The following is a 57671-nucleotide window of genomic DNA, read 5'->3' on the forward strand; positions in this document are numbered from 1 at the left end:
CCCCCCATATCAAAAGCAATCATCGCTCCTAAGATCATAGCTAGAACAATTTCACTTCCTCCTTGCATCCCTGCTAAAAAGTGAGTCAATGAACTAAATAGAAGAGCTACTGGTTCTCCAATAACATAGATAAACACAAAACCAACTGCCAATGATCCTAAAATTGGGATAACAATAATTGGCATGATCGATTGTAAAGCTTTCGGTACTCGCACTTTCTTGATTCCTAAAGCAATGAATCCTGCTAAAAATCCAGTGATGATCCCGCCTAAGAATCCCGCATTCGCATCACTACCATATAATGCTCCGTTTGCCGCTAACATCCCACCAACAAATCCAGGAACAAGTCCTGGACGATCTGCAATACTTTGCGCAATAAATGCAGATAGAATTGGAACCATCAACCCCATAGCGATACTTCCGATACTATTCATCGTTGCCCAAATCGTTCCTTCTGGTATCTTGATCCCTTCAGGTGTAGCTGTTCCTCCTAATGTTAAAGAAATCGCGATCAATAACCCTCCTGTAACTACGAAAGGTACCATGTACGAAACGCCATTCATCAAACTCTTATAGATTTTTTTACCTAAATTTTCTGATTCACTTTTATTTTCGGAAGAAATAATTGCCTCCGTACTTTTATAGACTGGCGCTTTTCCTGCTAAAATATCTCTCACCAACTCATCTGCATGGTGGATTCCTTCTTGCACACCTACGGTTATCAAAGGTTTACCGCCGAATCGTGATTTATCTATTTTAGTATCTGCTGCGATGATTACACCAGCTGCTTCTTCGATATCTCTTGCAGTCAATTCATTTTCAATACCGATGGAACCATGTGTTTCGACTTTTACCTCGGCGCCAACTGCTTTCCCCGCTTTCTCTAAGTTTTCTGCTGCCATGTATGTATGGGCAATACCAACTGGACAGGATGTGATTGCAATAATTTTTTTCATTTTCCTACCGCCTTTCTACATTTATAGTATATAAAAACGGTTTCTTTTTATTAAGCACAAAATGATTCCGTAATAACTGAAATTCTTGGAATAAATAGAAATTTCGCTAAAAAAATTGATATACGATTTATTATGTTGAATAAAATAATATTGGAAAATCTTACATTTCTGTACTTCTGCTTACGTACATCTAAATTATTATCTACATTAACAATTTCCGTAATTAATTATAAAAAGCTTATTCCATTTAATTTCATTCTGGAATAAGCTTCTTATTTTCTAATGAGTTAGTGAATAATTTTTTTTACCATGCTTAATAGTATCTTTACGTCTCCTATACGCGTATCTCCTGTTTCTTTATCTATAATTGAACTATAAACATGAGGAATCACTTTTTTTACACCTGCATCGATTGCAATTTTCAGAATTTCTTCAAAGTTTGAAAGATCAATTCCTCCTGTTGGCTCTAAATAGAATTCATATTTTGCGCAAGCTTCCGCAACTGCTTTAAATTCTTCCCTATGTGCTAAGCCTTTCATCGGGAAATACTTGATTGAAGTACCTCCCATGTCTTGCAGCATTTGAATGGCAGTTTCAATAGGCACTTCAGCTGCTGGCGCTTGTGAACTTAACGGACCTGTAGCAATATTGACATAGCCGATCTTACCTGTTGGTGAAACCAATCCATTGATGACTGTATCATTTTGGCCCAATAAAGCACGAGAAGTCCCCACGCCAGTAAATACTTGATTGACATGTTGTGGTTGTAAAACCCCAGATAAACGCGAAACCATCTGACTTTGGTTTGGATCTCCAGCGCCTAATCCAACTGACAACGCATTATTGGTTGCGTCTTGGTACCTTTTCATATCTTCGATTGCTGCTTTATCGCTAGCATAATTTTTCGATAGCACACCTAGTACGACATGCCCTTCCGCTGCTTCATAGCATGCTTTTGCATTTTCAACTGAATGAGCTAATACATTTAAACATACACGATTTTTATAATAATTTGGGATAACTGACAATTTAAAAGCCTCCTACATGATTTCTCTCAATCTTTTTATAATTTTTTCCATTTCGTTTTGGCTGACGGAACGAATGTCGAACTCAATGATTCCGTTATTTGCTTGATATTCTCGGGTGTAGACTGCTGGATTTCGTGCTTTTAATTCCTGAATGACTTCTTTCGCACTTTTATCGCCATTAATCGTTACACTTGCTCGATAAATATCTCTGCCGGCACCATCTTGAACTATTTTCGCTGAAAGGTCAGGAAGTTGATTGATTGCGTTAACAAAAGGCGCTAATCGTTGCTTCATGGAGTCACCGGATTCGCTCCCATTTTTTAAATAATCTTCTAGTGCCTGGGTAAAGCCTAAAATATTATCTTTACCGATTTTCATTGCTCGGCCAATACCTTTAGACTGTAGCCGAATCCATTGAATATACTTCTTTTTTCCTATGACCAGTCCGGCACTCGGACCTTCGATTGCTTTTGCCCCAGAGTAAATCACTAAGTCAACGCCCATTTCGCTATATTTGAATAAATCTTCTTCCGCAGCTGCATCAACGATCAATGGCAAACGATGAGCTTTGGCAACTTCTACCATTTCTGCCACCGTCAGCATACTTTTCTGAACTGCATGATGACTTTTAATATATAGAAGCGCAGCAGTTTTTTCCGTAATCATCATGGAAACATGTTCCGGTGTACACATATTTGCATAGCCAGCTTCTATGACTTTTCCTCCACCTTGAGCAACCATTACTTCAACCGGTGTCCCATAATCTACATTATGTCCCTTAAGTATGATGATTTCCCGTCTAGCGATTTTTTCTGTATAGGGATGATAGACATGGTACATGTCGCCCTGTCCGATTAAAGCAGCAACAGATTGAGCAATCCCTGCTGAAGCAGAAGAAACGATTTGCGCATCTTCCACTTTCAGTAATTGAGAAAGATAAGCGCCGGTTTTGATGGCAAGATCACTCATCTCAAAAAAATGTTCGCCTCCAAATCGTTGTGCTGCTAGGACACTTTCAGATACCTTAGAAACCCCTAGGATCGTCATTTTTCCCGATGCATTAATGACTTCTTTTAAATCAAACTTTCCATAGCTAATTGTCATATATGACGCCTCCAATAATTGTTTTAATCGGTAAAATTTGTTCTTTAGCTATACGTGTAAATCCGTTGGAATCTTTCAATTCCTTTTCATTTTCAACAATCTCAAATATCGTCAAATCTGCATCATAATTAACAGCTAACTGGCCCTTATTCTTCAAATGAAAATTCCGTGCAGGAACTGCTGTAACTTTTTCAATGATTTCTTCCCAAGAATAGCCGACTACCCTCAATTTTTCTAAAGTAGTTGCTAGATCAAAAACTGGGCCATTTGTACGATTGCGGATGTAGATATCCGTACTAATAGAGGTAGCTTTCATTCCTGCTTTTAGTGCGGTTTCTGCCACATGGAAATTAAAGCTATCCGTCCCATGTCCAATATCAAAGACGACACCATTATTGTAAGCATCCCAGACAAAGTTTTTAATTTGATCTGTCTTTGGATCTAAAATACCGTTTGGTTTTCCATTAAAACAATGGGTCAATACATCGCCTCTTTCCATTCTTGACAATACTTCTTCTAACTCAGGAGGTGCAGAACCGATATGAACCATCAATGGCAGATCATTGTTTTCTGTCTGGATTTTTTTAGCTAATTCTAATGGCTTAATGCCATTTTCACCAACAACTGTCTTACTCATTCTCGCTTTGATCCCGACAATAAATTCCGGCAGTTCTGCTAACGCAGTACTTACTAGATCTTCTTGAATCTTTGTTAGATCAGCAAGTTCATCTTGTTTGACAATGCCCCATTTAGAGATATTCATTAGCGCATACACATTTGTCTTGACCGATTTCGTCAATTGATAAAATTCACGGATGTTTTCTGCTCCCGTAGTTCCAGCATCAATGACCGTCGTCACACCTTTTTCGACCCCTATCTGATCAGGATAGTCATAATAAAGATTCATCTTTTCATAGCAGTGGACATGATCATCGATCCACCCAGCGGATAAATAATACTTTCCCTCCAAGTCAACTACTTCTTGCGCCGGCTGATTTATTTCTGCTGCAACTGCTTTAATCATGCCTTTTTCTATAGCGACCTCTATTTTAGATCCATCAACCAACCTTCCATTTTTAATCAAAGTATCAAACATTTAATGACCCTCTTTCTATTAATTTACTGCCGAGAAGATTGCTCCTAAAATCATTGCTCCTAAAATAGCACCTCCAGCAATTGGTTTTTTCCAAGCATAGAATCCTAGTGCTCCTAATGTAGCGCCAATGCCGATTGGAATAGATGCTGCACACGCGCTTAATATAATTAATGGACCCAAAAAACGTCCAGATGAATTTCCTGCCCCCATCATGACGTCAGCACCAAAAGTGGAATTTGATTGATTGATCGTAAATTTACGAATCAAGACAATGATGCCACCAACAATCAAATCTAGAACCAAACCAGTCAATAAAGAGAGTGCAAAATTATCGATTGGTGCCGCTATTTTCATACTTAAGAGAATTGCTGGTACCCCAATTCCGATCCCAGTTAGGATCGAACCGCCTAAGTCCAAGATCCCAACTAAAGAGCCTTCTAAAATTCTGGCAAATAAGAAACTAGCACCAAACGCTGCCGCTGCGCCATAGGATCCGCCATCCAGCCCGGCTTTTAACATCGCCACGATCGAAACTTCATTGAATGCACCCACACCATACATCACATACATGTGTGTTCCTGCAAATACAGCAGCGGACATAATTCCTACGATTAGCGGAAAAGACCAGTCTGCAAACCAAAAGCTCTTTTGCCGCTTTGCTTCTAATACTTTTGCTTGTTCTTCTGTTGTCTCCATGATTCTCCTCCTATTTCACACTAAAGATGTTGTGCAAGTTATCAAGCCAATTAGGCACTTGAAGCTGGAAGCTCTTGATCATTTCCATATCAAATCCACGGAAAAATCCACTGAAAATAAATAATAAAACAATAGCGATCATCATGCTCTTCGTGACGCGATTCCAACCGCTCTCATCGACGCCTTTACCAATCAAGATTCCTAGAACAACACCAGGTACCGCATTTCCCATAATCAATTGCGCGACACCACCAAAAAGAGTGCCCCAAAAACCAGTTCGTTTCCCTGCGTCTAAAGCTGCCAACCAAAAAATAACTGGCATTACTGTATTAATCAGAATCGTCGCTGCTGGTACCAAAACGGAAACCGCCGTCACTTGTAACGCCTCTGGAATTGCTGCAGCTGTTGTTTTTAAGAAGGCTACCACCACTGCCCCGATAACCGCTCCAATGATCCCCATTTTTTTCGGATCATGCATGGTCTGGGTGACATCTTTGTTTTTTGCTAGAAGTGCTGCCGCTGCCCAATTGGGAATGATTCGATGCGTCACATCTTGTGTGAATGCACCAGCACCAACTGAAGAAGCCCATGCATTAAAGAAAAAGCCTAAACCAAATGAAAAATGAGAAGCTGGATCACCCATGCAGGCATTCATTTCGCCTAATGTTCTAAAAGCTCCTAAACCTTGTGTATTAGGTGCATGAAACATTCGAGCTGCCCCGACAGATGCTGCAAAACCAAGTAATCCCCCGATAATGACCGATTTGACTAGAATGATTACGAAATCCACGTTATTCTTTCCCCCTTATGATTCAAAATTAGATTTTTTTAGTTACAAATGGAATGGCAATCCCATTTGGATCTTCAGTCATTTGCTGGCTGAACGATATGTCTGCCAATTTTATTTCTGTTACAGCCACAGTAACAGAGAGTTCGACTTCATAGCTAATACATTGCCGTGGGAAGAAGAAAAATAGAAAGCGTTCTGTGTATTTGTTTTCGACCGCCTTTAAAATATCCACATTGACTGGTTCGATTCGCAATAATACGTTTGATTGTTCCATTATTTTGTTTTGAATTTCTGCTAACGCTGATGCAAAAGCATGTTGCTTTGTTTCCCCTTTACCGGAGACGATAACTTTTTGCTGAATTGTCTTTTGAACGCTCATTTCATGTCCCTCTTTCTATTTTCCATGCTTTTTGATAAATTCTTCTGTCAGACGTTTTCCTAATTCCTCTTGATCCATAAAGCCGAAACCTAGAACAGTTTTACCATCCTTGATAGCTGTGATCCCTTCTTCAATCGAACGCATACCATGTCGTTCTGGATAGCCATATTTTGTTGCTGCTGTTAATGCACCTGCACCACCACTACCACAAAAAGAGATACCCATATCTGCATGCTCTTGTTGCATCACATCGCCCAAACGCATATCTGCCCCCATTCCTGGTACGACAACTGCTTTTCCGCCAGCTGCTTCTACCCCTTTGGCCACATTTTGTCCTTTACCCATACGGTCTGCAATAACTACTTTAATCATGATTGTTTCCTCCTAAATATTAATTATTTTTTGCTGTTTCAAAATGAATCGACAAAACATATATTTCATCATCAGTTAAATTACCGATACTTCTAACTATTTCATCAGAAATAGTTATGGCTTCTTTGGATACTTCTTTGAACAAATCCCGATCGACTACGGGAATCGTTTCCTTTCTTTGAGAACGTTTCAGCATCTCATTCAAGTGATTAATTAGAATGGTCCACTGCAACTCGGTTGGTACAATAGCATGTTCTACTAATCGCTCTTCAATTAGTTCAATCACTTGTTTTAACTTTTCCCGATTTTGACTTTCCTCGATAATTTTTAAAGCCTCGTCTGACATTTTCACTAACTTGACGCTCCTTCTTTTATATATGAGAATAATGCACTGATTTCTGACTGATTGATTCCTAAATTATTTTCTGCAAAAACTGCTTCGATTTTTCCTACCAGTGTTCCTTTGTCTAAAATAATCTGGTCTACTTGACGACCTTCTGCCATATATTGTTGATCAAATGTGATACGATGAACCATTAAGAATACATGAAGCAAAAAAGCTTCTCGATATTCTTGGATCAATTCTGCTTCCAAAATGACAAGTAAACGTTCATAAATCGTATAAGCTTTCAAAATCAATTCCTTGCTAAAGTCTTCTAAAGTATCTTTATTGATGGACGTTTCTCTAAGATTCAAGTTATGCCTTTCCTGCTGATTGGAAGAAGCAAGTATTTTTTTTATTATTTGTTGAATTTTTTTCAAGTCCTGTTCAGTGGGTAATGGATGGACTTTGATGAAAGGACGATCGATGCCATTGATTGGAAAAATACTAATCACCAAATCAGGATCTTTGGTGGCAATCATTTCTTGCGCATTCAATACTGAAGCAAATGCCACGATAGTGATATTATTTAATTCTTCATTGATCTTTTGCTTGATCAGACTAGTCACACCCAACCCTGTTGAACAAATGTAGACGGCTCTAACGCTTCGTAGATCTTCTTCTCTTTCGTAGGAAACCAAAAAGTGTAAGGCAATATATGCCACGAAAGAATCATTGATCAGAATATTTTGTTCACTTATTTCTTGTCGAACTGCTTGCTTGATCGCATCAAATAATTCCGGGTATTTCTGCTTGATATCTTCTTTAAAAGGATTATATTCATTGACAAATTTTTTCTTTCTCGATAATCGCATGGATAAATGAGCATACAGATTCGTCAACAATTGTGGATCTTGATAAAAAGAATGGTTGATTGCTTTACTTACTTTATAAATCACATTCTCAACTAGTTTCATGACGTCTTGCTGGTGAATCGTGTCGAATGTATCACTATAGATATAATGATATTCATCCTCGAACAGTGGCAACTGATAATAATCAAAGACCTGCTGCATGACGCGATAAGAAAGATCGTTTTTGTCTAATTCTTGTTCAGCAACCAATTGATAACGACCAATCGTAGCCTCTTTGCGTAAGCGAACGGTAGCAATTGTCACTCGAATCAGAATATTTAGTAATTCCGCGTAATTCAGTTTCTCTAGATTTTCAAATTCCAGTAAGTGCCGCATTCGAATGATTACTTGATTAAATACCTCTTGGATAGGTGTAGCAGTAGCAGAATACATTTCAAAGTATTCAGTCTCACCGCCGTTCAATAACAATGACATTAATTTATAAATGTCATAATCCGTGAACTCTTTTTGAAGAATCTCTTCAATCGTTAATCGAACTAGACGTTCTTCTCCTGTGATCCAAAAACCCTTTCGCGCCTGACGATTCAAGGTCAATCCTTCCTTAAGAAAATTATTTTCCAGCACATCTAAATCATTCATGATCGTATCTTTGCTGACATCTAATGCGTTGGCCATTTTCATTCCAGTAATAGCTTCTTTTGTTACTAAAAGCATAATTAGTAAACGTTTGATTCGGAGACTTTGATCTGCAAATATTTCAAAACGATTAACATCCATCAATTCGCTTTTTAATTTGATTCGATCAGAGCTACTAATATTCATCCAAATTCCCTGACTACGTTTGCTATATAGGACTTGCTTCCGCTCATTCAGCCACTCTCTTATATCATCTAGATCGTATTTTATCGTCCGAACACTAACATTTTCTTTTTCAGCCAACTTTTTGATTGTTACCGGTTCAGACATTTCCACCAAGTAAATCAAAAGCTGCCTTTCTCTTTTTGTTAGCTGCTGCATTATCATCTCTCCTTACATTGCTAATATAAGCGTTTTCTAAACTAACGACAATATGAAATGGTTGCACTTAACTAAGTGCAACTTATAGCTTTTTAACTAATATTACAGAGTTTATCTATTATAAAGACGACTACATGTACTGTTAAAAAGCGTTTTTTATTGCACTAAGTCGTAATATAAATAATCAAACGCTTTTTCAAATTTTTTAAATTAAAAAATTGAGAACAGCTTTCAATATCTTAAACCGTATATTCTCTAAAAATATCATGGCTTACACGTTCTATCCTAAATAAAGTTTGACTGGATCACCATACAAAAATTAAACTCCATGTAGAATAATACGCGGCTGACGAATTCCTACATGAAGCTTATCTATGACTATAAATATTTAAAAGTAATGAATAAAAGAAAACTAATCAATGATACACGTTTAGTGGTATTGATCATACTCAAATAAAAAATATTCAAACAGATGGATTCATACTTTCTATCCTGCTAAAATTTCATAAAGTATATATAATTCCCATGTCGATATTTTGATTTTATAAAACTGTTCCAAAGTATAGAAAATCGTTTGTGTATTTTGATAAAACAATTTGTTGTTGATTTTCAGCTGGTTGATATCTTCTGGGACTGGATAGTCTTTTGCACCAAGTATCGTTCGTTCGACCATCAAAGCTAGATGCATCATTAAATTGAACTTCATTTTAGCATTCAACTGAAGACTGAATCTTTTCTCGCACTTTTCTACTACATCTTCTACTTGCCGGATAATTACATCAGGGTTTAAAAATTCGAGTTTTTCAGATAAGCCTTCTTTTGAAAAGAAATGGATGAATTCGTTCGTTAATAATGGAACACTACTAGGATGAATTAGGTTTTTCAATTGTCTATTCAATTTATTCTCTGCATCTTCATCCAAAACATCAATTAGATTAATACTGGGAACCGGGGTTGTGTTATCCAGATAGGAAGTTGTCAAGATCAACGCCGTCTCTTTCAAATATCCTTCTTCCGAAGAAGCGCGTTCTAATGCGCTCACTAATTCTCCGTAATTTAATACGATTAGCTTAATATCAGGATTAAAGTATTTTTCACAGATCATTTTTATTTTCTTAGCAATATCACGACCAGATATACTGGAAATAATGACATTTTTTTCTACGGCAAAACCTTCAAAATACTGGATATTCGTTACAAAATCACTTTCTGCCGTTTTTGCAATCTCATAAAAAAGATTTCCATTGATTAGTTGCTGTCCAATCTCTAGTGCATAAGAGGTAGTTAAATTATTAATAACTAATAATTCTCCTAAAATTTGAGGCTTCAAGCTCTTATATAAATGAGTTAATGAGCCCATATCCACAAGCATGATCACTCCTTCAGATGTATCTCTTTCTGAAAGCCAATCATTAACTTTTGTGATAATATCTCTAGCAGAAGATGATAAAGGCATATTGATAGCATCAAAAACGTAATCTCCACACATTTTATTTGCCACAGCTTGAATACTACTAGCAGTCGCGTTTCCATGAGCTACTAGTAATGCTTGGTAACGGATGTCTTCTGAGACCTTGCCGATCAGCATTACACCTAAGAAGAAAGTAACAAAGGGGCGAATTTCTAGAGGAAGCTCTCTTGTGAGATTAGTAGTTAAAAGTATAGTTCTAGGATACTGTTTTGATAGTAGATGTATTTTTTCTTTTAAATTTTTTTCTGGTAGTTTTCCTTTTAAGATTTGTAGTAACCTGCAAACAATTTCAAGGGGTTCTAGCGTCATCGCTTCATTGTCAATGATTCTACGATTTTGCTTTTGGATGCTTGTTTTCATACTTAAAGACAAACTATCATTTGACAAAGTCACTACATTTTCTAAGTATTGACTATCAAATTTTTGTAATTTTTCTTTTAATTCAGCAAATTCATTTATATCTAATATAGGCATCAGTCTCTCTGCAAAAATCTGGTATTCCTCAATAGATGGACTAGATGTAGAAGGGTAAGTTATTTTAACTGTTGTTTTCTTATCTTGACCTATAAATAATGTTTGACTATGAGGTGTCAGCCTTAATGCATCAGCACAACTCATCCTTACCTGATTTGATAAGCTTCCAATATTACCTGAAAGTTCTTGTGTTGTTAAGGCAAAAAAATTCTCGTTTGAAATAACTATATTCTTTTTTATTCGCTTTGCTTCTCTTTCAAACAAATATTTGACTAGCTCTACACGCTCAAATATTGGTCGTTCATGAAAAGCTGGTAATTCAACAATAACGGAAATACGTCGATAAAATGTCGGTAATAGTGCTTCTTCAGGCGTTTCAGTCGTTGCAAATAATAATCGAACATTCGAAGAAATCATTTCTGCTTCTTCGCCGATAGGCCGAAAATTCCCTGTATCCATAAATTGAAATAGTTTTTCCTGATTCTCGTGAGATAATCGATGTACTTCGTCTAAAAATAAAACACTATCATCAGCTTGCGCTAAAAGACCAACCTTTTCTTTTTCTGCTCCTGTAAAAGCACCTTTTGTGTGTCCGAATAGAATAGAAGATAATAACTCAGGGTTATTGGCGTAATCTGCACAATTGAAAACAAAGAAATTTTTTGTTCCTTTACACTTGTTTTCTTTAAGATATTTAAAAATTAAGTGTGCTAAAAAACTTTTTCCAACTCCACTTGCTCCATGCAAAAGAAGTGGTAATCCTAATGGTGGATACAATACCGCTGCCTTACACGTCTCAATTGCTCGTCTAGCACTGCCATTACTTCCAATATACTGAGCAAACGCGTCTTTCCCACCTTTGTTTTCTGATTCGGCAATTGACCAATACACTGGTTTTGTTCCGCTTTTTTGTATTTCATTTTGATCTAATAACTCATTCAAATATAAGCTTGTTGCTGAGCGACTTAATGAGATAGAATCAGCAATCTCCTGTGTCGTCAAAGTAGTTGCTTCAGATAATAAATTTAGTAACTGTTCTCTCGTTTCTTGTCGCATACTTAAACCTCCCTCATAAAAAAATACAGTATATGATAAGAAATGGAAATGTCATATTTTCCAAAAAGCCTCACAACAGATGAAATATTAAAAAATCAAAACTACTGCAGTCAGAGTGCATCAAATCATACTCTTAGCTACAGTAGTTTTTCCTATGGGACACGGCTCTATTTATTTCGAATGTAGTAATTCAGATAATATCAAGGTGGCTGCTTCATTATCGGTTTTAGCTTGTAGAATCTCTGCTGCTTCATCGTCAACAAAATGATTCAACCAGATCGGACACCAGCCGGCTAATCTAGATGGAATAACATCATTTTGATAACTATCCCCTAAATAGTAAATTTTTGTTATCTTTTCTGGCAATTGTTTAGAAACTTTTCGAAAACAGCTTACACTTGGTTTTGCATCACCTAACTTTTCCGAAATAAATTGCCATCTCGGTTCGATAAAACGATCAAGATCTAATTGTTCTAATTTTCTTTGCTGTTGCTGAGTGAATCCATTTGTTATAATTCCACATAGAATTCCACTTTTTTTCAAAACATTTAAAAGCAAAGACATTTCGACTGACAAAGTCTGTTTGCTTTGACATAAATGATAGTAAGCATCTAATTCCGATAAATTGGTATTCTTCTTTAAATTTAATGTTTCCATCACTAGTAACCATCGTTCGTCTTTCTTTTTTGTATCTAGTTTTCCTTCTTGATAAAACTTATAAATCTTTTCGCTATGACAGCGAAATTCATGATAAAGACGCTTTAAAAAAGGTTCTTCGAGGAAATAGTCAGGATAGTACTTTCGGATGGTACATTTGAAGGCACTATAATTGTCTAATAATGTATCATCAACATCGAAAAAAACAGCAATGTTTTCTAGCATATCCCTAACAGACCTAATATAATACCTAAAAACATAATACCAAACATTACTACATTTACGTTGACTTTTTTCCGTAATAACCAAAATGCAAATAACGTCACCGCTAATGGTACGATACCTATAAATAATTGATCAAGGTAATCTTGAATTTTCATCACTTCTTTGCTGCCTTCTACGCTCACCTCTAAGATGGTCTTGAATTTGACATTCGATGCTGTCATTGATCCCATCATCATTAAGCCCAACATACTTGAAGCTTTTGTCAAAATTTTCATTCCACCTGATTCATACATTCGTTGAATAAAACTGGCACCCACAGAATAACCGCTATACAGTGCATAATAGTGAATGAGAAAAGCCGGAATATTATAAATCAATAAAAATATGATTGCACCTAGCGGAGAACCGGTTGCTGCTAAAGAGATACCGATACCCGCTGCGATTACCCGTAAAATACCCCAGAAAAATGAATCACCAATACCTGATATTGGTCCCATTAATGATGCTTTAACAGCAGTGATTGAACTGGCGTCAAAATGTTCATCTTCACTATTTTGCTTTTCCATTGAAGCAACTAATCCCATGATAAAATTATTAATATGCATCGTTGCATTGAACCAAGTTGTATGGCGAACAATTGCCTCTGCACGTTCTTCTTTTGTTTGATAAAAACGATTGATAACTGGCAGCAGCGTATAGATGACGCCTACTGCGTGGTATTGCGTTGCTCCAGTACGACTGGCATTCATCGTCCATGAACGCCAAAAGACAGAACGCATCATTTTCTTTTCTTCTTTTGTCAAGTTTTCTTGGAATTTCATGCGAAAAAGTCCTCCTCTTCTTCTGCTTTTGTCATTAGCCCTTTATCGTGCCTATTACCATTTTTACCAGCCTCTCTAATTTCAATATCCCGCTGAGCGCTGACAACACAGATAACACCCCCAATCACAGCAACAGCCACTGCCGGAAGTTGTAAGTAAGCGGTTAGAACAAATCCAAGGATATAAAAAACAGCTAACTTATTGTCCCATAAGAGCTTCATCAACATGGCAAATCCAACAGCAGGCAACAACCCTCCAGCTGCACTAAGACCATTCATTAGACTCTGAGGGATATGTTCAACAAAGGAATTTACCGGACCACTCCCCGCTAAAATTCCAATGAAAGAAATAGATGCAATGATTAAATAATAGATCACCCATGTACCAAAATGCAGCGTAAGGATCATTTTTTGGTTATTTTCACGTGCAGCTTTATCTAAAGCTGGAGCAAAGATATTCATGAAAACATTTTTCAAAAACATAACGACAAATGCAGCTAACATACCAATTGGCACAGCGAGAGTCATTGCTGCTTTTTGTTCTACATTAGAAATGATGGCGAAAGTTGTAGCTAAAGTTGTGGCCGTTACTGGCTCTGCTGCTATCACTCCGCCAATATTTACATTTCCTAAAAATACGGCTTCCAAAGAGGCTCCCATCAAAATACCCGTTTTCATGTCCCCCATTAAAATACCTGTAACGAGACCTACTACTAATGGACGTTCCATCATACTTTGTCCAGTCAAATAGTTACCCGCAAAACAGATAAATACTGCTAAAGCTGCCATAGTTGCGTGCATTAACATATTTTATTCCTCCCTATTCTAATGCATCTTTTAAACTTAATTGCGGATTTGACGGCAACACCTGGTTGTAACTATTTACTCGATTTAACTTAGCTAATTCCTTTGCTGCAGCTAATTCATTAGGATTCAACTGCACACTAGGAAATATCATTTTTTTCGTTGATGGATCAGATTTATCAAATCTACCTGCGTTAGCAACATTGACTGTTTCTATGTTTTCCACATTTTGAGCTATTTTATTTGCATCGGATATGCTATTTACAATGACAAAAATTCGTTTGTCGGCTCCTCTTGGATCATTGAATATATTGATAGCATCATCCACCGAACGAATTAATAGTTTCATTCCGTTTGGTACAGCCATCTTCAATGTCATTTGCATGACCTCATTTTTTGCTGCTTCATCATTAGCAACCACTAATAATGGCGCATTTAATTCTTTCGTCCAAACTACAGCTACTTGACCATGGATTAGTCGATCGTCCACACGTATTTGAGTTATCATCCTTTTTTCCTCCTTATTTTGTATCAAATTACTATAATAGTTTCTTCTTACACTTTTGATTTAAAAAAATGTCTCTTCTGTAGGCAAATCTGTTGATACTAAACGAACCTGGCTTATCTCAATTGCTTCGTTTATACTTTCTTTTGTAAAGACTTCATTTTCCGGTGTGAGGACTAAAGATAATATAATTGCTAAATTACTATTAGAAATGACAAACAATTGATCTTTTTTTTGTTTTATCAGTTCTGCTACCACTGTTTGATTTACACTTCCGCCAAACAGATCGGTAAAGATAATTCCTTGTTCTCCTTCTTCGATAGAATCTATAAAGTTCGAAATGATGGGCGTATAGTCTTCATTTGTTAAATATGCATTAATGACTTCAAGTTCTGCTCCTTTATCAGCTAAAATCGCCATTGAATTTTGAAAACCGCTTGCCAGTCGCCCATGTGTTGCAACTAAAAATTTTTTTTTCATATTTTTCACCTCACTTTATATTAAGCAAATACTATGCCAAAAAAGAAAAGTATAAGAAAGTCCCATTTCTTGAGCTTTCTTATACTTTTCAAACTGTTTAAACAGTTTGATTTACTTCTAAACAGATGGTAATAGGTGACAGAAAGCTTGTTAGTAAATCTGCCTAAACCAGTAGTACCTTTCCTTTTAAGTTATAACGAACTTCGAACCTAATTAACTATACATATGCGTTTTCGCTAAGGTTAACTTTCATTCAATATATGAGAGAAAATCCTCTTTTCACAAAAATTTTAAGGTAAGACTACTAATAATCCAAAATGTAAAAAATAATTTTTTATCACTCCCGAAAGATGAATTTTTCAATTACAAAAAAGCCACTTTTTTAAGTGGCTTTTGAACGGAAGCTCATTATCATCATACTTATAGGAGATGGTTTAGTGCTAGCAGAATAATGATAATGACAAGAGTACTATCACAAATACTCCTTAGAATAGTTTTCAAAAGGAAGATAGTTGTCAACGGTCTGTGATAGTGACTTAATTATGTCACAGTAATAGAAATAAAAATAGTTTGAAAATTTTACTGTTTTTAGAATTTTTTTAAATCTATAAATAAAAAATATTCTCTTAACGGTTATTATGGAACATGTTTTTGGCAAATACCTCTCTTAAGCAAGCGCTAAACTTACACTTCAAAGAGCTAAAATTCTCTCTCAATATTTTATTGAGACAGCTTTTCATAATGATTTCGTACTATCATTTTTCTTCTTTATTTACTTTATAAACGGCCTTTATTTATCTGCCTTGGTCTCCTGCTTTGAAAGTAATCAGCTTTCACTTAATTTTTAAGGATGTACTGCTTTCAGCAGGTTACTAAGGAAGAAAAAACAGTATTGTCAATTAGCAATATGCCTAATTTCAATGGTAAACCAGAAATTTGATTTAACAATCAAAAGATATTATGAAAACACATATATTTTTGAAAAAGTATAATGATCCTATTTAAATACCATGAAGTATCCGGCATTTCTATCTATAGATGTGCTGATAGAATAAAAATCATATTTTAGAGAACTCACTTTACTCTTTACTAAATAAGTATAGTTAATTAAAATTTAATAATAAAAGGAGTTGGATTTATGAAAATAATAAAAAAAACCGTTGTAATCTTAATACCTCCCATTTTAAGTTTTTTTATTGCTTTTTTTGGTTTGTTTATTTCAAGCTATTTAGAGTCCATTTTTTATGAACAGTTATTTCCAAATTTACAAGGAAATCTATTTGTTAGCCTAATAATGGATGTATTCTTTTTTTTGATGATTAGTTTCCTTTTTATCCTTCTAACTAAAATAATTTATAAAGATATACGTATACTAGGTTTCTCCAAAAAGAATTTTTTTAAAAACTTTTTCTTTGGGTACCTTACTGGAGCTTTTATAATTACTTTTATTGTAGCTGGCTATGTCCTAGTCGGTGGTGCTGATTTTCAAGAGGTTTTTTCGAAATCTTCTTGGTCTAAATTACTAATAAGCATAGTGTTTTATCTAGCACAAGGATCACAAGAAGAAGTAATTAGCCGAGGTTTCGTATTAGGTGGAATTGCTAAAAAAACTAATCTTTTATGGGGAGTTATAGTAAGTAGTTTATTTTTTATGTTAATGCATCTTAGCAATACTGGAGGATTCACTCTAGAGTTATTAGATTATTTTTTGATCGGTATGGTTTGGGCTTTACTAAGAATTCTATTTTCTAACACCTGGGTAGCCGCAGCCTCTCATGGAGCCTATAACTTTTTTATGTCGGACTTTTTTGGTTTAGCAAACTCTCCAAAAGATAGCGAAGGCATACTTTTTCAAACTATCTACCATAGCTCAATTGATTATATGAGTATAATTATTTCATCTATTGTGTTGGTAATACTTATTATATTAGTATGGCGAAAAAGAAATACTCTTAATAAGCCACTAGAATTTGAGTGAAATGTTTTATTTCAAAATAGTTATATCCTATTAAGAACTTTTTAGCTAGTACGATAAAGTCCATATAATTGTGTAAAAGATAAAAGGCCATGTAACAGCCCTTTTACGGTACAATGTTTTTAACCACAAAAACATACCCAGGAGGACGTTACATGACCCAAGTACATTTTACACTGAACAACGAAGAGGTTCAAAGTATTATTGAACATTCGGTAAAAGATGATATTTCTAAAAATATTTTAACCACTGTTTTCAACCAATTGATGGAAAATCAACGAACAGAATATATTCAAGCCGATGACTATGAACGTTCAGAAAGTCGTCAGAGTCAAAGAAATGGCTATTATGAGCGAGACTTTACGACTCGTGTGGGTACACTCGAATTAAAAGTGCCTAGAACACGTGATGGTGAATTTTCACCGACGGTGTTTGAGCGTTATCAGCGAAATGAAAAGGCACTGCTCGCTTCAATGCTTGAGATGTATGTTTCGGGCGTTTCGACACGTAAAGTTTCAAAGATTGTTGAAGAGCTATGTGGAAAATCTGTATCGAAATCTTTTGTTTCTAGCCTGACTGAGCAGTTAGACCCGATGGTCAACGAATGGCAGAACCGTTCACTCTCAGGTACGAATTATCCTTATCTGATGACTGATGTTCTCTACATAAAAGTCCGTGAGGACCATCGAGTGCTTTCTAAAAGCTGCCATATTGCGATCGGGATAACAGAAGGTGGCGACCGTGAAATCATTGGCTTCATGATTCAAAATGAAGAAAGTGATGACACATGGTCCATCTTCTTTGAATACTTAAAAGAACGCGGCCTAAAGGGGACAGAACTCATCATTTCTGATGCCCATAAAGGCCTAGTGTCTGCGATTCGTAAGTCATTTACCAACGCAAGTTGGCAGAGATGCCAGGTCCATTTTTTAAGAAACATCTTCAGTTCCATTCCAAAAAAGAATTCAAAACCGTTTAGAGAAGCAGTAAAAGCGATCTTTAAGTTTACGGATATTGAACTCGCTCGAACAGCTAAGAATGCCTTAGTCGGTGAATATATCGACCAGCCTAAATATACAAAAGCCTGCGAAATATTGGATAATGGCTTCGAAGATGCCTTTCAATACACGGTTATCGGAAATAGTCATAATCGGCTAAAAAGCACCAACCTTCTTGAACGACTGAACCAGGAAGTCCGCAGAAGAGAAAAGATTATTCGGATTTTTCCCAACCGAACGTCTGCCAATCGATTAATTGGAGCTGTCCTTATGGACCTTCATGACGAATGGCTCAGTTCTACAAGAAAATATATTAAGTTTGATCAATGAGAGACCGGTAAAACATTGTATAGTATTTTACACAGGATTATGGACTTGACTGCTAGTACTATACTTAGAGTTAACGATTATTACAAATTAATATTTTTTCTAAATATAAAATACTAGTCACATGTCTTGGAAATATTAGAAACAATATAGAATAAAACGTTGTATCTAAATTTGACTTATATAATACAATGTTGTATTATCTTTTTGGAAGCGCTTCTAAAAAATCAAGAAAGAAGAGAGATTATGAATAAAAAATCAGTAATTATTAGTACCGATCCAGGCATAGATGATGCTGTTGCCCTTGCACTCGCATTATTCAGTGAGAATCTAGACGTGAAGTTAATTTGTCCCATTTTTGGAAATGTCGGCTTAGAATACACTAAACTCAATGTGGAAAAGTTACTAACACTATACAAAAAAAATCCTCGTGTTGTTTTAGGGAGTGCACATCCCCTCCTAAAAAATGTGATCAATGCCAGTAATGTTCATGGAAAAACTGGAATGGATGGTTATCTATTCCCAGAACCAACTATTCACTGCGAACAATCATTAACAGCTGTATCAGCGATGCATGAAACTATTACCCAGGAAGAAAATAAAACGACAATAGTAGGCATAGGCCCGCTAACTGATATTGCTTTATACATCCATCTATATCCTCATGATTTAGATAAAATAGAAGAAATCGTTGTCATGGGTGGCAGCCTAGGAAGAGGAAATTATGGGGTATTATCTGAGTTTAATTTTGCTGCTGATCCGGAAGCTGCAAAAATTGTTTTTGATAGTGGCCTTCCCATTAGAGTTGCCCCCATGGAAGTAGGTCGTCAGGCAAAAATCATGCCGGAGGTTTCAAAAAAAATAAAGGATTTTGGAATAATAGGTAATATGTTTTATCAACTATTTTCAAAATATCGCAGTGGCAGTTTCGAAACAGGACTCAACATGTATGATAGTTTAGCTGTAGGTTTAATATTAAATCCAGATATGTTTGAGACTGTTAAAACAAGAGTTGAAATTGAAACAGTTGGTAAATTAACTACTGGTGCATCGTTAATTGATTTAAATGGGTATCTCAATCTCCCTGCTAATGCAGAGGTCGCTACCCATGTAGATCCAAATAAATTTGAAAAATGGTTCGTTGCTTCGATTGCTAAAACTTTTTAATAAAAGAAAGGTTGGGCTGTAAATGAATGTTTTATTGACTTGCTTCATTGGATTATTGGCCGTAGGAATCCTCGTTTATATGTTACTTAAAAAAAATGATATAAAGATGACTCTACTAATATTAGGTATACTACTGCTATATATTGCAATTTTAATAGGTGGACATTTAGAAATAAGTGAAAGTACTGGCACTTCTTTGTTAGATCCTTTTCAAGTTGTTGTTGACCAATTCACGAGTACGTTAGTAGGACCAGGCTTCGTTATATTGATTTTAGGAGGCTACAGCGCTTATATGAATCATATTGGCGCAAATAAAGTTACTGTACAAGCTTTAACAAAGCCTATTTCAAGGATTCGATCCATTTATTTCCTTATTCCCATCGTTTTTTTAATCGGAAATCTATTGTCATTAGTTATTCCAAGTGCTTCAAATTTAGCAATTATTCTGTTAGCAACTTTATATCCTGTTTTGCGATCTGCTGGAATGTCCAGATTAAGCGCAGCTGCAATTATTGGTACCTCAGCAACAATTGTACCAACACCATTGGGATCAGATAATGTAGCGATAGCATCTTTGCTAAATATCAATGTTACAGACTATGTGTTTAAAAATCATGCTATCGTTTCAGTGCCGACGTTACTAGCAATTGCTCTTGTACATTACTGGTGGCAAAAGCATGAAGATAAGAAGAGCAAAGAAACTTTATCTTATGAAGAAGAGCTAAACTTATATAGCTCCAGCAATTCTGATGAGGAGATCCAAGTTTCTTACTCAGGTATCAAAGCAATTGTCTATGGTATTTTGCCTTTACTACCGATTATCTTGCTTCTAATTGTGTTTATAGGAAATATTGTTTTAAATACCACGTTAAATATAAGTGTCCAGGTAGTCAGTTTAATTAGCTTTATGATTGCTGTTATCATAGAGTTCTTCAATCGTCGTTCAATAAATACCGTATTAAAAGAAACTAGTTACTTTTTTGAGGGTATGGGAAATGTGATGAATATCGTCGCATTATTAGTTTCTGCTCAAGTATTCGTTCAAGGCCTTACTTCGATTGGAATTATTGAGATTATACAAAAAACAATGGAAAATATTAATAGTGCAGGTATACTTTTACCGATTGTAATGGTTGCTTTTACAGCTATTATTGTTTTACTTAGCGGTAGTGGAACAGCTTTACTATTTGCAATGATCCCTTTAATGATCCCTTTATCTAAAGCAGCTGGAATAGACCCTGTCGCTTTATCTATTCCAATGCAATTATCCGGCAACTTACTGAGAGCGGTTTCTCCAGTGGCTGCTGTGGTTTTGATTGTTGCTGGAACAACAAAATTGTCTCCCATGCAAATTGTACGCAGAACTTCTGTCCCAATGGTATTCGGAGTAATTTTATCACTAATACTATCTATCTTATTTTTTCAATAGACCAATGACTTTAGATAAAAGATTAGCCACAGTAAAAGACTATTTACAGATTAAAGCTCTTATTGCTGATGGAAAGCGACAAATGATAACAAATGGTATCAATCAATGGACTAATGCTTATCCTAGTTCTGGGACAGTCTTGAAGGATATTACAGAGCAACAATTATGGATTTACGGTCATCCTATTTATGGCTGCGTAACTCTTACAACAAGCGATTGTTCGTTATTGATCCAACGTCTAGTTGTTCATTCCTGTTACCAACGAAAAGGCATAGCTCGTATGATTTTAAAAGACATTATCACAAAGGAAAAAATCAGGCCCACTGTTCATAATATTAAATTAATTACGAATCATTCTAATTTTCCTATGCAAAATTTAGTTAAGGATCTAGGATTCCATTCTAAAAGAGCTTATATAATTCCTGGACGTGAACATTTTGGTGATTTCATTGAATTTATCTATCCTCTTTACTAAGTAAACAAGTAATATGTTAAAATTAATTATATACTTATGCGAGGAATGGTGAAATATGCATCGTACGCCAAAATATGTCCAAGTTTATAACCAAATTTTATTAATGATCAAACGTTCTCAGTTTCTTCCTGGTTCAAAATTGCCATCGGAAGAAAAATTGACTAGTGATTTTAATGTTAGTAGAGTGACATTAAGGACTGCATTATCTTTATTAAAAGAGGATGGAATCATTACTAGTATTCATGGTCAAGGCCATTTTGTTAATTTTACACACGCCCAAAAAAGCAAACAAGGTCTTCGCTCATTAAGTTGTCCTCTTTTAGAGAGTTTGACAGTTCCTATAGAACAAATTTCAAAAAAAGATGCTTACTATTTTAAGAATCCTAGTAGTATTTTTACAGATAAATTATTTGAAGTGAAAGATATTTCCTATTTCACTTTAAATGTATGGTATGTACTGGGCAATTCAAATATAGCAAATATTTTTTCTATTTTATTACCAGAGACAATTGAAAAATTCAACCTAAATCTAGAAGATAAAAATCAAATTATCCAATTTCTAGAAAAAGACATTTATGAAGATGTGAGTAATTCAAAGTTAACTATTACTATTTCTTCAAGAAATCCCGATAGTTTTAGAAGAGGGTTTGCTGAAGGCGAAAAACTGGTTTTGATGACTGAAGACTTGTATTCAAACACCGGAAAGGTATTGGCCCAGAATAAATATTATATTGCAGAAAGTTTTTTCAGAACATCTCTAGTCAGATATCGTGACATTCATTGAACATAAGGCTTGAATCTGCATCTATTGAAATCTATATCTAATTAAAAATTCTCCCTCCTAAGTTAATAGTTAAACTAACTTTTGAGAGGGAGAATTGTATCTATTACTTTTTGACAATATAAAACAGGATAGTGAATTTTCTCTAACTATGAAATCCAAGGTTACGTATCACTAACCTTTTCAGTAACAATGTAAGTAAGATAAAGGATTATACTATTTTAAAATATAAATGCAATTCATAATTAATTTTCTTTTATTTGTTTCTCCCATAACTGTTTTGCTACAGGGATATTGCCTAATTCCGTCATGTTAGAAGGTAATATAATTGTATTTGTTTGACTAGAAACTACCTCTTTAAATGCTTCTATTCCTAAATAAGATAAGGATATCTCATCGAGTTGACTATTTTTGATTGCTTCATTTAAGATTATTATTCTTTTTTTCTCTGCTTCAGTAATTTTTTCAATACGATCAGCTTCTGCCTCTGCGTCAATACGAATACGCTTTGCTCTTGCTTCTGCGTCAATTTGGGTTTGTTGTGCCCTTGCTTGTGCATCAATGGTCATTTTAGATGCATTAGCTTCAGCATTAAGTACCGCAGATGATTTCTCACCTTCTGCACGAGTAATCATTGATTCTTTGTCTCTTGAAGCTGTTATCAATTTGTTCATTGATTCAACAATTTCTTTAGATACTTTTATTTCCCCAATATTAATTCGATCGATTGCCAAACCATAGCCAGAAGTAATATCTTTAATTGAAGCAAACAAAGAGGCGTTAATTTCTTCAGTACCATTCAATACTTCATTTAGCTCCATTTTCCCGATAATTCCACGCAAATTCGATTGCGCATCTTGGATCATTGATACTACGGAATTTTCATTATCATAAACAAATGCTCGTACATCTGTAACATGATATTTGATAGCTTCGTCGATCTCAACCATTACATTATCTTTTGTAATAGCACTTTGAGGTTCTATTTCTAAAGGAATCTGTTTTAGCGATACTCTTTCTCGAACAGTATATAGTACTGGAATAAGAAAATGTAATCCTGGTTCCAGAATTTTCACATATTTCCCAAAACTTTCTACTACTTTTACTTCCCCTTGACGTACAACGACTGCCGTACTAGTCAATAACCATATAAGAAAAGCTGCAACAATTACTCCAACGATTATTTTCACAACCAACATTCTATATACCCTCTTCCATTTTCAAATAAACTATTATTCACTCTTGTAAGAAGCACACCGGACTGAACATCTATGATTTCTAGCATAGCATCTTTTTCAGGGACCCCTTCTATTACACGGTATTCTGTATAAGTACCATAGATACGAACAATTCCTAAAAATTGATTAGTAGCTGATCGAAAGTACTTTCCAATAACCTTGTTTTCTAAATAATATGTCATACTCTCCTCCTTTTCCTTTATTATATATCAAATACCTCCCAAAACTTATTTTTCTTATATAAATATTTTATTTAAAAATCTATATTATTAAGCTTAGGATTAAAATGAATAAGAAAGTAAAAAAGATGTTACTTTATATTTTTTAACTTGGTGCGACAATAAATGTCCACGTTAGTTCCCCTTCATACATGCCAATTTTATCTGAAGGATGTAAAGATAGATACATGTGTTTATCTAAACTAAATTCCTTATTACCTTTTCCTTCCGCAACTATTTGGTCTTGAGCATTAATAGTTATTTTTTTATTTCCCTTATTAAAGAGTATACGATTAAAAAGTTGCTCTTTTTTTTCATTTATTAATCGCTGATCCTCTTTCACTGATAGCTTCCATGTACTATCTTTAAGTAAATTGTTATCTGTTATATCTATACTTTGTGAGTCACTGGCAGTAATCAATTTGTCGACAGGAGGAATCTCTTGTTTCCCGAAATTAATAGCATTAGGAATTGAAATAGAGGGTCCCACATATTTTACAACTGTACTATTTTCGGAATATAACCCATCTATACTAGCCACTACATCTATTACTGTACCTGCTTTTTGTCTAGGGATAGATAATTGGTAAATCCCATTACTGTCAACTTTCCCACTAGTTATTAAGCGATTATTAATCTTTGCTTCTATATGTGCATTCGGTTCTGCCGTACCCTTAACCTCAGTACTTTCATTTGTCAGTTCTTCTATAGTAGTTGGAGCCATCTCTTTTCTTTTCACATAGTCTCCTCCAGCTATTGTCCCGACATCCCCTGAATCAAAACTTTTTTGAAAATCTATGTTGTTAGATATCACGTTTGTAGTATGCTGAGCAGGCACGTACGTATCTAAAATAAATGAAGCCGTCAAAGGGCCTTTATAGGTTTTATCAGGATCTTCCGATAAAGAACTACCTACCTTCCAAGTATCTATTCCTTTAGAAGAAGAGAGACTTACTGAAGTTTTTTGCGTCCAAGCGCCTAAAGCGTTTCCTTTCCTGTTAGAAATCAAGAAATTAGAACCCTTTAATAACTCTAGCTTATTCCCTGTTTGTACCGTTGATTGATACCCTTCAGAAGTAACTTCCAAATTAGCTTGTTTTTTTACCACGATGCTACCATTACATAGCAGAATAGCTTCTTCATCTGTACCTTTTGAATATGCCTTTAGCGTAGCTCCTTCTTGTAAATTCATTTCTCCACCAGTGGCATCACTTCTAATAGCAGAATTAGTTTGGGAACTTATTTGCACATTGCCAGCAATGTTGATGGCTCCATTAGGCTTATACATGTACAAACCTAGTCCCGTAGCATTCATGATTAAATTTGAACCTTCTTCTATATTGATTCCGTCTCCTGTATAGATAGCATTAGCGCCAGAAGTGTCATTAAAATAAACGTTTGCTTGCTTGTTTATGTTTATGTGCTTTCCCTGAAATACTTCTTCCGCAGTTGCCCTAGCCTCTATTTTTCCCTCTAAATTAGCTGTTCCAGCACTTAGATAAATAAACTGATAACCTGTTGAAGAAACATTAGTATAATCTACTGTGACACCAGGATATTCTGACCAAAATAAAGGATAAATAGGTTGATTGGTTAATTTAATATCGCTGATTTTACAATTAGCATTTTTTAAAGCTATGCCAATGCTTTGAAAATTCATGTCAATAATATGACCATTTCCGCAAATGTCCTTATTACTAGAAAAGTTAAACGACTCAAGTATCTTAATATCTTTATCCAAATAAATCGTACGAATACTTTTATTCAACAAAGCATCTTTGAATTCTTTATAATTACTTACTTTCACACTAGAATTTTCTTTTGAATCTTTAATACTCTCGCTATCGTCTGAAGGCATAGATTCACGACTATCCGATTTTTCAGAGTTTTGTTTTCCTTCTACTTTATTAATAGACTCTGAAGTTGGATCAGTCTCCTCTTTAGAGCCGCTTATTGTTTTGTTATTATTGGAATCTGATATTTCATTCTGGTTATTATCAGAATTTACTACTTGTTCTTTACCTTTCTTAGTTGGAAAGGAGGAATCTGAAATAGAAGAGTCGGGCTGGATATCTTCAGAACATACTATTATTGGTTCCATAACACAGATAAGTGTCAGCATAAAAACAATAGATATACCTAATAAAAATTCTTTTTTTAGTAAATGCCACATGTTTTCCCTCCGTTTTTCCTCATCCAGCCCACCCTTATTTTAATTTGGCGCATCTTCAAAATTCCATTTTAATATACCACTGTAGATGCCTACGTTATCCGAAGGCTGTAGTTTCAAATGCAGTTTATCAGATAGATCGACTTTTGCATTCCCGCTATCTTGCCAAATAATTTGTTCCGTAGAATTTAGATGAACTTCTTTTCCTTCATACGTAGTAAAAGACAATCGGTCATTAAGTTTGTTACCTTGGCTATTCATTAATGGGGTTTCTTCAGACAGTTTAATGGTCCATAAGCTCTTATCTAATTTGCTATTGTCTTCTACTTTAAAAATATTTCCTTCTTCTAGCGAAGAAACAGTATTCATGGATGGTATTTCTTTCACCCCAAAATTAATATCTTCAGGAAGTGTGAGTTGGGGACTTGGTTCTGTTTGAATCGTTCTTACTTCCTCTTGAGAAACACGGCCTTCTTCATCTTTTAAATAAAATGAGACTTGTTGACCCAACCATTTTTCTGGTGCTTTAAAATGGAAAGTACGATTCTTTACTGTTTCAGCCGCTTCAGAGTATTTTTCCAAAGTTATTTCTTCTTTCCCACATTTAGCCATCAAATAAATCTTTTCGTTAGCTTTATGTGAAAAATTAAACGTAATTTCTCTATCTTTAGTGAAGCGAGATACGTATAAGGGATCTTCTTTATCTAGTAATTCAAATTGTATTGGCTCGCCTTTCTTATACCTATGAACAATCGTCTGTTCATCTGGTAAATAAACCCCTACATCTTCCTTCTCATTTTTTATAGGATAATAATCTTTTATTTCAGGATAATCTTTTGAAACATCATATGGAGTTGTGATAATTCCCTCTTTGACTGAAGGCGATTGTAAGATATTATCTTTCTCATCAAGAAAAGGAATGATTATTTTACCTTTGTAATTTACAGAACTTTTCCCTGATTGTTCTCCTAGTGGTTGATCATTGAGCAATGTCTTTATGTCGAATGATAATGGTAACTTTTCATCTTTAAGCAGACCGATGTCTACAGGATAATCCATTCCTTTCCAGTTTAGTTTAATATCATATAGCAGTACCGTGTCATATAAACGTTTGTCATTTAAATTGTTTATCACTAAAGCGACATTGCCGTTTGGTTCATTGCTTATTTTAAACAAGTCTGTTAAATCATCACCATTGAGATTAGTTACTTTTGCTTCCTTAAAAGAATATTGTTGAGTAGAATAAATTTTTTGTAAATTAAAACATAACTCCATCGATTTATTTTTTTCCCATTTTTCTATATTAGGAATCGTTTGCTGTGCTCTTAAATAAATGTCCTGATTTGCTTTCTCAAATGAAGAATCTACTCCGTAAGCTACAGGAAACTCTGGTTCAGCTAAGAAGTCAGTGACATAACCTAACGATGAAGTGGTGGCATCATTATTGTGGACAATAAATTTCACTTTATTAATAGGATTGGTAGTTAGTTCTAGATTTTGTCTAGGATCACGCCACGGAATCCCTCTCGTTATATTTTTAAAATATACCCAATAATCGTCTGTTCCACCATCCCAAACGTCGTACAAAATATGAGTAGGATTATTAGCATACAATCCCTTGATCAAAGTACTTGGAGATAGAAAACCGATATACTTATTAGGATTTAATCCGTAATAATTAAAAGCTGTTTCTACTGTTACTGGCGTATTGTTCTGATTTAAAAATTCATAGGTTACCATCATTTCACCATCAATATCAATACCTAGAAAATAACCTTTCGAGAAGTAGATAGACCCCCCAGCTAAATTCCCCTTATTTCTTTCTATAGTAACTTTTAAATTAATCTGTTCACCATGATAATATCCTACATTTTTAACTAGGCAACTACTTACGTTAGTATTTCTATCCACTGTTAGAATTTCACCACGGACGTTCCCAGAGAGTGGTATCACCTCAGTTTGTTGCCCATGATGCATGATAAACGTATTATTAGCTGGCGTTTTAGCCTGATTTGCCCAGTGAAAGTATCCTAACTGAGTTAAAGGACGTGGCGCAGCTTCTACCTTTTTAGATGTTAAAAATAGTAGTACACTAAAAATAAGTAACAACAATGTTAAACTTTTACTATTTTTCATTTTTTCTCCTCATCACCATTTGTTTTTTTAAATAGTAAAATAACGCAACACTTAATACTAAACTTATACCTATTAGACTGCTAAAAAAGTTTTGTTTATCATTTGTTTTAGGTAACAATTGGTTATATTCTTTTGGCGCAATCTGATCTAGCTTATCAGGTACAACTATTCTTTTCATAGGTACTACCTTATTAGTAGACTGGTAAAAAGTAATTCCTACTCTACTAGTTGTTTGATCATCAGCTGATGCAGACACTGGGATTGCTGCCCCAATCAGCAATCCCAGACAAATAATTGTTAAAATTTTTTTCATTTTTGTCTCCTTTCTACATCTTTTATACAATCATTTTTATAGAAAGTTATCCAAATCATCTATTATATATATATGAATTATTCACACATTTTTTAAGATCGTTTCCCCACTTCACAATCTTAAAAAATTATTCGAATACTTTTATGGATTTTTTCGTCGTAACTTAGTAATATACCCAATTAAACTGATGATAATAATCAAACAAAGAACTAAAAGAATATAGAATAAAGAATGATCGTTATTTTCTTTATTTACTTCCACTGCATCTTTGTTGAGCGTTTCGTCCTCTCCTTTGATTACGAATTCTTTATAGAGTGTCCATTTTTTACCTGAATCATCTTTTAACTGAATACTTAATTCATAGGTTCCTTTTTTCAGTGGCTCATTATTCAAATTAAAAGGAATCTGAAATTGTGTGCGTGGTGCAAAAGACACTTTTTGGTTGAATTCATGTAACGCTTCTTTTTCCCCTTTTTTCTTGATAACTGCATGTAGATCCATTTTGCTTTTAAGTACAGGTTCTGAATTTTCTAAATTGGCAAAAAGAGTCAAATAGCCATTCTCTAACCCGGGTTTAACCTTCGTTAAAGCAAATCCTGGTTCCACTTTTTTATCTGAACAAACCAGCTTTACACCGATTGTATATGCAAACTTATTCTTTAGACTAAAACCTTCATTTTTTTCTTCTTTTCCTTTTGTATCTTCATAGCAATAAAATCCTCCTAAAATGGTTCCTTCAAAACCTTTCTCTGGGATTTTCAATTGAAAGGTCACATCACGTTCCTCAGAAGGTTTCAATGTGATCGTCTGTGATTTAGAAATTAAATCTTGGAATACAGGTTTTCCCAATAACTTAGCCTCATGGTTAGAATAATCGATTGCTCCATTTTTATTAGTACAAGCATTATTGGCCTCTACCACTACTTTTATTTGTTTGGCAGTAGTGTTTTTCAATTTTAGTGATAAATCTTGTGTGGCGCCAGGTGTCACCTTTAGATCATAATAACTTGCTTCTGACTGCTGGTTATCTGGTAAAATGGCTTGTGCATCAAAAGATACCTTGTTTGAATCTGCGAATATGTTTGTAGACAAATAGAATAAAGCAAAGAATACTATACCAACAAAAAAGAGGGGAAAGCTTCTTCCCCACCCTTTTTGGACATTATGCTGGAGCATCAGACAACACCCAAGTCAAATCAGCTGTATAGCTTTGTGCTTCTACTCCAGCTCGTGGTACATGAAGCTTCACGCTTTCATTATGTCCATCTTCTCCTTCAAAAACTGCAGCAAAAGCTCCAGCTCCCTGTCCTTCTTTAGCAAGCATCACATCTTGATAAGCTTCATTTAAATCAAATGTTTGATTGGCTAATTTAGGAGCTTCAGAAGTATTGTCTTTAGTTACTACCCGGCCATTTGTCAAAGACATCTTCGCTCCAGTTAACTCTTTCCCATTTTCTCCAATAAATGGAGAAATGGTAACTCCCAATGTCCAGCCTTTTGCTCCTCCACGAGTATCGTTTACTTGTACATGCGGTTTTTTATTCAATGCATAGTAATCCGTATCTCCCTGTTGGATTTCTTGTTGGCCAAATGTGATATTAGATGCAAATGGAATCGATAAAGAACCAACGTCTCCTGTACTTGGATCATCATCGTGCGTGTCATCTGGCACAACTGGTGTGACATCTGTTCCAGATCCTTCCGTCAAAGTAACGTCTGTCTTATTAGTTGTCCCTGATATCATATCTGCAGAAACCATACTTCCCGAAGCAGTTACTGCTAACAAACCTAACGCAGCAGTTGTGATCATTGTTTTCTTCATTTTATAATTCCTCCTAAATAATAATAGATCTAATTTGATCCAAAATAATTTTGACACGTCCAGTACTTTTTATCTAGTTTAACTATTTTCCCAAATAAAGAAAAAAATTAGAAAACAAATGAGATAATTCAATCAAAAAGGGACTGTGACATGTAGTGTCACAGTCCCTTTTTCCGAATAAACGGTGTTCAAAAGCTTGCATCTGCGGTAATAAGTCCAGCCAAGTTAAAAACATAAGAAGCTATTTTTACTTGGCTGTTCTTATTACTTGATGCAGGACAGTTTTTTCACAATCTCTCAATAAACGGTGTTCAATCAGCTGTCCCTCGGTGTTAGCTCAAAAACGGCAAAATATGAAAAACTATTTTTCCGTTTGTTTCTCTAATACTCAGGACAAAACGCTGATTTCACAACCTCTTTTTCTTTTTTCAATTGATAAATCGTTTTCTCGAACAAACGCCAGTTTCTTTCGGTAGGTATATTTTTCATTAATAGTAATGGCGTTTTTCCAGTGTTGATGTAGTAATTAGAAATAACCAAATCTACTTCAGTTATATTTGTCCTGTAATCATAAAAAGCAAAAACATAAGAATGCCCAAAATACAGATTAATTTTATTCATTAACCATAACCGATGCGTATGGTTTAAATCATCTTGTGAGAGTATAAAATATTTTGTGTAAATGAAAAAATCCATACAAAAAAGGAAGTCCCTTCTGTAGAATAAAGTTAACGACAACCAATTCACAGAAAAGAGGACTTCCCTATGAATGATTTTACTACAGAAATTGTGCAAACTCTAGTCACTAAAGGCGATTTAAATGAATTATTCCGTTCGCACTTAGAAAAAGCGATAAACACACTCCTACGGACTGAATTAACGGCTTTTTTAGATTACGAAAAATATGATCGCACTGGTTTTAATTCAGGTAATTCAAGAAACGGTTCTTACTTTCGATCATTCAAAACCGAATATGGTGAATTAACATTGGAAATACCTAGAGATCGTAATGGTGAGTTTAAACAACAAACTTTACCAGCCTACAAAAGAACAAACGATACATTGGAAACCACTATTATCCATTTATTCGAAAAAGGTGTTACGATGTCTGAAATTGCTGATTTGATCGAAAAAATGTACGGTCATCACTATACTCCACAAACCATGTCCAACATGACTAAAGTTCTGACTGAAGAAGTAAATGCCTTTAAATCCAGAGCCTTAAATGATAAGTATGTCGCTATTTTTATGGACGCTACTTACATTCCACTAAAACGTCAAACCGTATCCAAAGAAGCGATTTATATTGCCATTGGTATACGAGAAGACTGCACTAAAGAAGTACTGAGTTATGCGATTGCTCCAACTGAATCAACATACGTTTGGAATGAGCTGCTACAGGATATTAACTCCAGAGGAGTTCAAGAAGTCTTGCTTTTTATTACGGACGGCTTAAAAGGCATGAAAGATACTATCCATCAAATTTATCCTAAAGCAAAATATCAGCATTGTTGTATCCATGTATCTCGTAATATCGCTCATAAAGTACGTGTCAAAGACCGAAAAGAAATCTGTGATGACTTTAAGGCTGTTTATCAAGCTAACTCAAAAGAAGAAGCGAATACCTTCTTATCCGGCATGATTGAGAAATGGAAGAAAAACTATCCTAAAGTGACGCAGTCACTCATAGAAAACCAAGACTTATTAACTTTTTATGATTTTCCACCTAGCATTCGTAGAACCATTTACTCAACCAATCTAATCGAGTCTTTCAATAAGCAAATTAAAAGATACAGCCGTAGAAAAGAGCAGTTTCAAAATGAAGAATCACTAGAACGCTTTCTAGTCAGCATTTTTGATACATACAATCAAAAATTTCTAAACAGAAGCCATAAAGGTTTTCAACAGGTAACCGATACATTAGTTTCAATGTTTACTGAGTAACTAATTATTTTGCAGGAGGACAATTTATTTACACAAAATTATTGACGCTCCCCATCTTGTATTAAAATCTTAATCGGTTTAACATTTGTTAAAAATAAATCATAATAATCTAACACATAATAATAATCCAAAAATAATTGTGCCCAGTTTTCTAATTTCTTTGATACGTCCAAATCCGCATTTGCTTGTAATTCTTTTTTGAGTTTTTCCATTATGTGATAAGTTCGAGGTTCTTCTTCTTTCATTTCTTCGATATACGAACGATTAAAAAAAAGATCTGGATTACCATAAAATAGATAACTTCTTTCATGAAATGCAATAAAATTGAATATGAGTTCTGGATCCTTTATATCTAAAGAAAAACGGAACATGCTTTGTAAAACTTTCTCCAAATTCTCAACTGCTCGATAAGAACAAGTATTTTGTCGCTGATGTGCATATGCATGACTATTTTCATATATTGCATTTCCATCAATTACTCCAAAAGAATAAATTATTCGATAAAGGAAACACAGTTCATCGCTGTTAAAAGAAAGATTGATTTGTTTTGACCACTTCTTCAAAAGATTAAAATGCGGATCATCTGAGATAACTGATTTATATTCATTATCTACTCGTACTTTTCTAAATGAACTTCTTTCTATATTAATGGCTAACCAAAAAGAAAATACACGTTTTTGAAAAATAGTTAACGTAATATCATAAATCCCCTCAAAAGCAACTATATACTTCTCTATTTCCTTTTGTTCGATATGAAATGGCCACTTATCACTACTTTCACGTGTAGAATTCCAATAGAAATAATAAAAAAAGCTACGAATGTTTGCCTCTGATGCATTCAATTCTAACTGAAATGGATGAAATGTTATATGATAACGCCTAAAATATGGAATTAAGAGCTTCGCATATCTGAAAACAGTAGATACACTAGTAAATTGCTCTTTAGCAAAATCTTTTAGAACACTTCTAGGATATTTATACATAAAATCAATCAAATGATAATTATAAGAAGCTTTATAAAAATGAAGATAAATATTATAAATAGGAAAATCTTTCTCTTTTTTTATGAAAAAGCGTTTATTATCTTCATTTTTCAGAAGGATATTCCCATTATATTGCTTAAATAAATCCTCTAGTTCTTCTATATAATGTAAGACTGACTTCTCCGTAACATTAAGTAAATTTCTAAGTTCTTCCATTGCACACCAATTGTCTTTTTCTAACAAATAATCTAATAAAACTACTTTTTTGAAAGATGTTTTAGTTAAAAAAGTTTGCATCATTTCACCTCAATAAGTTACTTTTGTTTATTTTAATCAAAGAATAAACTTCTCTCGCTCGATTATAACTGATCGAACAAAAGAAGCCTTTTAATAAATATAATCTCACTTACCTACATAGGCTAATTATTTGCTTCTAGCTTATGATAAGTATATAAACGGATATCGATTTCATAATTGTTTTATCTTAAACATCATAGCTGTAATTGTTTTTATTTTTACATGAAGAATTATTATAATCTAGTTTATTTTTTTTCTGAAATATAGAATAAAAATAAAAACATCTTTTCATTTTGAGTTATTAATGGAGATGTAAATGATTAACAATATGTAATTTAATTTTTTATTCCTGCATTAAGATAATTTGATTGGTAAATAAAAACAAACGTAAATTCGTTATTTTAATTCCTATTTATTGTGAACATATCCAATTTTTATCACATAGATATTTGTATAAACATTTTATGAATGCGCTTGTATTTAATTTAGAAAGTGTTACTATCTATTTAGGCAAATTTTTGCTAATATTTTGTTTTTTCATTTACCATCTGTAGAAATCATTTAATGATTTCTATCTTCTCCTTCCAACTTTTCTGATGATGCATCATGAATTAACAGTGCATTATCCATCTTTTCCATGTTAAAAGAACTAAGAATCAAGATAACGTCTTGATTCTTAGTTCTTTTATTCCTTCTAGAAAATAATTGTTAGCAATACAATATAGTTTATATTTGCAAATACTAAATCAGTAGCTTCTAGTTGCTTTCCTGCTTAATAGTTCATATTACTCAATGTAAAAAATAATTGATTGTGGACATTGCTCATCCACTTTGTATCCACAACTTTCTTTATAATAGGTATGATAATCACTCTCTACCATATTAATTAACTCTTTTCCCCCGCAAAATTCTTCAATGTCTAAATTAATAAATTCCTCTAAAAGGGAAAGCTTAGAGTCAATCGAAAGCATTTTAGGTAACATAGTCCAAAAGTCATTATCATCGTTTTTACGTAGTGTATAATATGTTTGCTTTTCTAGATTTAATACATAATTATATGCATCATAATCTCCCTTTTTTTCAAAAAAATTTTTCATATTTAAAAATCTACTCACAAATTTTTTCTTGAAACTATTCATTTTCTCACCTCTATTTATTCTTTTTCTTGTCCATAGCATAACTTTTGAATAGAGTAACTAAATTCAAAAGCTATTATAGTATAAAAATACACTTTTTGTTGTTCAAATTTTTCATCTAATTTGTGCAGTAATTTTGAACTCTATATTTTTTAATATTTAATGCTTAAGCTATCATTTATAAAAAAAGACTAGACGATAATTAAAATAACAAAAAAGGCTGTGACACGTCTTTTGTCACAGTCCCTTCTAGCATTATATTACTATTATTTATTCACTGCATCTTCTTAAGAATAAAACATACTTGATCGTTTGTTTCTTTACTAACAGCCTTCTTTACTTGGTTCCTACGATCCTTAATTTTATCTAAGCTGATTGCTGCTTGTAACCATAAAACTTCGATCAGAACATACATCCTAGTATTGTCGTCTCGCTCATGTTCTGTATAACAAAGAGGATAAATCCAAAGCGATTTCTTTCCAAGAAGCTCTCAGTTAACGACCTCGCCCATCTCTTTTTTACCACGAATATTAAAAAGCTCCTCCTCTTAAACACCGTTTATCATATGAAGTATTTTTTATTTAAATTGATTCACCTATTAGGAAAAAGTAAGGTTAACACACGTAATCACTACCTTATTGAATAACTGAAGCAATATACTTTGCATAAGCTGTACGTCCACTTTCATTCAAATGGGTTTCATCATCATAAAAAAATTCAGGATGGTTTTTGCTCTCACTATACCAATCGATCATCGTTATATTAGAATACTGATTTGGCAATGTAGCTAATGTGGCATTTATCGTATCTTGCCAGCCAGTTGGAGCTTTTATATTTACCCAGTATACTTTTTTATCTTTCAGCAAAGACATTGTTTGTTCTATAGCTTCATCTGTTATCACACCATTGGTTCCTAACCCGATCACTATTTGTTGGTAAGAAACTAAATCTTTATGCTCCTTTAAGATTTCTGGTAACGCAGTGATTTGTCTTGATTCTTTTGCATCTACCAATGCTTCTTTTTTAAATGTCTCTTTTAGTTCCTGATACGCCCCCAGCATAACAGAATCACCGATAAATAATATTTTCTTCTCTTGTGACAACAGATTTTCTCCTGCATTTGCTTTACTAGAGTTTTCTTTTAATAAACTTTGCAACTGATTTTGGTCAGCGGTCAGTCGATTGGCAGGAGCACGTAATACCAGTACAGAAACTCCGATTATCATTAGTGCCATAGCTGTCCAAATTTTGGGTGATCTCATCTTCTGCACTCCTTTTCTAAAGCAAGTAATCATGAGTAATGTACATAAAAACACAGTGAATAGACCTGCGATATCCAAATATTTCCAATGATGATGTTTGAATAGATTTGTCAGAGCAATCAATACTGGGAAATGCACCAAATAAAGTTCATAACTGATTTTTCCTACAAAAGAAAGTTTTGTACTAGCGATTTTGGTCTTTTTTGCAATGTTCATATCATCGACACTGGCTAACAATAGAGCAAAACAAATACTGATCAGTAGTTCATTTAGTGTATAAGGAAAAATCGGGAACAGAATCAGACAAAGACTAGCTAGTAATAAAAGCCAGATTTTACTAAAAGTGTTTTGTTCAAAGAAACGGCCAATAGTTATTCGATTAAAATACCCCCAAACTCCTAATAAAAATGGAAAAAGTTTAGCTATCGTATGATAATATGCCTTAGTTGAAGGTAAAAACAAACTAAAAAGAATAGAAACAAAAATCAATGTATAGATTAAGTAAAACACTTGTTTTCTTCTCATACGCTTAATGACAATAAACAAAAATGGCCATATCAAATAGAATTGTAGTTCAACTGAAAGCGACCAATAATGTTTAAATAAAGAAGCATTAAAGTAAGAGTCAAAATAAGATACTCCTTGATTCAGCTGCCACCAATTGTTATAGCCAAAAATCAAACTGGGTAGCTCACTACGAATGTTTCCTATCAATCGAATGTTGCTAATCCCTAGTATGAAAATGAATACGACCAAAGAAAACAGTAAAAATGGATAAATACGTTTGATACGCTTATAGTAAAAATGTAAAAAATTGAATTGTCTGTTTTTTTCATCTCTTATCGTATTTTTAGCCATTAAAAAACCAGAAACCACAAAAAAGATCGTTACTCCTTGCAATCCGCCTGGCAGCAAACTATTTGGCAAATGATAAAATATCACTGCTAAAACAGCAATGCCTCTAAAACAATCGATTTCCTTTGAATATATTTTTTTCATGTATCATCAACCTCCTTCTCTTCATGCATGTTTTAATCAAACATATTCTTCCGTATCGATTTTTTCATTTTTCTATTCGTTTCACCTTGTTTTGTAAATTAACAGTTAAAAGTATCTAAAATGTATCTTTGCCCCATCAGTTCTCGTTGATCACAAAAAATATGAACATAAAATATCCGATTAATTATTTGTGCGACAAAAAAAGGTTGCGACACAAGCCATGTCACAACCTTTTTATATTAGGCAAAATAATTTTAATAAAGGTTAATCAAAAATTCCCATAAATTAGTCTTCTGTTTTTAATCCAATGATTTCTTCTGCTAATCCATTGATTACTGGATCTTGCAAATAATTCTTTAATGTCACAATTTTCATGTTAGGATGTGCTTTTCTAGTCCGTTCCTCCAAATCTTGATGTACGATCACCAAATCACTATCTTCTGGTACCTCTTCAATTCGATAATTTTTTATCTCAACATCAGTAATACCTGCTTTTTGCAATTTTTTCTTGAATATTGTTGCGCCCATTGCGCTGCTTCCCATTCCTGCATCACAAGCAAAGGAAATTTTATTCATCTCTTTTTTCTCGGTACATATTTCTCTAGCATTTTCTTCTTTTAATAATTTTCTTCCTTCTGATTTCATCGTTTTCGATTTTTGAACTGATAGTTCAAAATTTCTGTCTTCATCTGTTGATTTATCTGCTTTTAAAATTACTGATGTTACAAAAAAGGAAACCAGTGTTGCTGTGACCACTCCCGCCATGACACCCCAAAAATTTCCTCGAGGCGTTAGAGCTAAATAAGAAAAAATAGAACCTGGACTTGGACCTGCTACCAGGCCCGCATCAAATAATTCAAAAGTGATGATTCCTGTCATTCCACCAGCAATCATAGATAATATAGTGAGTGGTTTCATTAATACATATGGAAAATAAATCTCATGTATTCCGCCGAAAAAATGGATGATGATTGCACCTGGTGCTGTCTGTTTTGCTGCCTTTTTACCAAATAAAGAATAAGCTAACAATAGTCCTAAGCCAGGGCCAGGATTTGATGCTACCATGAAATAAATTGATCTGCCTGCCTCTAATGTTTGTTGCATACCTAATGGATAATAAACACCTTGGTCAATAACATTATTTAAAAATAAGACTTTTGCCGGTTCGTTGATTAAGGACAGTATCGGTAAAAAACCAGTTGAAACTAATGCTTCAATTGCACTCGTTACAAATTGATTAGCTGATTGGATTATTGGTCCAACTACCAGATAAGAAAGGCACATCAGTATGAAACCAATAATTCCTATAGAAAAATTATTGACGACCATTTCAAAACCAGCAGGAACTTTCCCATCTAAAAAATTATCTGTTTTTTTCATCATCCACCCACCAAGTGGCCCCATAATCATTGCTCCCATGAACATTGGTATGTCAGCACCAATAATCAAACCTATTGTTCCGATTGTACCTAAAACAGCTCCACGTGTACCACCAACCATCCGACCACCAGTATAGGCAAGTAGTAAGGGCAATAGATAGCTGACTGTCGGACTTACGAGTTCATTCAGAGATTCATTTGGGAACCACCCGGTTGGAATGAATAATGCAGTAACAATTCCCCATGCAATAAATGCGCCTATATTTGGCAATACCATATTTGTTAAGAAACCGCCAATCGCTTGAACTTTAGCTCGTATGGAGACTCGTTTTTTTTTGTTTGCTACCTCCATTTTCTTCTCTCCTTTACTTCTTTATCAAATCTAACAATGCTTTTTCTGTCTTCACATCGAATAACTTTTGATACATTTTTTCATCACTCAGCAATTCTCCAAGATTGGCCATTAAGTCTAAATGTCCCTTTGGCGAATCAGAAGAAAAGGTAAAGAAGAATTTTACTGGTTCTTCACTTGGGAACATGACTGGCTTATCTAAACATAAAAAGCTCATCCCGACCCCTTTGCTCCCAAATTCTGGACGCGCATGAGGCATTGCTACTAGTGGCAGTAATATAATATAATTTCCGTTATCCAACACATTTTGTATCATCGCTTGTACATAGCTTTCCTCTATTATTCCCTTTCCTATCAAAGGACGCGCACTTACTCGGATTGCCTCTTGCCATGAATCGATCGCATCCATAAACATTGTATTTCCTGACAATTGTTCTTTTAGCATATTCTCCTCCTCTAAATCTGGGACTCATAAGCAGCGACAACTTCATTCAGCAGCTTACCTTCCAAACGAGAAATCTTTTTAATCGTTGCTTTCAACCCATCATTTACAATCATTCGACGTAGTTGTTCAGCTTCTGGATCAGCAAGATTCCGATAATGATATCCCGCAGCAATTACTTTTATTCCTGCATCGTAAGGTAAATGATATGAATCTAGTTTTACTATGGGAGCAATTAAACGATCATTAGGGCCTAATTTTCGAATAGGGGAACTTCCTACACGAGTAATTTCATCGGAGAGTTTCTGATTCCCATGACGGTTTAATGTTTTTTCCACAAAAGATGTTAATTCTTCTCTAGAAAAATGATATTTTTGTACAAAGTACTCTATATTCTCCATTAAAAATTGCTTGACTAGATTGAAAATCTCCATATTTTGGATTGCTTCTTGAATCGTCTTATATCCTTTCAGTGCGCCTAAATAAGCTACTGCCGCATGAGCAGCATTAACGATATAAAGCTTTCGCTCAATGTAAGGCTCCATATCATCAACCAAATTTACATTTTTCATATCAAAAGATGTAGTTGGATCTAACTGCTGTCGATCCATTATCCATTCATAATAAGGTTCGACAACAGAGATCATTTTTCCTCCAAGAACTTTTCCTAAAGATTGTCGATCGATTGCCGTATTCACAAAATATGCATATTCATCAAAATTCTCTTGTTCTTTTTCTGACAGCAAAGAATAAATTTCTTTTTTCAACACATCACTTGCATTTATCACATTTTCATTAGCTACGATATTGATGCTATGCTTTTGTTTAAATCGCTTACTTAAGGCTTGCGCAATGATCGGTGCAATTTTTACTAAATTTATTGCGCCAACAGATGTTGTTAAGATATCTGCATTTTTTGTTGCTGTAATCACCTCTTCTAGCTCGGATAAACTATTCAGTGCCACAACATGATCAATGAAATCACTCCTGTTCATTTCATCAATAATTTCGATAGTATAACCCTTATCTTGATTTAATTGATGGATCAGTTCAGGATTCGTATCAATAAAACATAGATCGAATCCATTCTGATGTAGAATTTGTCCAATAAGCCCTCTGCCGATGTTCCCTGCTCCGAAATGTACCGCTTTCATTTTTCACCTACTCTAAGTTAGCATGGTATTGCCACAACTTTGACATATCAATTGCTTTTTCTTCTATCATCACTAAAGCAATACTATCTCCTAACAAAAGAACACTTTGTTCAAAAAGGCTAGTCATTGGCTGTATAGAAGAAATTTCCTCTGGTAACGCTAATTTTGTTTGTACGGGTATACGAATAAAAAGATCTGAATATTCTTTCATTGTGCTGTCTGGGTTTGATCCTATATGGGCAACTTGGGACCCAAATTCCTTTGCTTTTTTTGCAATAGTTAGTGGGAAAGCACTTTCCCCACTACCAGAACCAACAATCAATAAATCTTTATCTGTAATTGCCGGTTCAGTGATTTGTCCTACGACTACTGTCTGAATTCCTAGATGCCCTAAGCGTTTTGCCATTCCTTCTAGCGCTAACAGTACTCTGCCAACCCCCACGAAAAAAACTCGTTCCGCTTTTTCAATTTTCTTTATCAATTGTTCCACATCTTTTGAAGAAATACGGTCTAATGTTTCAGTAATTTCTCTTACAATATTTTGTTTCGCCGCCTTATAACTCAACTATTTCCCCTCCATTTCTATTATTCAGGACCACTACATCTATTGATTTTTCCTAACTGATTGCTTCATCGCTTGATAAAGTAGTTTTTGATTTTCTGCTAATGTATTTCCTTTAAGAAACAAACTTGTACTTCCTAATACCAGATTTGTTGCACCTGCATCTAATAATCCCGGGATTGTTTCTAACGATACCCGTCCATCCACTTGGATATCTACTGCTAACTCTTTCTCATTTACTAACTGGCAAAGATCTGTAATTTTTTTTAGCGCGTAAGAAATTTGTTTTTCTGACTTGTTTGTTGCAAAACCTGGATTAATCAGCATCAAACAAATCCTATCAATCTCGGGTAAAATATATTGTAATACATTTAACGGAGTTGCTGGATTCAAAGCTATCCCTACTTTTGTTCCAGAATTCTTGATGAGCTGGATATATCGATCAATATGGAGGCTTGTTTCATAATGAAAAGTAATGCTCTCTACGCCAATTTTCAACATTTCTCCAATAAAAAATTCGTTATCCTTAGCCATGATGTGTACATCAAAATTCATTGAAGTGATTTCTCTAATTCTTTTGATTGTTTCGATCCCTAAAGGCATACTGGGACTAAAAGAACCGTCAATCACGTCAATATGCAAGGAATCCATCCCAATACTTTCTAGTTCTTGGATGCTTCCTTCCAAATTTGCTAGATCCCCACACATAAGTGAAGGCGACAAAATAATTTTTTTCTCCATACATTCCCTCCTTTAATTACTCCCTCATTGTAACCGCTTAACAAATACTAGTCAACATAAAACTGCATAAAAATATTTTGTTTTTGCTTGTTTATGCCGTTTTAGTGTATTAAAAATGGAAATTATTGACATAAAAACGCAGAAATGACATGATAAACAAGAATAAATAAGAAGGAGCACGCAACATGTTGAAATTAGAACGTCATCAAAAAATTCTAGATTTATTAAACGCAGAACAAAAAGTTATCGCTAGTGATTTAAGTCAACGTTTCAATGTATCCGAAGACACGATTCGACGAGATTTGAAAGATTTGGATAGCCAAGGTCTCTTAAAAAGAGTACACAGCGGCGCTTTACGTGTTGGTCCGCCAATTACCAATTTTAACTACCGAGAAACTGTAGCTAGCGAACAAAAAACTGCATTAGCTCATAAAGCCCTCCCTTTTTTAAAAGAAGAATCTGTCATCATCATTGATGGAAGTACAACTAACTTGGCTTTAGCAAAAGAAATCCCACAAGATTTTCGTGCAACAATCATTACCAATAGCCCGCCGATTGCCATAGCATTAGCACAGCATCCTAATTTGGAAATTATCAATATTGGCGGTACTTTTTATAAACAATCTATGATCAATATTGGGGTACAAGCTTATAAGCAACTACAAAACATTCGAGCCGACCTTTATATTATGGGTATTTATAACATAGATCTAGATGTTGGAACGAGCGTGCCAACTATGCAAGAATCCGACATTAAACGTGAGATGATACGTATTTCTACTGAAGTACTTGGGATGATAACTAATGATAAATTCGGCACCATCAGTAATCATATCGTCGGTCCAATTGAAGACCTTACCTATCTTATTTCAGAAGAAATTCCTGAAAAGGTTCGTAAAGAATACAATAAACAAAAAATCGTTTTGATTGATTAAGCGAAAACTATTGGTAACTACTAAAGCAACAGATATAAAAAATCTAAAAAAGAAACACGCAATAAAGTTTTGAAATAAACTTTATTGCGTGTTTCCTTTTTTGTTTATTATCACTTGACTAGCACCACGTATAACATACTATAGCAATCATCATCCCACTTCTTTGTCTTTTGAAATACTACGTTATTTCTTTTTATTAACAAAAAACAATAGCACTAAACAGACCAAAATAGTTATGACTCTCAACGCGGGAGTAAACAGCAATGCTATCATTAAATTAGCAAGTTCACTGACGATTGAGGAATTTGATTCGTATAATACAAATAAAGGTTCTGCAAATAAATTCACATATCTATAAACAAATTCTGTAAATAAATATACGGTTAAGCCTAAACCAATTATGGTGATATTTTTTTTAGATTTTGACATTTTTTCTCTCCTATAATAATTTTTTTCAGTTATTCATTTCCTTTTTTATAAAAAATGTAGATTGTTTTGAAGTAATAATATGCTGTAGTTTCAAGAAAATTTACAGGAAATTTGATAACTGATATTATTTACTTTTTGACCACCATATACATGACTTTTATTTTTGTTTCTTTTTTAGAATCAAATGTGATTAAATAGAAAATTTTACAATAATATGCACATATAAATAATAAGATGATATAATCAACAAAGAAAATGTGAATTTTTTCACTATATTTTATCACATGAAAATTCATTAAGAAAGTAGGAATCGAAGTATTATGCACACACCAGAAGAAATTATGGAACTCAGTATTCATCTTGGAACAAAAAAAATACATAAACCTATCTTAGCTAAACTGATTTTAGGTTTTATCGGAGGAGCCATGATTTCTCTAGGTTATTTGGCATACGTACGAGTCTCTGCTTCTATCCCAGAATCTATGGCTAGCTTGACTAGTTTAGTTGGTGCCTCGGTTTTTCCTATCGGCCTGCTGGTCATCCTTCTTGGCGGTGGTGAATTGATCACCGGAAATATGATGGCTGTGGCGATTGCCTTTATGGATAAAAAAGTCACATTCTCACAGCTGGTTAAGAATTGGTCAGTGATTACTTTTGCAAATATTATTGGTGCAATTTTCGTTGCCTATTTCTTTGGACACTTTGTTGGTTTAACTCATTCAGGTGTCTATCTCGACCAAGTGATTCATATTGCTGATCATAAAATCGCTGTTTCTTGGTGGCAAGCATTAGGCTCCGGAATAGGTTGTAATTGGTTTGTCGGTTTAGCGTTATGGTTATCATATGGAGCAAAAGATGCGGCCGGCAAAGTACTAACGATTTGGTTTCCAGTCATGATTTTTGTGGCAATCGGTTTCCAGCATAGTGTGGCCAACTGTTTTGTGATACCTGCTGCCATATTTGAAGGTCAAGCGACTTGGTTAGAATTTCTCTCGAATTTTATCCCCGTTTATATTGGAAATATCATCGGCGGAGCTATTTTTGTTTCAGGTTTTTATTACGTTAGTTATAAGCATCATTAAGATTGAAGGTAATGTTCATTCGAGCATTACCTTCAATCTCTTTATATACTATTTATATTTTAAGAACAATAGCCTTTTATTATATATATTATTCAAATTAGTTATATCGAGTGAAAAAAACTTTCAAATTGATTCTTTTTATTTATCATAAAGATATAGATACATAATCATTTTCACTTACATATATTTGAATATTAACTAAAAACAGCAAGAAAGAAGAGGATCAAATGTATTATGTAGAAGTAAAAACAAAAGGCGTCAAAAACAAACAATATGTGAAAGGTATCAGTAACGAATATCCTTTACTTGGTTCATGGAAAGAAGCTGCTCCTTTTTCCAAACCATGTGCCATAAAAATAAAGAACGAGCTAGAAAAAGAACTGACTTGTGGCAAAGCTGTTGTAGATATCATCGAAAAGTAAATCCAATGTATAGAAAGGAAGATCACACATGAAAAGCGACGTACAAATTGCTAAGATTATAGAATTAGAAGAAGAAGACGCAGTGTTGACAATTGAAAAAAAAATAAATGTTTGTATACCATATGATTATTTCAATATGTATCCTGGAATTGGAGATCTCGTAGAGCTATATCAAGATGAATCAAATATACTTGTCATTCATCATGAAATATAGAGACTTATAAAATTGTTTATTTTTATAATGTATCAGTATAGAAAGGAAATAAAACATGGATTATACTGTTGAATTTGACAGTGAACTACTTAAGCAATTTCCACAAGAAGAACATTTCATGTATAAAGAAGCAATTTCCCACAAAGTGACAGAGTATTTGGAGCATAATTTTTTTCGTATAAAGCCAGTGCGTACTCGTTCGGCAAAAGGAATATACGAGATGAAAGTCAAAATTAATAAAAAAAATTATCGCATAGCATTTGCTTTAAAAAAAAATCATGTGTTCATTTTTTATATTAGTTCGAATTTGCAAAAAATTGTATTTGATAAAGAGGTGAGTAAAAAAATAAAATAGCTGAGCATTGGAGGATAGATTGAGTGATACTAAGTCTATCCTCTTGTTTTTCTAAAGAACTAAGCTAGAATTTTTTCTTTTGTACGTTATTATATGTTATTTGTCATTACCAAAAAGCACTTTTTTCCTTCTAGTATCTATGACATAAGAAATACCACCTATTTCCTTTACTTGAACAAATCCTACTGATTCATAAAAGTTTTTTGTTTTCTCAGTATCATCTGTCAATAATTCGATTTGGACTGGTCCATAACTAGTGATCTTCTCCAAAGCTTCATTCAAAAGTGATTTGCCTATTCCTTGGCGCTGATATCTCGGATGAATGAGGATATCTTGAATAAATGCGATCGTCGCAAAATCAGTGATCCAACGAACGATTCCGATAATCTTCCCTTCCCCATTACGCTTTATCAGAGATTCAGATTGTTCAAATGCTCTAGCTAACCTTGCAGTGTCTTTTGTGTAATTCGTCCAACCAACGCTCTTATATAATTCAGAAATCTCATCGATCATAAGGGAATCAATATTCATTTTTTTCTTCCTTTCTTATACAATTCTCCCTCTAATAATACAATTCTTTGATTATTTAGTCTCTCTCTTACAATTCTCCTGTAAAAATTCACTCGATTCCTTAGAATTCCTCTTTCCTTTTAGAATGCATCCTTTTTGATAAATAAAAAAGGTTGTGATAAATTTTCTTCACAACCTCTGTTTCTCTCTATCAAGTGTTATCTTTTAATTTTCTACCCTTACCCTAGCATCTCTATTGCCCGTAGTATGCATACTTTCCATGTTTGCGAAAATAATGTTTATCTAGTAAATATTGCGGGATTTCACATATATTGGGGTTGATCAGCTCGTTTTCTTTGGCCATCAGACAAATTTCATCTAAGATCAAACTGTTTTCTACTGCTTTTATAGGTGAATCCCCCCATGTGAACGGTCCATGTCCATAGACAAGTACTCCAGGGACTTCGTTTGGATCTAATTTTCTTTCCTTAAACTTCTCGACAATCACATTCCCTGTATGAACTTCGTAAGCTTCTCTTACTTCTTCTTTCGTCAATTGGCGTGTACAAGGAACCTTACCATAAAAAGCATCAGCATGAGTCGTGCCATAAGCTGGCAAATCGCGTCCTGCTTGCGCCCACATGACGGAGTGCGTGGAATGAGTATGAGTAATAGCAGTTATATCTTCAAAAGTTTGATACAAAACAACATGTGTGGGGAGATCTGAAGATGGTTTTAAGCTATCTTCTTCTATTATATTTCCCGACAAATCTGTTACCACCATTTGATCTGCTTGCATGCATTCATATCTGACACCGCTTGGCTTAATGACGATGACTCCTAGCTCACGGTCCACTTCACTCACATTGCCCCAAGTCAATTTGACTAATCCGTATCGCGGCAATGCCAGATTTGCTTCAAGGACACGTTGCTTCATTGCTGCAATTTTTTCTTCACAAGACATCATAGCCAGCCTCCTTCAATTTAGAACTTAAGTAGTCTTTTGCCTGCTGGATTTCTCTTCGAAAGTCTTGGCTTTTTTCACTCCACATTTCAATCAGAAATGTTCCATCATAATCTAGACGTTTCAAATGTCTTAATAATCCAAGAAAATCAACACAACCGCTACCAAAAGGAACATCACGAAACTGGCCTGAATATTCTTTTGTTACAGGGTAAGTATCTTTTAAGTGGATAGCAGTGATATAATCGATCCCTTTCTCAAGTTCTCGAGCCGGATTATTTTCCGGCCATGCGGACAAATTGCCTAGGTCTGGATATACTTGTAGAAAAGGGGAATGAATCTGTTCTTTGATTTCTAAAAATTTTGAAATGGAGTTCATAAATGGATCATCCATGATTTCCACGGAAAGAATGATGCCATATTTAGAAGCTTCCTTTACGCTTTCTTTTATTCCTTCGATAAAGTCTTCTCTGGAATTCATTGATTTCTCTTCATAATAAACATCGTATCCAGCTATTTGGATTACTTTGACGCTTAGATTATGCGCCAAATGGATTGCTTTTTTCATTAGTTGTTTCGCTGCTTTTTTCTTTTCTGGATCAGCAGAACCATACGGAAATCGCCGATGCGCACTTAAACAAATCGAATGGATACGTACACCGGAGCTGAACATCTCTTCTCTCAGCTCAGCTATCTTTTCTTCAGACCAATCTAATCGTGCTAACCGCTCATCCGTCTCATCAATCGACATCTCGATAAAATCGAAGTCCATTTCTTTTACAAGGGAAAAACGTTCTTTCCATGAAATATCTTTGGGTAATGCTTTTTCATAAATCCCAATTTGAGCCATTTCCTTACCCCCAGATATGAATGATCTCATCTTTGAAGTTTTGTGCGGCCTTCATCGGATCATTTGCTGCTGTAATACCACGACCAGTGATAAAGGTATACACATCGATCCCTTCAAATAAGTGTAATGTGTGTGGATTTAATCCACCAGTTACAGAAACATTAAAGCCTAGTTCAATCAGTTTTTTGATCTTCGATAAATCTTTTTCACCCCAAGTTTCACCAGATAACAGCGCATCACGGCTTTGATGGTAGATTACCTGCCGGATACCGATGTTATGCCAATCCATGGCTTGTTCAAAAGTCCAATTGCCGTAGAGTTCTACTTGTAATTCACCTATTTCTTTTTGTGCTGCCTCCATAGTTGGAATCGTTGCACAACAAATGACTGTCATCCAGTCTGCTCCTGCTTTTGCAACATTACTCGCCACTGTTCCTCCAGCGTCTGCACATTTCGTATCAGCGACTAGTTTTTTATCTGGGAACATACTGCGAATACAGCGAATCGCTTTTTGTCCTTCCTGTAAGCAAAGAATTGTGCCCACTTCAATAATATCTACTACATCACCAACTTTCATAACATCTCCTAATGCATGTTCTAAGTCATTGTGATCTAACGCAATTTGCAAATTCGGCCTGCTCATCTTAGTTCCTTCCTTTACTTGTTTTTTTGGTACCACTTTGTTTCAGCAAATTTTTCACTGATTTCTTTGGCTGACATCACATTTTTGATACCGATAACTGTAACTCCTTTTTTCTCTGCCTGAGTAAACATATTCAAAAAATTGACTGGCGTAAAAACTACATCGTATTGGCCAGCTGAACTTTTTCCCTCTGAAATGGCACAATGATGGATTTTGGTAATTGGTACGTTTAGTTCTTTCATTGCTTTTTCCACACTTCTCATCATCATCAAGCTTGTTCCTGATCCATTTGCACACGATACTAAAATTCTCATCTTAATCCCTCCATTATGAGTGTTGTCTAATCAGATTTTCTTTTATACTCTCTGCTTTTCTGCATATGTGTCATAGTCTTCTACAATCAAAAAATAACCATCAGGATTTTTCCGATATTGTAACTGCGGAATAGCCAATAAACCAATGACAACTACGGCAATTCCAGCATAACCTAGGACTTTCATGATTACTGTAAACAATGGCCAAGCTGTTGCCCAGTCGAACATCCCGATATAACCACCGTATGTTGACATCCCAATCCATGTAGCGAATAATGCTGAACCGCCTACTTGTATGATTCCTGAAAGAAACGGGAACAGGCAAGCGGCTTTGAATCCACCTCGGTTATTGGCATAAACTGCTATAACGGCATTATCAAAGAACAACGGAATGAAACCGGCTATGACGATCGTTGGTGATTTCAATAAAATCAGTAAACCAATCATCAAAAACTGTCCCAAAGCACCAAACAAGAACCCAATCGTTACCGCATTTGGCGAACCAAAGCCAAAAGTAGCAGCTACGTCAATTCCTGGAACAGCTCCTGGTAAAATCGTGTTTGAGATTCCTTGGAAAGATTGAGTTAGTTCATCGACGAATGTCCGAACACCTAATTGCAAGATCGCCAGATATACCGCAAAATTTAAAGAAGTCGTCATAATGTAGAATAAGAAACTCTGCCCTTCTTGCATGAATTGCGCTTGAATCAAATAATCTTTGCCTAGTACAATCAGAATGATCCCAAAGAAAAATAGCATGAGTAACGAAGTAGCAACCATATTCTCATTGAAAATCGACAAGAATCCTGGTAATTTGATATCTTCGATTTTTTTGTCTTGCTTGATTGATCTATTTTTCTTTTCATCCCGCTTTTTCATCCACTCAGCTAATTTTGCAAATATAAAGATTCCGAACATTTGCTGATGTGCCACTGCAAATCCGGCACCTTCTGTCAATTCCTGCGTGATTCCTACTGTTAAGTTAGAAGCTACTGCCCAATAACAACCTAAAATCAGTCCCATAAAAATCAATACTTGTATCCTACCTAGATCAGGAAAGCAAAACAGTAAAATCCAAAAAGCGGTAGCTGCTTGTTGAACCTGAACGTTTCCGGTAGTGAAAACGGAACGCAGTTTCGTATATTTCTGAAAACGGACTAATAAGATATTTAAAACAAATGCAATCAGTAATAAAATCATCACATCTCCAAAGGTACGGCCAAATGTCTCCATTAATCCAGCATCCACAGCATTTTGTCCAAAATAAGGATCTGTAACCATGGCATCCAAATTGAACCGTTCCTTTAGTCCAACCAAAATCGGCCGAAAATTATTGACCAAACCACCAGAGCCAACAGTCAAAATAAAGTAACCGACCGTTGCCTTTAAGAATCCAGCGATGCATTCATGAAGCGGGCGTTTCAGCAAAATATAGCCTAATAACACGATAAAACCAATCAGGTACGCTGGCTGCGTCAAGATATTTGTTGCAAAATACGTCCAAATGCTTAACAAAAATTCCCCCATCTTTTTTCTCCTCTATCAATTAATTATATTCTGCCATCACAACTTGGTAATCATCGATGGAGTTCGTAGAGATGAGACGCTCAACCAATCCATCTGTCATTAATAATTCGGATAATTTTTGGATATTTTCTAGATGTTCTTCTGGATCTTTTGCTGCGAGTGTAAAAAACAAACTAGCCGTTTTCTCCTCATTCTCCCCTTCACTTTCAAAACGGACTGGCTGTTTCAACTTGGTAAATGAAATAGCCGTTCCAAAAACACCATCACTTTTTTCTGAAGAATGTGGCATTGCTACTTGAGGTGCAATCACAATATAAGGACCGTATTTTTCTACACAATGGATGATCTCCTCCACATACATTTCATCAATAATTTCCTTATCGATCAATACAAGACAGCTTTCGGCGATAGCTTCACGCCAATCCGTGATTTCTTTATCTGGGTAATGAATCAATTGATGGTCAAAAAAGTATTTCAGCAAGAAACTCCCCTTCTTTCTTATAAAAACGACGGAAACGGTGTATCATTTTCAATCGAGAAGACATCTTCAAATCCTCGATAAAAATTAAACTCAAGATCATCTTTGTTTGTCGGATAGATGAATTTCCCGCCTACTTGCCAGATATAAGGTTTAAATCCATACTTCAGGCGATCCTTTTTGAATTTCCAAATTTCAGTGATCTCTTTTGGATCAGCCATAAAATTAGACCAAATATCGTAGTGGACAGGAATCACTACTTTTGCGTTCAATGACTCCGCCATGCGCAGCATATCAACAGAAGTAACTTTGTCTGTTATCCCTCGTGGGTTTTCACCATAGGCACCTAAACAGACATCGATTTTGTGTTCACTACCATGTTTGGCAAATAAATTGGAGTAATGTGAATCTCCTGCATGATAAAGATTCCCTCCTGATGTTTCGAATAAATAGTTTACTGCAATTTGATCCATCTCCTGAGGCATTTTTCCTTTTAATACCTCTTCTGGATCTTCACAAGTGACCAATGCTGTCCGATCAAACGCTTCTAAAGCTACTACATTGATGTCTTTGATTTTGACTGCATCACCTGGCTTTACTGTAATCGTTTTTTCTTCAGGAATTCCCCATTTTTGCCACGTGCGAACCACTTCTTTTGGCCCAATGAATGTTGCTCCAGGACAATTTTGATGAACTGCTGCGGCTGTATGGATATCTAGATGATCGGAATGGATATGTGTAACGATTAAAGCATCTACATTTTTTATCGCAAAAGGATCGATTACGAAAGGCTGAGTACGTAAATTAGGCTGCATATTTTGAACGCCACTCATACGCATCATCTGATGGCCTTTTTTCATCATGCCATTCCCATGACTACGTTTTCCCGTCCCACACCATAGATCACATAAAATATTCGTTCCTTCATGACTTTTCAGCCAAATTCCCGTACAGCCCAGCCACCACATAGCAAAAGTTCCAGGATCCACTACTTCTGTTTCGATTTCTTCATTCAAGTATGTGCCCCACTCAGGAAATGTTTCTACTAACCACTTTTCTTTTGTTACTTCATTGACAGTTTTACTCATTTGCTTGCTCCCCCCATATCGTTGTTCCAACTTACAAGTAAATATTAATGTGTATCAGCATCCATGAAAACCCTTTTATATGACCGTTTGTTTTTTATATGATTTTCTTTCAGTAATCAATGATTGTTTCAGTATAATAAAGACAGATATGAATGTTTAAATGAACAACTAGTCAAATAAATCCATGGATCAAGATGTCCCTTAGGAGGCAAAAGTCATGAAAAACTCACTTGTCAATATTGAAAAACGTCAAAAAGAAATTTTGGAACTGCTTCAGCAGACTGAACAACTATCAACTTTTGAATTAGCTGAATCCCTTGATGTATCTGTTAGTACGATACGAAGAGATTTAAATTTATTAGAAGAAAAAAACGAGATCATACGCAATTACGGTTATTGTTCTTATAATTACAAAAACCAGACTGATTTTGATCAATCTGGTCCTGAAAGGATTAAACAAGCGATTGCCAGAGAAGCTAGTAAATACATTAACGATTATGATACGCTGTTTATCAATTCTAGCTCGACTGCGTTGAAAACACTGGATTTTCTTCAATCTAACCATTTGACAGTCATTACAAACAACGTGAAAATCAATTACTCTCCGCACAAAGATAATTGTAGTTATATTTTAACTGGTGGAGAGATGCGCTTTCCAAAAGAAGCACTAGTGGGCGACATCGCATTAAATACGATTTCTTCAGTCAATGCAGACATTTGTATCATTGGCTGTAGCGGAGTCGATGTAGTACATGGGGTCACAACAAAGATATTAAATGAATCAACGATCAACGAAATGATGGTCAACAAGACAATCAAATGTAAGATTTTAGTCGCTGATCATCGAAAAATCGGACTGACGTCAAAATTCAAGATTGCTGATATTTCTGTCTTTGATTATTTGATCACTGATAAATTTTGTTCTGAAAAAGTATTAGAGGAGATCAGAAATACGGGGATAAAAACCATTCAAGTAGATTCATTTTAAGAACCAGGACGTAAATATGTAAATAGGATTATCAAAAAAATGAATAACAAATTTATCGATAAATGAAAAACACGCTACGCTCAAATTGATAAAGGAATCCCAAGATGTATCCATCCAATCGATACCATCATAATCTATTGCTTCTTTTATAACCGTTATATGTTGCCTAAATAGGAATCAAACAATATCGAAAAAAGGAGGTGTGACAAAAGTCACACCTCCTTTTTTCGAATAAACGGTATTCAAATCAGAACACTGATTTCACAACCACTTTATTTCAGGTCGTTTTCAATCACCTTTACCGCGTAATCATTTCCGTTGAAACGCGCTATTTTTTTTGCGTCCATATATCTTTCTAAATAATCGTCTTCTCCTAATTGCTTATGGCAAGAAGCAATTTCATAAAGCAAGTATTCCAATGCATAAGTCGATTTATGTTTCTTATTATACTCAATACCCTTCTCACATAATTGGATTGCTTTATCATAATCCTCGATTTTACGGTAATAGGTGGCGATATCATAATATACAATGCAGACCATCAGATTATCAAAATCAGTCTCACTCAATATTTTAAGTGTACGCTCCACATAAACTTTCGCAAAATCTAATTCTCCTTTTGACAAGTAGATCATTGCCACGTTTGCAGCTGCTTGTAAGTGATGGATATCTGTTTCGGTCGTTTGTTCCAACACTTGATTAAAATAAAATAATGCTGCATCTGGTTTTTTCGCATAAAGATGATCAAGCAGTCCTTGATAAAATAAAATTTGATTTAAAAGATCAGAATTACTTACTTTTTCCTGATCGATCGTTTGTAAAATTTTATAAGATTCTTGGTATTTTGATACAGAATTCAATGATTGAATCTCATTTATTTTTTTCCTGATTTTGTCTTCTTCTGTTTCTACTAATATATCGGAGATCTCGACATTCAGCTTTTTGCAAAGCGCACTTAAGATATTGATGCCTGGCGACATATTCTTGTTTTCGATATTGCTGACAGTTGCTTGTTCACAAATGCCTTCTGCTAATTGTACTTGTGTTAACCCCTTTTTCTTTCGGTATTCTTTTAGTAATGCTCCATCTACTTTAATCAAAACAATTTCCTTCCCTTTAAAAAATTATTTCTCCTTTATATCATACACAAAAAAAAGTTCTAAACAACCAAAAATGTTTAGAACAGAATAAAAATTTTAATTTTAAAATAATATTCAAATTAAACAACTGGCGTATCTGCTCCTTGATTTCTTTTTGTGTTATCTGAATAATTATCGTTTACAGTTATAACACATAGTGAAAATTGTCATGGCGAGAAAGTCTAAGAATATTTTTAAACATAACTATTTCTTTCTTACGTGTGTATAATGACGACAGCACACCTATCAATTAATATAATTATTTTATTTTTTTATGTTCTCATGTTTATTTTTAATGACACAACTTCTCGTATTTATCTGGCACAACATATAAATCGATCAAAAAATTGTTGCGTGTTTTTTTGAAAATTGGAGTTTCAACTTGATTACAAAATTTAAATTTAGAAGTTGTGAAAACAGCGAGAGACAGTTTAATATTCAAAATATACATAGGCTACTCGAACGCTGTGTTTTTTAGTATACTAGTAAGAAACGAAGGGATAGACTCATTCCAATAAGGAGGATTTCATGAAGACAATTCTTTTTGCTCCTGCAGTATTCAATTTAGCTGAGACAACACGAATGATTGAGGTTGCCAAAGCTATGAAAGACCGTTATTACTGTGTATTCTTTGGCTTTTCTAAAACTTTTGCTCCTTTGATCACAGAAAGTGGCTTTGAGTATCATTTACTAGCGCCGATCCTTACGAAAAAACAAGAAGAACAAATCATAAAATTTGACCAGTTGCGTACACTTAAAAACCCTTTTACCAAAGAAATGGTTGCCTCTCGTATCACTAGTGAACAGAGTCTGATTGCTAAGTTTGAGCCTCGACTGATTGTGACAGGTTCGAATGTGACAATTTTTTTATCGGCCCGCAGTAAAAAGATTCCTTTAGTATATGTTAAGCCCTATGCTTTGAGTGAACCTTTTTTTCAATCAGAGCATGCGCTGATGCCCCACGAGTTACGTTTCTTCGGCCCTTTAAGCAATCCCCTTTGGCACTGGACAAAAAAGCGTATAGTAAATACCCGATGGATCCCCAATGCCTTCAAACACGCTGCACAAAGAGAAATGCTTCCTTTACCAAAAACAAGTTTACAAATGATGGATGCTGATCTAAATCTCATCACAACGCCTAAACTATTTTTGGAAGAAGAACAGCTGCCGGAAAATTATCGAATCGTTGGTCCAATTTTTGCTAAGCTCAGTACTTTCTTGCCTGAAGAAGTGCTAACTTTTATACAGCGAAAGCAACAAGAAAGAAAACGTATTATCTATTTCGCAATGGGTAGTTCAGGCAATCCGCGTATGTTACGCAAAATTTTGTTCTTCTTACAAAAACAACCGGATCTAGCGGTTATTGCACCTATTGACTATCTGCTTGATGACATTCAATCTGACTCAGAAGATCTTTTAATAACAGAATATCTGTCTAGTCATCTTTTGCATGAATTCATTGATTTTTCTTTTATCCACGGCGGGGAAGGGACCGTCCAAACTGCCTGTGAATCCGGCAAACCGTTTATCGGTGTGGGGATGCAATTTGAGCAAAGCTGTAATATTGACTATTGTGTAAAATACGGAAACGCAATTGCCCTCACAAAACCAGTGACTGAAAGAAAACTGCAGATTGCTCTGCGCGAAGTTTCTTCACCCAAGATTCGTCAGCAGGCACGCACGCTGCAAGCCGTTTTTCCAATAAATGGTCCACAACAAGCAATTCAAGAAATCGAAACCTTCCTGAGCAACCACCCAATATAGTTTCAAGTAGAAAAAGCTTTTTTAATAGAGACTCATCAGTAATTTTGCTATTCGAGACCCAGACAGTGAAAATACAAAAAAGTAAATAGTGGATTGAAAAGTTAGAGTTACTTAAATTACGGTGTCTAAAAAACACAAAATCATCCTTAAAATAAAAGATCTGACGCTATCCAAATGAGCATAGGTAGCGTCTGCCATTTATTCTTAGTCAAATTCTTTGACACCTTTCTCTGGTTGGATCATCTCAACGTTTCTTCAAAAGAAAGACCATAATAATTAGGCAAATACATTTTCTTAAAATGTGTCATATAGATCTAGAAGCATCGCTTTGTAGAGATTTGTGCTGCTAGTCCCCTCAACAATTACTAAATCAAATGTAGGATTTACCACTTTATCTTTGATAATCAACCTCCCTCTTCTGTTGAGACAATGATCTCGCAATCCGATGCATACTCCTATATAAACTGCCAGCAAACCCCACATGCTGAGTAGATCATGTCAGAATGTTCTATGTCGTCAGCAACGATACACTAAAAGTCACGTTCACCATGACTGATTGCTATTCCCAGCGCAATTATTTCTATAGTTTCATGATTTGAATAAACACTCTCATCATACATATTACCATTCATACACCATACTGCAGCCCCTACTATATGGTTGTAAGCTCCCAAAACTATATTTGACTTGATCACTTTGGTAGTAGATCGACTAATTCTAAATCCATTGCTGATAAAATTTTCATTTTTGCCTCCTTCTTTCTGCCAAAACAGTTAAAACAATAATAATCTTTATGTAAAAAAGGGCTGTGACAAAAGCCTTGTCACAGTCCCATATTCCGAATAAACGGTGGTCAAAAGCTTGCATCTGCGGTAATAAGTTCAACCAAACGAAAAATAAGCCAACATTTCACAAAAATTTAAGAAGCAATTTTCGTAAATTTCTTCTTATTTCTTGAAGCTAACCACTTCTGTCACAACCACTTTTAGAACATTTAATGCTTCGATGTGACAAACCATCTATGCTGCTCGATCATAAAATTGATAGCAAAAATTCCACAAAGTACATATGTCCCCCATGAAAACAAAACATTCATATGCGGTACAATGATCTTTGGAAGAATCACGATCAAAAATGATGCCAGTGCCCAAATCCATCGATTAATTTGAATATGATATGCAGCTAGCATATTCAATATAAGGTGACTAACCGTTAATAAAAAGATAAAAACAAAAAATAAAATCAGCCAATACATTGTTTCCCACCTTCTAAAAACCAAACTTAGACAGTTTGGACTTCGTTTTCTCCACGACTTTGTTCATCTGACAGCATCTTTTTATCATAAGCTTTTACAAATGGATAATAGATAATAAATGCTATCAATGTGTTGATCATGATCAAGATAACAACACGCCAGTCATTTCCTGCTGAAAGATAACCGCCGATTGGAGCTGGTAATGTCCATGTTGGCAAAACAGTAAATCTATTGACCATTTCTAATTTGACTGCAAAATAACTGATAATAGTCAAAGCTAAAGGAACTAAGTTGAACGGGATGAACATGTAAGGATTCAACATCATAGGAGCTCCAAAAATCATGGGCTCATTGATATTGAAGATACCAGGAATAATAGAAAAACGACCAACCTCTTTCAAGAATTTTGATTTACAGAAGAATATAAACAAAACAGATACCACGATCGTTGCTCCTGCACCACCAATTGTTACCGTCCATTGATAAAACTGTTCAGGAGCGATATAGGGTAATTGGGTGGCAGCTGTACCATCTGCCAATGCCTTTGCATTCTCATCCAACATGATCAGCCACATTGGACGAACAACAGCCCCTACAATACTCATGCCATGGATACCAAATGACCACAACAAATGGATCAAAAACATTGGTAGTAAAACACCAAGCAAATTATTCCCTAAAATATTGGTTAAAGGCTCGAATAACGATAATAAGGCAGCGTTTACATCAAAGCCCGCGACGCTTCGAATCAGCCAAGTAATTGTTAAAATGACTGCACCTGGAATCAATGCCTCAAAACTACGGGCAACAGCAGGTGGCACTTGTTCTGGCATTTTGATAGTAATATTTCGATTTTTAAAGAAACGATATACTTCCACTGCAAAAATCATAGATAAGATCCCCGCAAACATCCCAGATGCTCCCAAAGAACTCATAGGTAAGACCCAGCCAAGAGGTGCCTCTTCAGGAGTTAAAACGTTTACAGGAACTTGTAACATAAAGAACGTTCCTAAAGATAATATACCACCTGTCACACTATCTAATCCATATGATTTAGCTAGATCCGAACCCATAACAAAAGTTGCATAAATAGCCATCAATCCCATCGTCATCCTAAAGGGTAAAACAATCGTTGCCGAATAAGGGGCAATAAATTCATTCCATCCAGGAAACGGTAAATTGATAAAGACCATAAAAAATGTCCCAATCAAAATCAATGACAATGTTGAAACAACCCCATTACGAATTGCTAATAAATGACGCTGTGTACCAATTTTTGCCATTGGT

At 34.8% G+C, this 57671-nt stretch carries 58 protein-coding genes (2 of these 58 only partly in view); 14 read left to right on the forward strand and 44 right to left on the reverse strand.

From position 1 onward, the window contains the following. The 16 genes from IGL70_RS08155 to IGL70_RS08230 all read right to left on the reverse strand — a co-directional run. Nucleotides 1–956 carry the 5' end (the start) of a PTS fructose transporter subunit IIABC gene (locus tag IGL70_RS08155; protein ID WP_104765294.1) on the reverse strand. The gene continues 985 nt to the left of window position 1, outside the view, so 956 of the gene's 1941 nt are visible here — the first part of the coding sequence; its start codon is at nucleotides 954–956; the stop codon falls past the left edge of the window. A 287-nt stretch (nucleotides 957–1243) separates the two neighbouring features. Next, on the reverse strand, nucleotides 1244–1984 hold the full coding sequence (gene dagF / locus IGL70_RS08160; protein WP_104885222.1) for a 2-dehydro-3-deoxy-phosphogluconate aldolase: 741 nt from the start codon (nucleotides 1982–1984) through the stop codon (nucleotides 1244–1246). Between the two features lie 12 nt (nucleotides 1985–1996). Further along, nucleotides 1997–3088, reverse strand: coding sequence for a DgaE family pyridoxal phosphate-dependent ammonia lyase (locus IGL70_RS08165; RefSeq protein WP_104873778.1), 1092 nt, complete (start codon nucleotides 3086–3088; stop codon nucleotides 1997–1999). Further along, nucleotides 3078–4184 carry an amidohydrolase/deacetylase family metallohydrolase gene (locus tag IGL70_RS08170; RefSeq protein WP_002288305.1) on the reverse strand — a complete coding sequence of 369 codons (1107 nt, stop codon included), beginning with the start codon at nucleotides 4182–4184 and terminating at the stop codon, nucleotides 3078–3080. Before IGL70_RS08170 ends, IGL70_RS08165 begins: the two co-directional genes overlap by 11 nt. Nucleotides 4185–4202: 18 nt before the next feature. After that, the gene (locus IGL70_RS08175) at nucleotides 4203–4880 is read right to left on the reverse strand and encodes a DUF4310 family protein (protein ID WP_104873779.1); all 678 of its coding nucleotides are present in this window, start codon (nucleotides 4878–4880) and stop codon (nucleotides 4203–4205) included. Nucleotides 4881–4890: 10 nt separating this feature from the next. Further along, nucleotides 4891–5670: a DUF4311 domain-containing protein gene (locus IGL70_RS08180; protein WP_104873780.1), complete on the reverse strand. Its 780-nt coding sequence runs from the start codon at nucleotides 5668–5670 to the stop codon at nucleotides 4891–4893. Nucleotides 5671–5698: 28 nt separating this feature from the next. Then, a complete protein-coding gene (locus IGL70_RS08185; RefSeq protein ID WP_010728416.1) occupies nucleotides 5699–6049 on the reverse strand; it encodes a DUF4312 family protein in 351 nt (116 codons plus the stop codon). Between the two features lie 15 nt (nucleotides 6050–6064). After that, on the reverse strand, nucleotides 6065–6421 hold the full coding sequence (locus tag IGL70_RS08190) for a glycine-rich SFCGS family protein (protein WP_002288314.1): 357 nt from the start codon (nucleotides 6419–6421) through the stop codon (nucleotides 6065–6067). A 19-nt stretch (nucleotides 6422–6440) separates the two neighbouring features. Beyond that, entirely contained in the window at nucleotides 6441–6773 is a 333-nt protein-coding gene (locus IGL70_RS08195) for a PRD domain-containing protein (RefSeq protein WP_104857788.1), read from the reverse strand. Further along, nucleotides 6773–8635, reverse strand: a complete 1863-nt coding sequence (locus IGL70_RS08200) for a BglG family transcription antiterminator (protein WP_002320342.1) — start codon at nucleotides 8633–8635, stop codon at nucleotides 6773–6775. The genes IGL70_RS08195 and IGL70_RS08200 overlap by 1 nt, the downstream gene beginning before the upstream one ends. 487 nt (nucleotides 8636–9122) lie before the next feature. Next, nucleotides 9123–11636, reverse strand: coding sequence for a sigma 54-interacting transcriptional regulator (locus IGL70_RS08205; RefSeq protein WP_104857789.1), 2514 nt, complete (start codon nucleotides 11634–11636; stop codon nucleotides 9123–9125). Nucleotides 11637–11807: 171 nt separating this feature from the next. Continuing rightward, a complete protein-coding gene (locus IGL70_RS08210; RefSeq protein WP_002337773.1) occupies nucleotides 11808–12518 on the reverse strand; it encodes an HAD family hydrolase in 711 nt (236 codons plus the stop codon). Continuing rightward, nucleotides 12512–13339 (reverse strand): PTS system mannose/fructose/sorbose family transporter subunit IID, encoded by an 828-nt coding sequence (locus tag IGL70_RS08215; protein ID WP_002306989.1) that lies wholly within the window; start codon nucleotides 13337–13339, stop codon nucleotides 12512–12514. The genes IGL70_RS08210 and IGL70_RS08215 overlap by 7 nt, the downstream gene beginning before the upstream one ends. Further along, nucleotides 13336–14145 carry a PTS mannose/fructose/sorbose/N-acetylgalactosamine transporter subunit IIC gene (locus IGL70_RS08220; RefSeq protein WP_002331056.1) on the reverse strand — a complete coding sequence of 270 codons (810 nt, stop codon included), beginning with the start codon at nucleotides 14143–14145 and terminating at the stop codon, nucleotides 13336–13338. The genes IGL70_RS08215 and IGL70_RS08220 overlap by 4 nt, the downstream gene beginning before the upstream one ends. A 13-nt stretch (nucleotides 14146–14158) precedes the next feature. Next, complete coding sequence (locus tag IGL70_RS08225) at nucleotides 14159–14650, reverse strand: PTS system mannose/fructose/N-acetylgalactosamine-transporter subunit IIB (RefSeq protein ID WP_104873781.1); 492 nt, start codon at nucleotides 14648–14650, stop codon at nucleotides 14159–14161. A gap of 60 nt (nucleotides 14651–14710) precedes the next feature. After that, nucleotides 14711–15127, reverse strand: coding sequence for a PTS mannose transporter subunit IIA (locus IGL70_RS08230; RefSeq protein WP_002306992.1), 417 nt, complete (start codon nucleotides 15125–15127; stop codon nucleotides 14711–14713). A 1138-nt stretch (nucleotides 15128–16265) separates the two neighbouring features. Here IGL70_RS08230 and IGL70_RS08235 point away from each other — a divergent pair. The 6 genes from IGL70_RS08235 (at nucleotide 16266) to IGL70_RS08260 (ending at nucleotide 22282) form a co-directional block, all read left to right on the forward strand. After that, nucleotides 16266–17105, forward strand: coding sequence for a CPBP family intramembrane glutamic endopeptidase (locus IGL70_RS08235; protein WP_181042714.1), 840 nt, complete (start codon nucleotides 16266–16268; stop codon nucleotides 17103–17105). A gap of 152 nt (nucleotides 17106–17257) precedes the next feature. Continuing rightward, nucleotides 17258–18430 carry an IS256-like element IS1542 family transposase gene (locus IGL70_RS08240; protein ID WP_104807992.1) on the forward strand — a complete coding sequence of 391 codons (1173 nt, stop codon included), beginning with the start codon at nucleotides 17258–17260 and terminating at the stop codon, nucleotides 18428–18430. Nucleotides 18431–18673: 243 nt separating this feature from the next. Continuing rightward, complete coding sequence (locus IGL70_RS08245; RefSeq protein WP_002299844.1) at nucleotides 18674–19594, forward strand: nucleoside hydrolase; 921 nt, start codon at nucleotides 18674–18676, stop codon at nucleotides 19592–19594. A gap of 22 nt (nucleotides 19595–19616) precedes the next feature. Next, nucleotides 19617–21023 (forward strand): C4-dicarboxylate transporter DcuC, encoded by a 1407-nt coding sequence (gene dcuC, locus IGL70_RS08250; protein WP_086300149.1) that lies wholly within the window; start codon nucleotides 19617–19619, stop codon nucleotides 21021–21023. A gap of 4 nt (nucleotides 21024–21027) precedes the next feature. Next, complete coding sequence (locus IGL70_RS08255; protein ID WP_086300150.1) at nucleotides 21028–21498, forward strand: GNAT family N-acetyltransferase; 471 nt, start codon at nucleotides 21028–21030, stop codon at nucleotides 21496–21498. 55 nt (nucleotides 21499–21553) lie between these two features. Then, nucleotides 21554–22282, forward strand: coding sequence for a GntR family transcriptional regulator (locus IGL70_RS08260; RefSeq protein WP_002299848.1), 729 nt, complete (start codon nucleotides 21554–21556; stop codon nucleotides 22280–22282). Nucleotides 22283–22524: 242 nt separating this feature from the next. Here the strand turns inward: IGL70_RS08260 and IGL70_RS08265 are convergent, their stop codons facing one another. The 8 genes from IGL70_RS08265 to IGL70_RS08300 all read right to left on the reverse strand — a co-directional run bounded on the left by IGL70_RS08265 (nucleotide 22525) and on the right by IGL70_RS08300 (nucleotide 30797). After that, nucleotides 22525–23478 (reverse strand): SPFH domain-containing protein, encoded by a 954-nt coding sequence (locus IGL70_RS08265; protein ID WP_002299849.1) that lies wholly within the window; start codon nucleotides 23476–23478, stop codon nucleotides 22525–22527. Then, nucleotides 23466–23699: a hypothetical protein gene (locus tag IGL70_RS08270; protein ID WP_002299851.1), complete on the reverse strand. Its 234-nt coding sequence runs from the start codon at nucleotides 23697–23699 to the stop codon at nucleotides 23466–23468. Before IGL70_RS08270 ends, IGL70_RS08265 begins: the two co-directional genes overlap by 13 nt. 142 nt (nucleotides 23700–23841) lie before the next feature. Next, entirely contained in the window at nucleotides 23842–25908 is a 2067-nt protein-coding gene (locus IGL70_RS08275; protein WP_104874044.1) for a pectate lyase-like adhesive domain-containing protein, read from the reverse strand. A gap of 39 nt (nucleotides 25909–25947) precedes the next feature. Then, nucleotides 25948–28041, reverse strand: a complete 2094-nt coding sequence (locus IGL70_RS08280) for a hypothetical protein (protein ID WP_104874043.1) — start codon at nucleotides 28039–28041, stop codon at nucleotides 25948–25950. Next, complete coding sequence (locus tag IGL70_RS08285; RefSeq protein ID WP_002330239.1) at nucleotides 28031–28354, reverse strand: LPXTG cell wall anchor domain-containing protein; 324 nt, start codon at nucleotides 28352–28354, stop codon at nucleotides 28031–28033. The genes IGL70_RS08280 and IGL70_RS08285 overlap by 11 nt, the downstream gene beginning before the upstream one ends. A gap of 141 nt (nucleotides 28355–28495) precedes the next feature. Next, nucleotides 28496–29530, reverse strand: a complete 1035-nt coding sequence (locus IGL70_RS08290) for a DUF916 and DUF3324 domain-containing protein (RefSeq protein WP_086312667.1) — start codon at nucleotides 29528–29530, stop codon at nucleotides 28496–28498. After that, a complete protein-coding gene (locus IGL70_RS08295) occupies nucleotides 29517–30176 on the reverse strand; it encodes a WxL domain-containing protein (RefSeq protein WP_002330241.1) in 660 nt (219 codons plus the stop codon). The genes IGL70_RS08290 and IGL70_RS08295 overlap by 14 nt, the downstream gene beginning before the upstream one ends. A 381-nt stretch (nucleotides 30177–30557) precedes the next feature. Next, nucleotides 30558–30797 (reverse strand): hypothetical protein, encoded by a 240-nt coding sequence (locus tag IGL70_RS08300; RefSeq protein WP_373420546.1) that lies wholly within the window; start codon nucleotides 30795–30797, stop codon nucleotides 30558–30560. A 144-nt stretch (nucleotides 30798–30941) separates the two neighbouring features. Between IGL70_RS08300 and IGL70_RS08305 the strand changes: the two genes are divergently transcribed. Beyond that, nucleotides 30942–32120, forward strand: coding sequence for an IS256-like element ISEf1 family transposase (locus IGL70_RS08305; protein WP_016177644.1), 1179 nt, complete (start codon nucleotides 30942–30944; stop codon nucleotides 32118–32120). Between the two features lie 38 nt (nucleotides 32121–32158). On the opposite strand, the gene IGL70_RS08310 is transcribed toward IGL70_RS08305, so the two are convergent. The 8 genes from IGL70_RS08310 to IGL70_RS08345 all read right to left on the reverse strand — a co-directional run bounded on the left by IGL70_RS08310 (nucleotide 32159) and on the right by IGL70_RS08345 (nucleotide 41427). Further along, nucleotides 32159–33400, reverse strand: coding sequence for a helix-turn-helix domain-containing protein (locus IGL70_RS08310; protein ID WP_240187446.1), 1242 nt, complete (start codon nucleotides 33398–33400; stop codon nucleotides 32159–32161). 785 nt (nucleotides 33401–34185) lie between these two features. Next, on the reverse strand, nucleotides 34186–34539 hold the full coding sequence (locus IGL70_RS08315) for a DUF7006 family protein (RefSeq protein WP_002307007.1): 354 nt from the start codon (nucleotides 34537–34539) through the stop codon (nucleotides 34186–34188). Nucleotides 34540–35171: 632 nt separating this feature from the next. After that, the gene (locus IGL70_RS08320) at nucleotides 35172–36797 is read right to left on the reverse strand and encodes an acyltransferase family protein (RefSeq protein ID WP_060475154.1); all 1626 of its coding nucleotides are present in this window, start codon (nucleotides 36795–36797) and stop codon (nucleotides 35172–35174) included. Nucleotides 36798–37082: 285 nt separating this feature from the next. Continuing rightward, on the reverse strand, nucleotides 37083–38528 hold the full coding sequence (locus tag IGL70_RS08325; RefSeq protein WP_104873866.1) for a PTS mannitol transporter subunit IICB: 1446 nt from the start codon (nucleotides 38526–38528) through the stop codon (nucleotides 37083–37085). Between the two features lie 13 nt (nucleotides 38529–38541). Beyond that, nucleotides 38542–38973: a PTS sugar transporter subunit IIA gene (locus IGL70_RS08330; RefSeq protein WP_002307011.1), complete on the reverse strand. Its 432-nt coding sequence runs from the start codon at nucleotides 38971–38973 to the stop codon at nucleotides 38542–38544. A gap of 11 nt (nucleotides 38974–38984) precedes the next feature. Then, complete coding sequence (locus IGL70_RS08335; protein ID WP_104873867.1) at nucleotides 38985–40124, reverse strand: mannitol-1-phosphate 5-dehydrogenase; 1140 nt, start codon at nucleotides 40122–40124, stop codon at nucleotides 38985–38987. Between the two features lie 7 nt (nucleotides 40125–40131). After that, nucleotides 40132–40689 carry a 6-phospho-3-hexuloisomerase gene (hxlB, locus tag IGL70_RS08340; protein ID WP_002307014.1) on the reverse strand — a complete coding sequence of 186 codons (558 nt, stop codon included), beginning with the start codon at nucleotides 40687–40689 and terminating at the stop codon, nucleotides 40132–40134. Nucleotides 40690–40728: 39 nt separating this feature from the next. Then, the gene (locus IGL70_RS08345; RefSeq protein ID WP_002330246.1) at nucleotides 40729–41427 is read right to left on the reverse strand and encodes a ribulose-phosphate 3-epimerase; all 699 of its coding nucleotides are present in this window, start codon (nucleotides 41425–41427) and stop codon (nucleotides 40729–40731) included. 185 nt (nucleotides 41428–41612) lie between these two features. Here IGL70_RS08345 and IGL70_RS08350 point away from each other — a divergent pair, with 185 nt between their 5' ends. Then, nucleotides 41613–42362 (forward strand): DeoR/GlpR family DNA-binding transcription regulator, encoded by a 750-nt coding sequence (locus IGL70_RS08350; RefSeq protein WP_002307017.1) that lies wholly within the window; start codon nucleotides 41613–41615, stop codon nucleotides 42360–42362. Between the two features lie 183 nt (nucleotides 42363–42545). Here the strand turns inward: IGL70_RS08350 and IGL70_RS08355 are convergent, their stop codons facing one another. Further along, a complete protein-coding gene (locus IGL70_RS08355) occupies nucleotides 42546–42791 on the reverse strand; it encodes a hypothetical protein (protein ID WP_104873868.1) in 246 nt (81 codons plus the stop codon). Between the two features lie 320 nt (nucleotides 42792–43111). Between IGL70_RS08355 and IGL70_RS08360 the strand changes: the two genes are divergently transcribed. From IGL70_RS08360 to IGL70_RS08375, 4 genes are all read left to right on the forward strand, one after another. Next, nucleotides 43112–43873: a formate/nitrite transporter family protein gene (locus tag IGL70_RS08360; protein WP_002295324.1), complete on the forward strand. Its 762-nt coding sequence runs from the start codon at nucleotides 43112–43114 to the stop codon at nucleotides 43871–43873. A gap of 227 nt (nucleotides 43874–44100) precedes the next feature. After that, nucleotides 44101–44295: a hypothetical protein gene (locus tag IGL70_RS08365; RefSeq protein WP_002289063.1), complete on the forward strand. Its 195-nt coding sequence runs from the start codon at nucleotides 44101–44103 to the stop codon at nucleotides 44293–44295. A gap of 28 nt (nucleotides 44296–44323) precedes the next feature. Further along, a complete protein-coding gene (locus IGL70_RS08370; RefSeq protein WP_002318953.1) occupies nucleotides 44324–44509 on the forward strand; it encodes a hypothetical protein in 186 nt (61 codons plus the stop codon). A gap of 55 nt (nucleotides 44510–44564) precedes the next feature. After that, nucleotides 44565–44864 carry a hypothetical protein gene (locus IGL70_RS08375; RefSeq protein WP_002289065.1) on the forward strand — a complete coding sequence of 100 codons (300 nt, stop codon included), beginning with the start codon at nucleotides 44565–44567 and terminating at the stop codon, nucleotides 44862–44864. A 96-nt stretch (nucleotides 44865–44960) separates the two neighbouring features. Here the strand turns inward: IGL70_RS08375 and IGL70_RS08380 are convergent, their stop codons facing one another. The 8 genes from IGL70_RS08380 to ulaG form a co-directional block, all read right to left on the reverse strand. Further along, nucleotides 44961–45395, reverse strand: coding sequence for a GNAT family N-acetyltransferase (locus IGL70_RS08380; protein ID WP_086324865.1), 435 nt, complete (start codon nucleotides 45393–45395; stop codon nucleotides 44961–44963). Nucleotides 45396–45627: 232 nt separating this feature from the next. Continuing rightward, nucleotides 45628–46338 carry an L-ribulose-5-phosphate 4-epimerase gene (locus tag IGL70_RS08385; RefSeq protein ID WP_086319532.1) on the reverse strand — a complete coding sequence of 237 codons (711 nt, stop codon included), beginning with the start codon at nucleotides 46336–46338 and terminating at the stop codon, nucleotides 45628–45630. Next, nucleotides 46328–47188 carry an L-ribulose-5-phosphate 3-epimerase gene (locus tag IGL70_RS08390; protein ID WP_081156997.1) on the reverse strand — a complete coding sequence of 287 codons (861 nt, stop codon included), beginning with the start codon at nucleotides 47186–47188 and terminating at the stop codon, nucleotides 46328–46330. Before IGL70_RS08390 ends, IGL70_RS08385 begins: the two co-directional genes overlap by 11 nt. Before the next feature lie 4 nt (nucleotides 47189–47192). Beyond that, nucleotides 47193–47831, reverse strand: a complete 639-nt coding sequence (locus tag IGL70_RS08395) for a 3-keto-L-gulonate-6-phosphate decarboxylase UlaD (protein WP_081156998.1) — start codon at nucleotides 47829–47831, stop codon at nucleotides 47193–47195. Nucleotides 47832–47845: 14 nt separating this feature from the next. Then, nucleotides 47846–48145 carry a PTS sugar transporter subunit IIB gene (locus IGL70_RS08400; protein WP_002299656.1) on the reverse strand — a complete coding sequence of 100 codons (300 nt, stop codon included), beginning with the start codon at nucleotides 48143–48145 and terminating at the stop codon, nucleotides 47846–47848. 42 nt (nucleotides 48146–48187) lie between these two features. Then, the gene (locus tag IGL70_RS08405; RefSeq protein WP_002288827.1) at nucleotides 48188–49672 is read right to left on the reverse strand and encodes a PTS ascorbate transporter subunit IIC; all 1485 of its coding nucleotides are present in this window, start codon (nucleotides 49670–49672) and stop codon (nucleotides 48188–48190) included. A 19-nt stretch (nucleotides 49673–49691) separates the two neighbouring features. Further along, complete coding sequence (locus IGL70_RS08410; RefSeq protein WP_104873869.1) at nucleotides 49692–50153, reverse strand: PTS sugar transporter subunit IIA; 462 nt, start codon at nucleotides 50151–50153, stop codon at nucleotides 49692–49694. Between the two features lie 17 nt (nucleotides 50154–50170). Then, nucleotides 50171–51238 carry an L-ascorbate 6-phosphate lactonase gene (gene ulaG, locus IGL70_RS08415; RefSeq protein ID WP_104873870.1) on the reverse strand — a complete coding sequence of 356 codons (1068 nt, stop codon included), beginning with the start codon at nucleotides 51236–51238 and terminating at the stop codon, nucleotides 50171–50173. Between the two features lie 217 nt (nucleotides 51239–51455). On the opposite strand from ulaG, the gene IGL70_RS08420 reads away from it, so the two are divergent. Beyond that, nucleotides 51456–52226 carry a DeoR/GlpR family DNA-binding transcription regulator gene (locus IGL70_RS08420; RefSeq protein WP_002299661.1) on the forward strand — a complete coding sequence of 257 codons (771 nt, stop codon included), beginning with the start codon at nucleotides 51456–51458 and terminating at the stop codon, nucleotides 52224–52226. 272 nt (nucleotides 52227–52498) lie between these two features. On the opposite strand, the gene IGL70_RS08425 is transcribed toward IGL70_RS08420, so the two are convergent. Further along, nucleotides 52499–53326, reverse strand: coding sequence for a helix-turn-helix domain-containing protein (locus IGL70_RS08425; protein WP_002288821.1), 828 nt, complete (start codon nucleotides 53324–53326; stop codon nucleotides 52499–52501). A gap of 567 nt (nucleotides 53327–53893) precedes the next feature. On the opposite strand from IGL70_RS08425, the gene IGL70_RS08430 reads away from it, so the two are divergent. Next, complete coding sequence (locus IGL70_RS08430) at nucleotides 53894–55129, forward strand: glycosyltransferase (RefSeq protein ID WP_104873871.1); 1236 nt, start codon at nucleotides 53894–53896, stop codon at nucleotides 55127–55129. 994 nt (nucleotides 55130–56123) lie between these two features. Here IGL70_RS08430 and IGL70_RS08435 read toward each other — a convergent pair. Together IGL70_RS08435 and IGL70_RS08440 are read right to left on the reverse strand one after the other, a co-directional pair. After that, nucleotides 56124–56384, reverse strand: coding sequence for a diacylglycerol kinase (locus IGL70_RS08435; protein ID WP_104873872.1), 261 nt, complete (start codon nucleotides 56382–56384; stop codon nucleotides 56124–56126). 26 nt (nucleotides 56385–56410) lie between these two features. Next, nucleotides 56411–57671, reverse strand: the 3' portion of a protein-coding gene (locus IGL70_RS08440; RefSeq protein ID WP_104873873.1) for a PTS sugar transporter subunit IIC. It continues 41 nt past the right edge of the window; the window shows 1261 of its 1302 coding nt (coding positions 42–1302); its start codon lies off the right edge, out of view — the gene reads right to left on this strand; its stop codon occupies nucleotides 56411–56413.

The sequence above is a fragment of the Enterococcus sp. DIV0901a genome (assembly GCF_051711525.1).
Taxonomy (GTDB): domain Bacteria; phylum Bacillota; class Bacilli; order Lactobacillales; family Enterococcaceae; genus Enterococcus_B; species Enterococcus_B faecium.

Excerpts from the sequence above, each read along its gene's own strand:
- IGL70_RS08165 (WP_104873778.1), bottom strand. The coding sequence starts at position 3,088 with ATGACAATTAGCTATGGAAAGTTTGATTTAAAAGAAGTCATTAATGCA.
- IGL70_RS08170 (WP_002288305.1), bottom strand. The coding sequence starts at position 4,184 with ATGTTTGATACTTTGATTAAAAATGGAAGGTTGGTTGATGGATCTAAA.
- IGL70_RS08175 (WP_104873779.1), bottom strand. The coding sequence starts at position 4,880 with ATGGAGACAACAGAAGAACAAGCAAAAGTATTAGAAGCAAAGCGGCAA.
- IGL70_RS08185 (WP_010728416.1), bottom strand. The coding sequence starts at position 6,049 with ATGAGCGTTCAAAAGACAATTCAGCAAAAAGTTATCGTCTCCGGTAAA.
- IGL70_RS08190 (WP_002288314.1), bottom strand. The coding sequence starts at position 6,421 with ATGATTAAAGTAGTTATTGCAGACCGTATGGGTAAAGGACAAAATGTG.
- IGL70_RS08200 (WP_002320342.1), bottom strand. The coding sequence starts at position 8,635 with ATGCAGCAGCTAACAAAAAGAGAAAGGCAGCTTTTGATTTACTTGGTG.
- IGL70_RS08205 (WP_104857789.1), bottom strand. The coding sequence starts at position 11,636 with ATGCGACAAGAAACGAGAGAACAGTTACTAAATTTATTATCTGAAGCA.
- IGL70_RS08210 (WP_002337773.1), bottom strand. The coding sequence starts at position 12,518 with ATGCTAGAAAACATTGCTGTTTTTTTCGATGTTGATGATACATTATTA.
- IGL70_RS08215 (WP_002306989.1), bottom strand. The coding sequence starts at position 13,339 with ATGAAATTCCAAGAAAACTTGACAAAAGAAGAAAAGAAAATGATGCGT.
- IGL70_RS08220 (WP_002331056.1), bottom strand. The coding sequence starts at position 14,145 with ATGTTAATGCACGCAACTATGGCAGCTTTAGCAGTATTTATCTGTTTT.
- IGL70_RS08225 (WP_104873781.1), bottom strand. The coding sequence starts at position 14,650 with ATGATAACTCAAATACGTGTGGACGATCGACTAATCCATGGTCAAGTA.
- IGL70_RS08230 (WP_002306992.1), bottom strand. The coding sequence starts at position 15,127 with ATGAAAAAAAAATTTTTAGTTGCAACACATGGGCGACTGGCAAGCGGT.
- IGL70_RS08235 (WP_181042714.1), top strand. The coding sequence starts at position 16,266 with ATGAAAATAATAAAAAAAACCGTTGTAATCTTAATACCTCCCATTTTA.
- IGL70_RS08240 (WP_104807992.1), top strand. The coding sequence starts at position 17,258 with ATGACCCAAGTACATTTTACACTGAACAACGAAGAGGTTCAAAGTATT.
- IGL70_RS08245 (WP_002299844.1), top strand. The coding sequence starts at position 18,674 with ATGAATAAAAAATCAGTAATTATTAGTACCGATCCAGGCATAGATGAT.
- dcuC (WP_086300149.1), top strand. The coding sequence starts at position 19,617 with ATGAATGTTTTATTGACTTGCTTCATTGGATTATTGGCCGTAGGAATC.
- IGL70_RS08255 (WP_086300150.1), top strand. The coding sequence starts at position 21,028 with ATGACTTTAGATAAAAGATTAGCCACAGTAAAAGACTATTTACAGATT.
- IGL70_RS08260 (WP_002299848.1), top strand. The coding sequence starts at position 21,554 with ATGCATCGTACGCCAAAATATGTCCAAGTTTATAACCAAATTTTATTA.
- IGL70_RS08265 (WP_002299849.1), bottom strand. The coding sequence starts at position 23,478 with ATGTTGGTTGTGAAAATAATCGTTGGAGTAATTGTTGCAGCTTTTCTT.
- IGL70_RS08270 (WP_002299851.1), bottom strand. The coding sequence starts at position 23,699 with ATGACATATTATTTAGAAAACAAGGTTATTGGAAAGTACTTTCGATCA.
- IGL70_RS08275 (WP_104874044.1), bottom strand. The coding sequence starts at position 25,908 with ATGTGGCATTTACTAAAAAAAGAATTTTTATTAGGTATATCTATTGTT.
- IGL70_RS08280 (WP_104874043.1), bottom strand. The coding sequence starts at position 28,041 with ATGAAAAATAGTAAAAGTTTAACATTGTTGTTACTTATTTTTAGTGTA.
- IGL70_RS08285 (WP_002330239.1), bottom strand. The coding sequence starts at position 28,354 with ATGAAAAAAATTTTAACAATTATTTGTCTGGGATTGCTGATTGGGGCA.
- IGL70_RS08290 (WP_086312667.1), bottom strand. The coding sequence starts at position 29,530 with ATGCTCCAGCATAATGTCCAAAAAGGGTGGGGAAGAAGCTTTCCCCTC.
- IGL70_RS08295 (WP_002330241.1), bottom strand. The coding sequence starts at position 30,176 with ATGAAGAAAACAATGATCACAACTGCTGCGTTAGGTTTGTTAGCAGTA.
- IGL70_RS08300 (WP_373420546.1), bottom strand. The coding sequence starts at position 30,797 with ATGAATAAAATTAATCTGTATTTTGGGCATTCTTATGTTTTTGCTTTT.
- IGL70_RS08305 (WP_016177644.1), top strand. The coding sequence starts at position 30,942 with ATGAATGATTTTACTACAGAAATTGTGCAAACTCTAGTCACTAAAGGC.
- IGL70_RS08310 (WP_240187446.1), bottom strand. The coding sequence starts at position 33,400 with ATGCAAACTTTTTTAACTAAAACATCTTTCAAAAAAGTAGTTTTATTA.
- IGL70_RS08315 (WP_002307007.1), bottom strand. The coding sequence starts at position 34,539 with ATGAATAGTTTCAAGAAAAAATTTGTGAGTAGATTTTTAAATATGAAA.
- IGL70_RS08320 (WP_060475154.1), bottom strand. The coding sequence starts at position 36,797 with ATGAAAAAAATATATTCAAAGGAAATCGATTGTTTTAGAGGCATTGCT.
- IGL70_RS08325 (WP_104873866.1), bottom strand. The coding sequence starts at position 38,528 with ATGGAGGTAGCAAACAAAAAAAAACGAGTCTCCATACGAGCTAAAGTT.
- IGL70_RS08330 (WP_002307011.1), bottom strand. The coding sequence starts at position 38,973 with ATGCTAAAAGAACAATTGTCAGGAAATACAATGTTTATGGATGCGATC.
- IGL70_RS08335 (WP_104873867.1), bottom strand. The coding sequence starts at position 40,124 with ATGAAAGCGGTACATTTCGGAGCAGGGAACATCGGCAGAGGGCTTATT.
- IGL70_RS08345 (WP_002330246.1), bottom strand. The coding sequence starts at position 41,427 with ATGGAGAAAAAAATTATTTTGTCGCCTTCACTTATGTGTGGGGATCTA.
- IGL70_RS08350 (WP_002307017.1), top strand. The coding sequence starts at position 41,613 with ATGTTGAAATTAGAACGTCATCAAAAAATTCTAGATTTATTAAACGCA.
- IGL70_RS08355 (WP_104873868.1), bottom strand. The coding sequence starts at position 42,791 with ATGTCAAAATCTAAAAAAAATATCACCATAATTGGTTTAGGCTTAACC.
- IGL70_RS08360 (WP_002295324.1), top strand. The coding sequence starts at position 43,112 with ATGCACACACCAGAAGAAATTATGGAACTCAGTATTCATCTTGGAACA.
- IGL70_RS08365 (WP_002289063.1), top strand. The coding sequence starts at position 44,101 with ATGTATTATGTAGAAGTAAAAACAAAAGGCGTCAAAAACAAACAATAT.
- IGL70_RS08370 (WP_002318953.1), top strand. The coding sequence starts at position 44,324 with ATGAAAAGCGACGTACAAATTGCTAAGATTATAGAATTAGAAGAAGAA.
- IGL70_RS08375 (WP_002289065.1), top strand. The coding sequence starts at position 44,565 with ATGGATTATACTGTTGAATTTGACAGTGAACTACTTAAGCAATTTCCA.
- IGL70_RS08380 (WP_086324865.1), bottom strand. The coding sequence starts at position 45,395 with ATGAATATTGATTCCCTTATGATCGATGAGATTTCTGAATTATATAAG.
- IGL70_RS08385 (WP_086319532.1), bottom strand. The coding sequence starts at position 46,338 with ATGTCTTGTGAAGAAAAAATTGCAGCAATGAAGCAACGTGTCCTTGAA.
- IGL70_RS08390 (WP_081156997.1), bottom strand. The coding sequence starts at position 47,188 with ATGGCTCAAATTGGGATTTATGAAAAAGCATTACCCAAAGATATTTCA.
- IGL70_RS08395 (WP_081156998.1), bottom strand. The coding sequence starts at position 47,831 with ATGAGCAGGCCGAATTTGCAAATTGCGTTAGATCACAATGACTTAGAA.
- IGL70_RS08400 (WP_002299656.1), bottom strand. The coding sequence starts at position 48,145 with ATGAGAATTTTAGTATCGTGTGCAAATGGATCAGGAACAAGCTTGATG.
- IGL70_RS08405 (WP_002288827.1), bottom strand. The coding sequence starts at position 49,672 with ATGGGGGAATTTTTGTTAAGCATTTGGACGTATTTTGCAACAAATATC.
- ulaG (WP_104873870.1), bottom strand. The coding sequence starts at position 51,238 with ATGAGTAAAACTGTCAATGAAGTAACAAAAGAAAAGTGGTTAGTAGAA.
- IGL70_RS08420 (WP_002299661.1), top strand. The coding sequence starts at position 51,456 with ATGAAAAACTCACTTGTCAATATTGAAAAACGTCAAAAAGAAATTTTG.
- IGL70_RS08430 (WP_104873871.1), top strand. The coding sequence starts at position 53,894 with ATGAAGACAATTCTTTTTGCTCCTGCAGTATTCAATTTAGCTGAGACA.
- IGL70_RS08435 (WP_104873872.1), bottom strand. The coding sequence starts at position 56,384 with ATGTATTGGCTGATTTTATTTTTTGTTTTTATCTTTTTATTAACGGTT.